Consider the following 57,671-nt stretch of genomic DNA (forward strand, 5'->3'; position numbering starts at 1 on the left):
GTCACTATAAAACATTTTATGGTTAGCATTTACCCACAAACACCTAACCATCAATACGCTATATTTTTTTTTTAAAAACATTTTAAATCTCATAAACTATTAAATCTCCATTAGAGCTTCTTACATACAATTTTTCGTCATTACAAACGATTTGGGCGATCTGACTCCCTGCCATTTCTGGAATTGCCTGCAAAAAATCAACTTTCTTAGTTTCGATATCAAAACAGCCTACATAAACAGGTTTTGGTTCTTCATTTACATAAGAAAAAGGATGCTCCGAGAAATAAAGCTTATTTTTATACAATGCAGATCCCATATGACTTTCTACATTTATAAAATCAAAATTCTTTTGAGGAGTTCCTATTTCTACAGTTTGTTTTTCTATATCTATAATTTGATAATTGTCTTCACTCTCTGGATACCTACTACTATTACCCCATATGCTAACCATTAAACCTCTTGTGTCATCGAAAACAAACGATGAATCCTTAATATCCGTTTTCCAAATCACGCTACCTGTTTTTATATCTCGCTGTTCTAGCTTCAAATCAGAATCTTTAAAATACATAAAAACTAAAGTCTCTTGCCACATGTAAAAATCTGAAACTAGCTCGTATCCTAGCTCGCATTTAAATTCAAAATACGTTTTTGTATCTAGTAAATCCGTTAATCTAAAATATTGAAAATCTTTCCTACCTTTTAACCTATAACTGTAGTGCTTATTTAAAAACTTACCGTAAAAAAAATCTCCTTTCCCTATTAATTCAGCATTAACATATAAATCAAAATATTCATCTTCTTCTTCATTTTCAAACCAAACCGCATAGTTGTCCTTATCAAAAATACTCATACCCACTGCAGCATTTTGATTTATCTGTTTTAATAAATTTAGGTTTTCATCTAGTATAGAGATCTCTTTATCTCTTAACAAGAATAAAAAATTATTACTATAGAAACATCTTTTAATATTGTCATCATACGGTAATACTTTTTTTGTACTAAGATTTACCAGACTTCTATCTTTATTGATTATTACATTTTTACTAATATCCCAGATCTCATTATTTACATTATAAATTTTGTCTACTATTTTCATATTACTTCAATTTAAATATTTCATCGAAATCTTCCTTTAAATACTTTTTTAATTTAGATACCGTTGGATTCTCCACATCTTTTAAGAATTTTTTAGCTATCTCATCTGTTAATGGCAAATTATCAATAGCATTTTTCATGTTTGTTACAAAATCTGGTGGATTTTTAGCTGCATCAAACATCCATTGTAATTGTTTTAGATCTATAATATCAGCATTATTTAAATCATTCAAAAATTGTTTAGCAAAATCAGTAGGAGGCACTTTACTATATGACTTAAACTCGAAGTATTTTTTTCTACTCCTACCTCCAATTGATACAGCATCATCTACGACAGCATCATACCTACGTTTGTTTCCTAAAATATTCTCTACAACTTCAAAATTAGTTTTTTCAGGAACAAAAACTAATTTACCTTCCTTGCGCAATACTGCTATTACCCAATTGGCACCATCTGCTCCTGCTCCGTTAAACCAATTCGCTTTCAAACCTGATATTACTGCATCAAATCCTCCTTGTTTTTTATATAATGCAAAAAAGTCTAAATCATCAAGGAAGCTTACCAAATCGGTAGCTCTTTTTCCTAATCCACTATTAACATTAAGTATTGTTTTTAAATCATCTGCACTAATATGTCCTTTATTTAAAACTGATTTTAATTGTTTCAAAATAGCTCCACTTTGCGCAAACAATTTACTTTTTGGAGAAAAAATACTGTATGACTCTAATACGTCCCATTCTTTCGTAATATCCTCTCCTCTTTTTACAAAATCCTGTAAATCTGTACTCGCTTCTACATCATTTAAAAAAGCTCTTATTTTATATATGTCATCTTTAAATGGAGCTTTCTCTAACATTAGAGCTAATTTCTCTCCATTTTGCACTGTTTTACCTAATACAGTTATAACTTTCTCTAATCTTGAAGGATCAACACCTAAATCAGTAAGACGTTTTAGTAATTGTTCATTAGCAGCTCCAAAAATTTGCGCAGAGTATGCACTAAGATTAGGAGAACCCATTGAACCTGGGCTTACACTAAGTTTTATACGCTGGTTAACACCATTTATTGGATAATCAATTCCATCTGCTCCAGCTAATACTAATCGATTAACATCTTCAAACGACATCTCTAGAGTTGGCAGTTCAGTATTATTAACAATAACTTTTAATCTGAATAATCCATTATCTAATTGGGTTATAACATCGCTAGTAGCATTTTTTATTACAACACCGACTTTTCCTGACACTCCTTTAACAAACCTAAATGACATTCCGATGTATCTAAAAGGATCACTAAGTTTATCACACAGTTGTATTGCCTTAAAGGCTGTTGAAGCAACTTTACTAACAATTCCTGCACCTGCCTCTACATCTCCAATACACATAACAATTATTGGTCCCACAACAGAACCTACAAATTCAGCTCCTATACATGGTTTGTTAGCATCAAATTGACTTGCAATACCATCTTTTAACAAATACCATACTTTACCAAAACTTAATCCTTTACCATAAATAAGAGTTTCTTTTCCACTAGCATCTTTCTCAAACATCTCCATCTCTTCTATCTGAGTCAAAAACTTGCTATTTGCTTCTCTCCCTTTAGATGATAATGGAGAAATAAGCAGTTTTGCTAAATCAGGAACAGATTTTACAACATCAATAAGTCCATTATACATTCCGCAGAACAAAGCAAATTGAATTTGACTAGGAGTTGCTTTTTCAAATACTTTATTAAACTCCGGATAAGCATCAGCCAGATTTTCTGCTACGATATCATAAACTGCACCAGATAAAGATAAATAGCTAAAGACCTTTGCATAAATTTCATTATAGTCTTTATCATTACAATCGTATACTGAAGGTTTAATTTTGACTTTACTTATACCACTGCTCAACATATCAAACATATCGTAATAAGCTGTAAAATAACCATCTACAGACTCATAGCCAATTGCAATTATCTTCTCGAATAAAGTTTTTTGCTTCCAATCTAAACTTGATTCCCATGATTTTAAAGCGACAGAAATATTTTCGTCAAAACTACTTCCTGAAAGGATTTGTTTTACTCTAATTTTTCCTTCGTTGCTATATTCTAACCAAAATACAATTTCATCTGGCTTAATTTCATCCTTAACATTATCTACATAAAAACTATTGTCTTTGAATATTACTCTATCTGTTTTTTCTGCCTCTGATGTTAAAAGTATATGCCCTTTAATTTGATGTGCTTGTCCTGTAATCCAGTTTTTTGATTTACCAGACATTAGGCTTTCTAATTTATCTAGTACCTCTTTTTTAACTTCACCTTTGATTAAGTTTCTAACAAACAATCCTTGACTATTGTTGCCTGATTCACCTTTTGTTTCTGACCAATTACTTTCACTAGCTTGGTTACAAATAATTGTTTTCTTGTTCTTGGAATTTACGTAACCCTCAATAAAATCTTTAAGTGTTTTCTTGCTATTCAAATATTCTGAAATGAGAACAGTAACATATGTTGTTTTACCGCATTCATTGTCTTTATTAAAAAACAGATACAGCCATTTGTTACTGATAGAGCTTAAATTAGTAACCTTTTCTAATGTATAACTACCAGATTCACTCACATACTGGCCATTTTTCCACCAATAAGCATCTCCTTTGAATACAAATCCTGGAATGGTTCCATCATTAGCCCTAACATCGGCAGTGGAGTAAGTATTTCTATCTACTTTTCTTCGTTCTGAACCTACAGTAAATACCTCATAATTAGGACTTACCACATAACCACTTGCAAATTCCCCACTACTTTGACTCTGAAACGCATACAATTTAAATGCAGGATCATTAATCTGTTTCCAATCCATATGGTTTAAAACAGTGCCTGAACTATAATCCATTAAAAAATCAGTACTTCCTTCTGCAGTTTTATATTGCTCAAAAGGATGTTCCAATTTAAAGATTCCGTGTCCTAGCTCATGAGCCGCTGTGTTTGAGTTATCCTGACCATTAGCGTTAGTAAATACATACCCAAATTGCCCATTCAAGCGCATGTAACCTTCTTGCCCTGTACTTGAAGTTTTATTGGTTACGAATAGAACATAATTACCGTCACCACCTTTATAAAGTGCATTTATATCTTGTTGCTGTGTACTATAAGTTGATGTAATGGTATTCTTTTCTGTCTGAATTACACTTACATCTTTTGAAACAACATTATCAAAATCTTTTAATTTTTCCTCTTTCTTAAAATTGATTTTAACTCCAATTTTATTGTAAATCCCCTGCGTTTTGGCAATAATTCCATTAAGTCTACTATCTGAATTATCATATGTAGGAACCAATGCTACATTAACATCTTTTGGCGAAATATGCACTAGCATAAATGCACCAATAACCTGCCATTTCTTGCCCTGTTTTATGGTCGCTAAGATTTGTTCTTCGGCATAACTTAGATTTCCTTTTACAGTAAGAACAAATACTTTATCAGTTCTCTTAAAGTCAACTTTTGCTCCATTCTGGGTTTTAAAAACTACGCTATCTAATTTTATGTTAGAATCAGTCAGGTTTACTGTAGCAACAACTGTATCTGTATCGCCATTCAAAACTGCTTTATAAGGCAATACATTATCTCCTGCTTTGGCATACATTTTTTTCAACGCTGAAGATGCATTCTCAGGCATCACGTCAAAAGCATATTTGCTTCCGTTTCCAGAAAAAACAATCGAAATTCCTTTGGCAGTAAAAGCTGTGGCTTGGCCATTTTTATCTACACCATCGGTATTCTCTGGTGTTGGTTTTCCTCCCGCTGCGGCTATCACAGGCTCATTACTGCCGTTTCCATCTTTATCTACAGTATAGGTGTTTCCTTTGCTATCTATAATTACAGTATCTTTTCCTCCTGGAATTGTGATTTGTTCACCATCTTTACCGTTAACAATAATATCACCATTAGGATTGATTACAATGTCTTTTACTTCAAACGGAACTTTTTCTTCAATTTGTCCGCCTTGACCTTCGCCTGTGAAATCTTCAACATCGGTAACATTTTTCCAATCTGGATTATAGCTTGTTTCTACAATACCACTTATCAATTGATAATCGGTATTCACAACAATATCTTTAAATTCTACCGCTATTTTAGTATCAGCTAAATAAGGTACAATGATGTATCCACGTCCTGAATATGGACTGTTTTCTCCTTGCAGTTCTAAAATAGTTACAGGAAAATCACCAGCTCTAAACGTTTCGCTTTGGATTAAATTGGTAAGTGGTTTTTGATTTTGGATATTGATCTGAGGCACAATACCGCAATTATAAGCAGGAACACCGCTGGTTTCTGTAGGTGTAGTAAAAGTGCTTATATTAGAGTAAGTAAACGACTGCACGCCATCCTCGGCAGGATCACAGCTGGAGCCTACTCTAAACTGATAGGTAACACCTGGCTCTAAATTGGTAATTAAACTTTGTCTGTTTAAACTATTTGTAGAAAACCATTGCGCATTACGAACATCTTGTTTTTTATACTGAACTTGATAGCGTGTATGTTCAGGCACGCCTTCCCACGTAATTTTTACGCTTTTAGAACTTTGGGCTTCGCTTAACAAAAATGTCGGCGCAATGCAAGATGCAGTATATTTAAAGGAATAAATTTCGCTATATCCATCATTTTTAAAAATAGCATTTTCTGAAAGTCCTGTTGTTGAAATCGCTCTAACTCTCCACGCATAACGTAGTCCTGGAGTAAGAATTGGCATGCTCAGGTTATACAATAATGCAGTTCCGAAAAGAGTTTCTTCATATAAAGTTGGCGACATTTGAAAGCCAATCTGAGGATCTAAGGTCGGGTCTAAAAGCTGTTTCAGTTCAAATTTATATGATACATTTGTTGCGTTAATCTGGCGTGGTGTCCAAGTAAAAAGAATGTTAGGAAACTCCGTCGAAGCGATTTGTTCGTTTTTCTGTGGCGTATTTAATATTGGCGGATCATTTAATATAAGATACAAATTAGCACAGCTTTTCTGCGATATTTTCTGATTGGTTACAAAATCGTATAGCTCAAAACAGAAATTGTACATTCCTTCTGGCAAAGGATTCGCATATTGCGCTGGAGAAATTCCTTGCAGGTTTTCTAATCTAAAAAGTGATGCAATATCGACATTGGTTAAAGTCTGAAGTTCTCCTCCATTTATGTATATTGGTCTTTGTTCCTGTGCATAATCAGAGGTTTGGATATTTAATCCGTTACCTTGTATATAAAGTTTTAAGCGTACTCTTCTCTGCGATATCGTGATATCTGTCGGATTAATCAACAATTGCATCTTAGTATCCATGCTTGTAGCATAATCGGATATTTTGACGCTGTACGGACTATTAAAAACTGGTGTTAATTGAACTGGATATAGTTGAGCGTATCCAGCAGCATTAAAAAGCAGAAATAGAACAAAGAAATATATGTTACGGAAAAGGTTCTTCATTTTTTAATTGATGATAATTTTTTTAACCAAGGTTTGCTGTTCTGTCTCTAATACTATAATATACATACCAGACTGTAATGAAGTATTAAAATCTACTTCATACTTTTTCTTTCCTGATTCTTGTTTTTGAATCATGGTGTTTTGTCCAGAAGATGAGAACAATCTTAAATTTATGGCACTATTGTTTTCTAAATTTACAATTGCTTTAAAATTACCATTGCTCGGATTTGGGGTTACAATAAAATCTGTAATAAACTTTGATGCAGTGCCTTCATTTGGCATTGCACTACGCTGTTCGACCGTAATATTTTTGGTGTAAACGGCATAACATTCGCCTTGTGTCTGTTTTAATCCGATAGAATATACTCCCGTTGCATTAAACTTTACTGTGATGTATTTTTCTTTTTGCTCGACCACTTGTACTCCGTTTGGAATAACCCAGTCTGTACTTTCTCCGAAAGGATTGCTTGTATTAACCAAAATTACCTCTTCAGCCAAATAAGCTTGAGAACTCAATAAAAATTCTGCGCTAATAGCCATTTGACTCGTTTTTATTATAATTTCATCTTCACCAATACAACCTAGAGCCGAAGTTACTTTAACGTGATAAGTCCCTGCTTTTGATATATTGATTTTTGCTTCGTTTGAAGTGAATCCGTTAGTAGAAGTCCAACTGTATTTTGCCTGAGGATCCTTAATCGTAGCATCTAAATCTAAACTTTGGTCAAGGCATAATGTTCTATCTGGTCCAATATTTACAATAACTTGTTCTGGATCTTTTAAAACAAATCTTTTCTTATAAACACAGCAATCTGGACAAGTAATCGTAACTTCATAATTGCCAGCGGTAAGATTATTCAAATCTTTGGTAATTGCACCTGTATTCCATGAATATGTATAAGGTAAATTTCCGCCAGTAACATTAAGTTCAATCGACCCGTCATTTCCTTGATAACAAGTTGGATTTTTAACTGTTTCTGTGGTCAATATTCCGTTAGGATCTCCCACAAAAATACTTCCCTGTACTGTGCATCCTTTTGCATCTTTTACTATTACAAAATAATTGTTTGAAGTAATATTTACTATTTTGGGAGTTGTCTCTCCATTTGTCCATTCATAACTATAAGGTGATGTTCCTCCTGTTACATGTGCCTCTGCCCAGCCGTCATCCCCTGTCGTACAACCAACATCAAATTTAATAAAGGTTAATTTCAACTGCTCAGGTTGTGGAATATACTTTTCGGCATCAATTTCTTTAACTAAAATATTATCTACATAAGTTCCTAGTTTTATTCCGTTAGCATCTTCAACGTTCAGAGAGTAGATTCCTTCTGAAAGATATTCAGCCGTATCACCTGTATTGTTCCAAAGTGCCCATGAACCGTCTTTTTGTTTTTTCTTCCAAGTATAAAAATATGGTAATCCATTATTTTTATCTGTTCCAAGCTGGATTCCTCCCTTCACGTGAGCTTTTAAAATACCGTCTTGCGATTCATCTCTTTGATTGTCTAGCGGACTAGTATCGGTCTCATTTCCAAATTCATTGTCAGAATTACAAGAAATAGCACGAATAACTTCAAAAGTCACTTCAAGCGGATCTGGATCTTCTAATTCCTTAACAGAATTAACTACCGTACAACTTGTTTTATTTGTTGCCAAATCATAATTAGCATCATGAACTGTTAAGCTATAAATTTCTTCAGGAAGTCCGTTTAAGTATATTGTATAAATACCATTACTAAAACTTGTTGTAAAACTGGTTTGTACTACTCCTTTACTATTTTTCCATTCAAACCAATAGGTATTATCGGCTGCTATTGTTCCGCCTGTTACTTCAACAACTATTTTTCCGTTTGTCGCTTTATAGAAACTCGGATTTAAAATCTCAGTATATTTAATCGAAAGTGGCGCTTTAGGCTCATCAATAAAAACCTCAGCATAAGCTGTACAGCCTTTTTTATCTGTGGCAATTACCCAATAATTTCCTGTTTTTAAAAAGGTATTTTTATCCGACTTAAATTCATTAGACCATTCGTAAGTATACCCCCCGCTTCCGCCTTCAGCAATTGCAGTTGCCCATCCGTCATTGCCTCCATTACAAAAGACATTTCCTTTTTCAATTTTTACTGACAATACTGGAGGCTGATCCATAAATTGGATAGAATCTTTTGCTATCCAATTTCCAGCTACATAATCACCCAAAATAACCCCATTTCTGTCTTCAACATTAAGGGCATAATTTCCATAAGAGAGGTTTGAGATGATAGAATCTTGTATAGCTAAATCTTTCCAAGTCCCGTCATCTTGTTGTTTTTTCCAACGGAAGTAATAGGGATGTCCATTATTCTTGTTTAATGCAAGAGCAGTTCCTCCAGTTACATGCGCCTTCAAAATTCCATCCTGAGATTCGTCACGCTGCCCGTCATTTGGATTTGTATCTATCTTGTCTCCGTATTCATTTTTGGCATTACACGAAATAGTCTGAACGATCTCAAAAACCACTTTTAAAGGATCAGGTTCTGTCAATTTAATTTCAGATTCTACTACAGAGCAATTAACCGTCTGACCTGTAGCTTCATTGTAATTACTGTCTTTAATTGTTAAAAAATACGAGTCTGCAGGCAGATTATCTAAAGTGATGGTATAAACTCCGTTTACTATTTCTGCAGACGGACTTTGGATGTCTCCCGCAAGATTTTTCCATTCGTAATTATACAATTTGCCATTATTATTTGTTGGGTCAAATGTCGTTCCTCCCGTAATCTGAGCTACGATTTTTCCGTTACTTGCTCCTGAAAAAGTAGGAGTTGAAATTGTTGAATAATTAATTGTTACAGGAAAATCTGGATCTTTTATTTCAAAACTTCCAGTAATAAAACAGCCTTTTCCATCAGTAACTTCAACAGTGTAAGTACCTGCTGTCAAATTTGATATTTCTTTTGTTCCAACTATTTTCTTTCCCTCAAAATACCAAACATACCCATACTCCTTAATCCCATCTTTTTCAATAGGAGTTCCCCCTGTTACATTCGCTGCTAACCATCCATTATTACCTTGATAGCAAGACACATTAACAAAATCAAATGACAGTTCAAGTTTTTCTGGTTCAAAAATTTCTTTTTCTGTTGGAATTTCTTTGATTATATCCGTAGTGCTGTAATCTCCTTGTTTTATCTTGTTAGCATCCTCAACATTTAGTGCATAAGTCCCTTTTGGGAGATTTCTTGCAACTGAATCTTTAACTTCTGTCATTACTTCCCATGAGCCATCTCCTAGTTTCTTTGACCAAGTATATATATACGGTAAACCTCCATTTTTTGTTTTTTCAAATCGAATTCCCCCCGTGACAATTGCTGTTAAAATTCCATCAGAAAACTTAGCTCCGTCTGTTTCTGAATTTTCTGTATTACATGAAATAGACTGTGTTTCTTTTAAGGTTATATTTATCTTTTTGGGTTGCGTCAAACTTTCAGAGGATTTAATAATAGAACAGCCTTCTTTACTGGAAGCGATTTTATAATTTTTATCTGTTACGGTCAGTTTATATTCATCTTCAGGAATATTCTCCAATGTAATAGTATACGTTTTATCTGCAGAATTGAATTCGCCTGTAGCCGGCAACTTATCCCCTTTGCTATTTTCCCATACAAAGTCATAAGAGTTATCATCTTTTATTGTTCCTCCTGACACTGCAGCTGCCAGTATACCATTTTCAGCTCCAAAAAAAGTTGGATTTTTCTTAAAAGTATATTTTAAAGTTAACGGTGATAAAGGCTCTGAGATAGTTTCTGTCAAAACTTTTGCATTAGTACCTTGTTTTGCTTCACAGCCATGCTTGTCTTTAACCATTATACTGTAAGCAATTGAAGGTTTTACTACAGGAAATAAACCTGTTAAAACTTCTTTTGTACTTTGAGGATCTGTAAAAGGAATCCAAGAACTACCACCATCTAATGAATATTGGTATCCTTCTTTGGTCCCGCCAGAGGCATTGATTGTTAGCGTTCCGTCTTTTCCATCAAAACAATTAACATTAGTTGGAGTCAGAGTAAAATCTACAGGTTCAGGTCGGGTAATATCAAAAGTTTTAAGCGCAAATAAATCAGGATCCAAACCAGGAGATACATCTGTATTCAAGCCGTCTTTGAATCCTATCAATTGCAATGTATAAGTACCAGCAGATAAATCCTTAATAGTAAACGTTTTATTTGCATCTATTGCCAAAACACCATTATAACCTGCAGGAGTTTGGGCAACTTCATCAAATAGTGTATAATTTAATTGTTCACCTTTTATCAGATTTCTATCAAAGACAAGTTGTACAGAACCATCATCAGAATCACTACAAGAAGGTTGGATTCGTGTTAGAGAATTAACTTTTGGTGCAGACAATCGTATTGAATATGAAGTAGATGCGCTTAAGCCAGGTGTTGCGCTACATGGTTTAATTCTAAAGTAAATATTTTTTCCAATATTCAACCCCGCATTTTCATTTAGAATATCAACAGCGTCGACGGTAATGCTTGGTGAAGTATTAAATTGAGGTAAATCTGTCCAAATAGTTGAATCACCATTTGGTAATAAGGTATATTGCCATCTATAATAATAAGAATCATAGCCTGGTGTGGCAGTCATTGTTTTTTTGGAATGGGTTGGTAAAATATCGTCTCCTGTTCTAGTAATGTAAAATTTAGGTTCAATTTTATAACTAAATGTTACTGGTGACATTCTAGGAGAGTAACTTCCACTAAAATTGCCACTAGGACAAAATGCGTCAACATCTTTTTTTACTGTGCCATCTGCATCTGTTCCTGTTCTGAAGTTTACAAAAGCGAAACATTCTATAGAAACTGGCTTCGAAACATACTCAATGGCTCCAATATCCAAGTTAACTTCCTTATCTCCATTATTACGAATATCTCTATAATAAAGTTGCCTACTTGCTCCATCTTTAAAACGAACTGTTATTATGATTCTAGAGCTTGTACTGTTTTTAACCCCTGCATTAATTGAATAATTAAGGTTAGAGATTTTTACAACATAATTGGTTTGAGCATACCCTAATCCGCAAACCAATAAAAACATTAATAAGTAAAACTTCCTCATAGGCTTAATAAATAACTGTTAAGGTTTCTGCTTTGGCTGGACTATCGTTTTCTAGATTTGGAACCAGATGATACTCGTATTCTTTATTAATTTTTAAACTTTTATCTTCTAACGTGAAAACATCTCCGTTTAATTCCTTCCATAAAGTTGGCGGAAGACCCTTTTCATTTTTATAAATGCTAAGGCCTAAAACCTTGCCTTTGTTTTTTACATAATTCCAAGAAAGAAGAATTTTTTTATTTTCTCTATCTGCTGTTCCCTGCAAAAATGTAATAACTTTTACAGGAGTAAAATTTAATACGTTAACAGTTACGATTGAATGATCTAGTGATGACCAGAGATTACTTTTATCTTTTGCTAAAATCGCGTATTGATATGTCTTTCTATTTTCTACCCTATCATCTGTAAATTCCTGAATAGTGTCATTGATCTGTTTAATTTCAAGCCATTTTTCCTGACCTTTTTCTCTTCTTCTTAAACTATGAGCAACAACATCTTCACTATAGCTTCGTATCCATTTCAAATGCACTTTGCCATCTTTATTCTCATAATCTTTAAAAATAGGTGCTGCTGGCGGAATTTTATCTGGTTTGTCTAACACTAAAATATCAGAAGGCTCAGAGATATTATAACGCATATCTTCAGCAGCAATTCTGTAATAAACTTTGCTGTTGGTCATTTTTAAACTCACGCTGTCCTTGTATTCTGTCCCGATAAAAGATTGATGGTAAATATCTACAAATTCTTCGCCTTCGGTGTTTGCCTTTAAAATTCTATATCCGCGCAAATCTTTTTCTAGATTTGTTTTCCATTTCAGTCGTACCGTTCCAAGACTATCAATCACTCCTTCTAGACCTATTGGTTTGGCTGGCGGTATAGAATCGACAGGCTGTACGAGCATACTTTGAGAAGTTAATCTCTGATTATTTTTTCCAACAACTGAAATTGTAAAATAGTTAGATGGATAGAGGTTGTCTTTGAAGTTGAGTTTTCTTTCAGATGACGGAATAAGTTTAGATACAACCTTATAAGGTCCTTTATCATTATTAGCTAAATTAATTTCATAACCTTGAATGAAACCTTCAGATTCTTTTGGATAATCCCATTCCAGATTAACTTCATTTGAATTTATAATATTGTAGTCTACAAGCCTTGCAGGAGTTACTATAGCGGCAACGCCAGTTGCTGTAATAGGTTTTGTTAATTCTCCTTTTTCTCCAAATGAAGTTATACCATATAATCTATAATGATACACCTTGTCATTTACACTTAGTGTATCTACAAAATACATGTTTTTAGAAGGATGTTCGTCTTTATCATTTAAATTAACGATAGCTGTATTAGATATTGGTGTATAATTAATTCCGTCAGAAGATTTCTCTACCATAAACGAAGTATAGATTCTTTTGAAGGTTTCATAATCCCAAGAAAGCAATACTTTTTTATCATCGGGAACTGCAATAAAATCAGTTGGAGCCGGCAGAACAGTATAGTCTTTTAAGCCAATCATATAAGATGATTCTTTTACCTGCGGACTTTCAAAAACGCTTATTTGATAAGCATATACTTCATTCGGTTTAACATTAGTATCTATATAACCCCAGCCTGCTTTTACTGCCCCCTCAAAGCTCATATCTGCAGCATACAGTGCAAAAGTATAACGCTGATCCAGTTCATCTGCCATGTTAACAATTCTTGACAAATCACCTTCTTTGGAGTCGGTTACTTCAAAACTTTCACCATAAATAGATTGTGCAATAATAGCTGCGTTATTGTCTTTTTGAACAAAATCAATCCAAGAATCTAATGGTTCTGGAGTTAAAGGTTTTGGAGTTAGACCGACTTTTTCTGGTTTAGATAGAACATTTCCGTCACGTAAAACGGTAGTTCTGGTAATTATAAATCCTTTTTTATTTGCTTTTTGCCATTCTAATGGAGAATTGACGGCCCAGCGAATTAAAATTCTATCTTTTTGTGCTCTGGCATTTACCATAACAGCAGCACGTTTGGTCTGTGAATAGGATAACGATACAAACAATAAAAAGAAAAAAATATACTTATTTGGGGACATAAGATGTAATTATTTCCATGTTAAAAAAAACAAAAGTAGTATTTTTAATTATCATTTAAATACGGTTTCCCGTACTACAATGTAACAACACGTAAATAAAAAAACATAAAACACTGAAAAACAAAAACATACATCAAATATTCGTGCGTTTTTTTTCTTACAAATTAAAATCAAAAAATATCATTTTCAATATTTTTTATCACAATGCTTTTTATTGTATTTTTGATAATACTCTAAACAAGAATACTTTAACCCTTTAAAGTCTTAAAAGTAAAATACGATAATTAAGCCAAAGTATATCAGTGTGGAATTTAAGCTTTTTAATGTCGTTTATTTAAATTTCAAAGGACACATAAAAATCCTTCTCTTTCTACTATTTTGTGGATTAAATATAAACCAACATAGCCAAACAAAGACTATAAATGCCGTTAGCGCGGATTTGCAATCTGTGCCTGCAACAAATAAGACACCAAAACAAATCATTAAGGCAAGGTGATACAAAATAATATGCTTTTTTTTAACAAAAAGAACTAACCAATCTTTGTGGCACGAACTATAAATCCACGCGATCATTGTGTTACTCATTGCGGATATAAATCTGCGTAATCGGTGTCTTTCTATTAACTTGTTTTTCTATAGTTATAAATTGCCAATGCATTCAGTACAATGGCAAAAATAAACAAGTACAAAAGCTCTCTTCCAACTTCTTGCAGACCGCTTCCTTTTAGAACTATAAGCCGAACCACTTTTATAAAATGCGTTACAGGAGTAAATTCTGAAATGGTTCTTGCCCAATTCGGCATGCTGTCGGTACTGGTAAAGAAACCGCTCATCAGCATAAAAATCATCATGAAGAAAAAAGCAATAAACATGGCTTGCAATTGCGTATCGGCAAATGTCGAAATCAAAAGTCCTAACCCTAACAAAGCGGTCAAATAAACTCCCGCAAAAAGATATAACACTAAGAAACTGCCTTGCGGAAATATTCCGTAAATCAGATACATTACAATAAGACCAACTGTAAAAACAGTCATTCCGACAATCCAAAACGGAATAAGTTTGCCTAGAATAAATTGCCATTTTTGAATTGGCGTTACATTAATCTGTTCGATTGTGCCTATTTCTTTTTCTTTTACAATATTCAATGCTGTAATAAATCCTCCAATCAAAGTGAGTAGCAAAACCAAAATACCCGGAACCATATAATATTTGTATTCTGCCCTTGGATTGTACCAATTTGTACTTGTCAAAGTAATTAATGAAGGGGATACTGAAGCCGATTGTGGCGGCAGTTTAAATCGTATATCCAAATCATGGCTAAAATCGGCCAGCACAACATTGAGATAAGCATTTCCAATATTCGATTTGGTTCCGTTTATGGCGTCTGCAGCGATATTTACTTTCTGACTTCCTTCTCTCACTAAGTTTCTTTCAAATCCAGAAGGAATTTCCAGAATCAAGTCAGCATCTGCTCTTTCGATAAATTTCAAGCCTTCTAAATAAGAAGCTGGAGCTCCTACAACATGAAAATATCCCGAAGAGCCAATTTTATTAATTAGTTTTTGAGAATACGAACTGTGATCATGATCTACATAAACCACATTTACACTTTTCACTTCAAAATTAGCCGCCAAAGGCAAAATAATCAGCTGGAAAATTGGAACAAAAAACATCATTGCCAATATCGTTTTGTCTCGAAATATCTGGCGAAATTCTTTCTGCAATATAAAACGCAACACTTTCATGACAATCTGATTTTAAATTTTTTCAAAGAGACTGTAAGCAATAAAACTGTCATTACTATTAATATTAGAGTTTCTTTCCAGATGTATGAAAAACCCAAACCTTTGAGCATAACAGCTTTTACAATGATGTAATAATAATGAGACGGAATTAAATGAGAAATAGCCTGAAATATCCAAGGCATATTCTCCAACGGAAACATAAATCCTGTAAGCAATAAAGTCGGCAGCATCATTCCCATCATGGATATCAACATTGCCGTTTGTTGTGAATCGGTTACATTTGAAATAAGTAGACCAAGAGAAAGACAAGTGATAATAAACAAGATGCTTTCTGCAAAAAGAAGCAGAAAACTTCCTTTAATTGCAACATCAAGCAAATAAACGGAAAGAAATATTATCAGTATAAAATTGATTATAGAAAGCACCAAATACGGAATTGCTTTTGCGATTAAAACCATGATGGGTTTAAAAGGCGATACCAGCAAAATTTCCATAGTTCCCAATTCTTTTTCGCGCACAACAGAAACAGAAGTCAGCGCTGTGCTCACAATCATAAAAATCAAAGCGATCACGCCTGGAATAAAGTTAAGCGAACCGTTCTGTTCTTCGTTATACAACTGTCTTAATTCTGGAATTATTTGATAGTTTAACTTCGCAGTCGGATTCAATTCCTGCTGATAATCTCTAACAATCGCGTTTAAATAATTGGTTACAATCGTCGCTGTATTAGGATCTGATGCGTCTGCAATTACCTGAATTTTTGCGCCTCCGAGACGCTGGACATCAGAACCGAAATTAGTTGGGAAAATGACAGCGCATTTTATACTTCCGTCTTTAAATCTATTCTCAATATCGGTATAATTCAAGATTGGATTTTCGACATGAAAATAAGAACTTGACTGTATTTTTCGAATCATTTTCTCGGTATGAATATCGTGTGAATTATCCTGAATGACAATTCCAATATTTTTGACTTCGCTGCTCAGCGCAAAACCAAACAGAACAATCTGCGCGACAGGAAGCCCAAAGAGAATGAGCAAAGTTCTTCGATCTCTGAAAACATGATAAAATTCTTTTCGAATAAAAGCCAGTAATCTTTTCATATTAATCTGATGTTCTTTGGGCATTTCTTGCCAATTCATAAAAAACCTCATCCATAGAAACCGCATTAAAGCGCTTTTTTAAGGCTGTCGGAGAATCTATTGCAGCTACGCGTCCATCAACCATAATGCTTATTCGGTCGCAATATTCGGCTTCGTCCATATAATGGGTTGTGACAAAAACCGTAATTCCGTCGGCTGCCGCTTGGTAAATCATTTCCCAAAACTGTCGTCTCGTTATCGGATCTACACCGCCTGTAGGTTCGTCTAGAAAAACAATTTTTGGACGATGAAATACGGCAACAGAAAAAGCCAATTTCTGTTTCCACCCCAAAGGCAATCCTCCAACCAATTTTTTGGCTTCTTTTTCTAAACCTAAAGTCAAAATCAGATCTTTGCTTCTTTCTTTAATTTCGGGTCTAGAAACGCCATAAACTCCGGCAAAAAATTCAATATTTTCCAAAATAGTCAGATTATCGTAAAGCGAAAATTTCTGACTCATATACCCTATATTCTTTTTAATTTTTTCCTGCTGTCTGTAAACATCAAATCCAGCTACGCTGGCTTCTCCAGAAGTAGGATACGAAAGTCCGCAGAGAATGCGCATAGCGGTTGTTTTTCCAGCACCATTTGCTCCAAGAAATCCAAAAATTTCGCCTTCGCTCACTTCAAAGCTAATTTTGTCAACCGCTTTGAAATCACCAAATTGTTTGGTTAGGTCTTTACAAACTATAGCTTTATTTTCCATTCAGCATTTCTTTTGGTTCTCTAGAATTGTCTTGTTCCCGCATTAGACGAATAAAACTGTCTTCGATTGTAGGTTCTATTTTTTTTACTTCTAAATCTTCGGAATTGTATTTTTGGGCAATCGCTTTTACTTTCTCTTCATCTGGTTGTTCTGAGACTAATGTCAAATGAAGAAATTCTCCAAAGGCATCACAGTTCTCCACCTCATTTTCGGTTCTAAGGTTTTGTAAAAGCTTATAAATATTCTTTGCTTTTACGGCAAAAAGCATTTTAGGAAAACGGTTTATAATTTCCTGCGGTTCATCGACACTCATTATTTTTCCGTTTTGAATAAGCGCAATTCTATCGCATAATTTTGCTTCATCCATGTACGGAGTCGAAACCACAATTGTGATATTTTGTTTTTTAAGTTTTGCCAGCATTTCCCAAAACTCACTTCGAGAAACCACATCAACGCCAGTTGTGGGTTCATCTAGAAATAAAATCTCAGGTTTATGAATCAGTGCGCAGCATAAAGCCAATTTCTGTTTCATCCCTCCCGAAAGTTTTCCAGCACGTCTGTCGTTAAAAGGTTTTATCTGATCGTAAATATCTTTAATCAGATCATAATTTTCTTCAATTGTAGTTCCGAAAATAGTGGCAAAAAACTCGAGGTTTTCTTTTACTGTCAAGTCCTGATACAAGGAGAATTTCCCAGGCATATAGCCTACTTTATTTCTAATTTCCTGAAATTCTTTTACAACATCATGCCCTTCAACAGAAGCTGTTCCGCCATCGGCAAGAAGCAATGTCGTTAAGATTCTGAAAATGGAAGTTTTTCCAGCGCCATCGGGACCAATTAACCCAAAAAGTTCTCCTTTCTGTACTTCAAAAGACACCTCATCTACAGCGACAAAATCACCATACTTTTTAGTAATATTTTTTAATGTAACTGCAGGCATAGACTATTGTTTTATTTTGACCAAAGTACTTCTCCATACATTCCAATTTTCAAATAACCATCATTTTTAACTTGCACTTTTATGGCATAAACCAAGTTGGCGCGTTCGTCTTTGGTCGGAATTGTTTTTGGCGAAAATTCAGATTTGTTTGAAATCCACGCAATTGTTCCTTGATATTCTTTGTATTTTTTTTCTCCTTGATCAATTCGCACTTTAACTTGCTGTCCAATTTTAATTTGAGGCAATTGAGTTCCCGTAATATATGCTCTCAAGTCGAGTGTTTCCAAATTGGCAATTTTATATAATGGTTTTCCAATTACTGCCATTTCATATTGTTCTGCATATTTTGTCAAGACCGTTCCTTTAATCGGATTAACAATCATACTTTTGCTCAACTGATCTTCAATTCCTTTTAACTGAACTCCAACTGTATTTCCTTGCTGAGTTAAATTTTCAGTTGTGGTTTCCAACGAACTTTTCTGAGCCTTAATCTGAGCTTGCAAAGCAGCAACTTTAGAATTTATATCATCCAATTGTTTTTGAGAAGCTACTCCGCCTTTTACCAATTTTTCAGTTCTATTGCGATCTAAAATGGCGTTGTCAAGCTGTCTTTTTAAACTTTCAGTCTGAATTTCTATTTGTGGTTTTCCGCTTAGAATCGCTTTTTCGTTCTGGCGCAATTGCATTTTATTTATAGCAAGCTGCGTACTGTCTATAAAACCTACTTTTTGCCCTACTTCTAATTGCTGGCCTTCTTCTACATTCAATTTCAAAATCTGACCGTTTGCTTCTGCTGACAGAATGGTTTCAACAGCTTCAAAAGATCCTGAAGCATCAAAATCATTTTCTTTATTATTGCATGAAAACATGAATATTGCTGGAATAAGAAAATATAAAAGCTTTATCTTTTTCATAGTGTATAGTATTAATTTCCTTTGATTGTTTGATACTCGTATTCTGCCATAAGCAATTGAATTTCGTGTAATGCTTTTTCTGCACGTGCATTTCCTTCTTTTTCGGTTGCATTTAGTAAATCGATTAGCGGGCCAGCTCCAGTGTCGTATTTCAGCTGATATCCTTCACGAATAGTCTGACGAAGTTTTACAATTTCATCATCGTCTTTTAAAATGGCTTTCTGTCGTTCAATATCAGCCGTTTTTTGATTCATCTGAAATCTAGTATTAAATAAAAATGTCTCTTCCTGAACTTCTATTTTTTTCAAATTCTGCTGTGTCAGCTGTTTTTCGTTTGAATTTTTATATAATCCCTTTATATCCCATCCAACACTAACTCCGGCAACTCCAACGGTAGAAATTTTATTAGTTCCTAAATTAATTCCCGGTGCCAAAACTACCCCTGCGCCAAGTAATCCAACTTTAGGCATAAGGCTGACTTTCTGCATTTCGGACTGTGCATTTACCAGATTCCGCTGACTAGCAAAAAGCTGTTGTTCGGGACGTTTAATAATGGTGTCGAGAATAGAAGAATTAAAAGGTTTACCAAATTTTTCCTGACTGATGTTTTTACCAATCAAATAAGAAAGCATCGTTTGGTAACCTGCTTTAGTATACTCAAAGTCTTTTTTCTGTCTGCTAAGATTAAGTTGTTCAGCTTTCATTTCATCAACATCCGTTTTGTAGGCTAAACCATTTTCGTGAAGTTTTTTAACCTTATCAATATTATTGGCAATAATGGCATTTTGAATTTGAAGCTGTTTCAATTGTTCGTCAATAAGCAATATGCCAAAATAAAGCTGATTTACCCGAGAACGTAAATCGTAAAGCGAAACTTCTACAGAAGCCTTATCTGTGTTTGAAGATGCCTCAATAATCTTTTTCTGTGTTTTGGTAGCTCCTCCATCCCAAATCGTCTGATTGACTTGTCCGAGACCAATAAATTTAAATTTGCTGTCGCTTCCTGAACTTCCCAAAGTTGGAAAATCTCCAAAAACGTATCCTTCAATTGCGGTTAGACTTATTTGAGGCAGATAAGCCTTATTGGCATTACTCAAAGTATATTCTTTGCTTTTTTCAATGAGTTCATATTGTTTTATTAAAGGATAATTCTCAACAGCCAACTGATAACTTTGATCAATTGTCAAGGTCTGTGCCTGTGCTGTTATAAAGGACAAGATTCCAATATATTGAAAGTATAATTTCCTTCTCATTACAGTATAAATTAACTTCTGGTTAGTATTAGGCTTTAAACATCATATTAATCCAGATCGGGATTTTCTTCTTGCGTTCTTGCATTAATGCATCAAACTGTTCTTTTTCTAGATTTCTGCTTCCCATAATAATGGGTTTTGCGATAAATGGGAAAACAACCAATCCTAACAGATTCATCAAAAAATGAAGCGGATTAGGTTCTGTTATTTCCTTATTTTGAACTGCTTCTTGAAATTGTTTGATAAAAACCGACTCATTTACGATTTCTTTAATCGGAAGCCTTTTTAAAAGTCCTTCTGGATTATTACGGATTTCAGTTAAAATAAAGGTTGGAATTTCTGGCTCAACACTGATAAAATCAATGTATCGCTCGGCAATAATCTGTACTTTTTGTTCTAAAGAAGTTTTTTCATCATTCAAAATGACTTTCATACTGCCAATAAAACCAGCAAAAGTTTCGGACATTATAATTTCAAAAAGTTTAGCCTTGCTTCTAAAATAATAATTAAGCAAAGCAAGATTCAAACCTGCTTCTTCAGCAATATCTCTTGTTCGGGTTGCTGAAAAGCCTTTTTTATAAAAAACAGTTTTAGCTGCTGCTTTTATTTTTTCTTCTGTAGTAGAATCTTTTTTATCAGATGCTGAAGTACTCATATTTAATTATTTACAGGCAAAGTTACGCTTTTTACAAACATCTTAAACAAATTTTTTAATCATTTGATTAAAAAATTTGTTTAAGATGTTAAAGATTCCTTTTCAAAAACACATAATAGACTGATATAAAATAAATTAAAACTTAAATATACGATATAATTTCTCATTAAAAAAGAATATCTTTACTCTTATAATTGTTTCCATAATTGCCTTAGACTGATTCAAAAGAAATTTATTTTTTACTAATTTCTATCGTATTTAATATGAAAAACAATTTTATCAGATTCCTGATGATATTATTCTCTTTAAACACATTAGGTCAAACTCAAAAAAAAGAAATTAACCAGCAGCTTCAAACCTGGGTTTCTATCAATACGGTCACCAAATTTGCAGATCATTGGGGTATGATTGGTGACTTTCATATCAGACGGAATGATTTTGTTTCTGATCCTAGTTTTTATTTTATAAGAGGAGGTATCAGTTATATTCCAAATTCAAATATTTCACTAAATTTAGGATATGCACATATGTGGCTTGCTCCGTCAAATCCTGACTGGAGCACTTTTTCTGATGAAAACAGGATTTATCAGCAGGCTCAGTTAAATACAAAATTTGGAAATGTTAGCGTTTTACAGCGTTTACGAAATGAACAGCGCTGGCAGGAAAAAATTGTTAACGATAAATCCAGCGGCGATTGGCGTTTTACCAATAGAATTCGTTATCTGATGAGTTTTACTTTCCGAATTTCTGATAAAAAATCTTGGCCTCAAATGGTTCTTTCAGATGAAATTCTGCTGCATTTTGGAGAAGAAGTTGTTTATAATACTTTTGATCAAAACCGCTTTTTCATCGGAATCAAAAAAAATATAAACCCAAAATGGAGTTACGATTTTGGGTATATGAATGTCTATCAGCAAAAATATTCCGGATATCAATATGATATGAATCATACGATCCGTTTGTTTTTTTATCTGAGTACCAGCATTAGAAAAAAAGCACCTTCTGAAATTGAGAATTCAGGCGATGAATAAATTTATCCTCTAAAACAAAGTATTGTTTGATCTGAAAGATTCAAAAAACGTAAAAGCTCTTTTCTCAGCATAAGAATATTCAGAATCACGAAGCGGAAAAGCACAATGCCCCCCATATTTAGGCGTTTCCAGATAAACATATGCACTGTCTTTGGCAATCATTCTTGGGTAACATCTTTCTCCCAAAAAAGGATCGTCTAGCGAATTAATAATTAAAACTGGAGTTGTAATATTCTTAAGAGAAAACTCTGGAGAAACGCGTTCGTAATAATCATCACGGCTTGCATAACCATGAAGCGGTGCCGTAAAATATTGATCGACCTCATCAAAAGAAGTGATACCAGCAATTTGATCTCGGTTTATAAAATCAGGAAATTGCGCTGCTTTATATTTCAATTTCTTTTTAATATCGATAGTAAAATTCTTTAGATAAACTCTATTAAAACCTTGCTTAAGCACTTCTGCACTTGTAGCAATATGAGTAGGAACCGAAATTGAAACCGCCGCTTTTATACGCTGATCAATTTTTGTCCAACCCAAATAGTTAAGCAACTGAACGCCTCCCATCGAATATCCTATCAAATAAATATCTTCTATCCCCTTTTTCAATGCAAACCGAACCACTTCATCAAGATCGTCAACTGCACCATGATGATACAATCTCGGAAGACGATTCATTTCTCCACCACATGTGCGATTGTTCCAAGCAAAAACAGAAAAACCTTTCTGTAGAAAATAAGCTGCACAGCTGTTATTATACGTTCTGCGCGAATCGCCTTCTAAGCCATGACATAAAATAACCGCTTTTTTTGAGTCATTTAGAATATAGTCGATGTTGATAAAATCTCCGTCATTCAATTCATGCTTTTCTCTTGTATATTCAGGCACTTCGAACTTTTTTATCAAGGCAGCATAAATGGTAGAAATATGCCTGTTGCGATGAATAATCGAAGGAGAATCATATTCTGAATGTTCAATTAATGGCATAACAAAGAGTTTTGTGGTACTTTTTACAAAGCTAAGAAATCAATCAACATGTAATTTAATTCTTTCTTTTTATTTGCTTCCTTTTTTCAATAATTTAACAGTATGTAAATTTAGAAAAACAGTAAAGATTCTAAATAAAACTAATTGTTAAATATGCAATAACAAGGCTCATGAAGCGCCAACTCTGGTCTGAATGTTTACTTTATTTGTATATTTGTAAAATCGATTTCCAAAAAGCAAAATCCTTTTAATGTTTGAACTTTTACCAGTAGATCCAAAAACCATTTTTCTGCTTTATTTCTGGGGTAATTTTTTTACCTGCCTCCTTATTTTTAGTTTTTCGTTTTCGTATGCCAATAGTGATAACAGAAAAATATTAAAATGGTTTGGATTAGGTAAATTAATACTGACTCTTGCATGGATATTGGCTCTTCTACGAAATATAATCCCTGACTTTGTTTCTATCAATATTGCCAATTCTATGATTTTTGGCGCTTGCTGTTTCGAAACACTTGCAATGCTGTCACTCATTAAAGCTCATGCAAAAAGACAGTTTCAAATTCAGATAGCCATAACATCTGTAGCTATATTGCTTTTTAATATTTCAACACTTTTTTATGCCTCAATGAATACTCGTGTTATCATTGGCGGTATCGGTGTTTTTGCCATCTACTTATTGCCTACAATTATTTATTTTATAGAAAAAGAAAAAAGCTTTTTCAAAACTTTCTATGTTTTGTGCTACACCGGATTCGAAATTCTAATTGTAATACGAATAATCCATAGATACTTATACCCTCAAGATCTTATCATTTCCAATGATACTTTCGATAGTTTTTACAGCATCTGTTTGTTTCTTTTGACTTTAATCGGAATTGTTGGCTTTTTGCTTTTGGTAAAAGAAAGACAGGATCATAAAATCAAAAAGCTTTTGAGTGATAAAAACCAGTTTTTCTCTATTATTTCACATGATTTAAGAGGACCTTTAGGATCATCGGTTTCTCTTTCTGAAATTTTGCTTGAAAATATAGAACAATACAGTCGTGAAGAAATAAAAGAGATATCAGAACTATTGCATGACTCCAACAAAAATATATACAAACTGCTCGAAAATTTATTAGAATGGTCAAGGGTTCAAACCGGAATGATTACTTTTCATCCTAAAAACATATTGCTAAATGCATTAATTGAGGAGAATATTGAACTAAGCAAAAATGTAGCTTTAAATAAAAATATAACCATCTCTTTTGAATCGGCTTTTCTTGTTGAGGCAGAAGTAGATAAAAATATGATTAGTACCATTTTGCGTAATCTTCTGAGCAATGCCATTAAATTTACAGACAAGAATGGAGAAATTAAACTAAAACTGATCAAAACCAATCAGAAAGCGGAAATCTCTATTACAGATAACGGAATTGGAGTGCCAGATTACATCAAAGAAAAGTTATTTAAAATTAACGGAAAAGTATTGCAGAAAGGCACAGAAAACGAACTCGGAAGCGGCCTCGGACTGCTACTCTGTAAAGAATTTGTAAATATTCATAAAGGAGAAATCTCAGTAGAAAGCGAACAAGGAAAAGGAAGCACATTTAGATTTACGCTTCCGCTAAAGATTGTTTAAATTCTAATATTTTGAATTAAATTCCAATCCTAAAATTCCAAATTCCAATACTCGTTATGTCTTCCCGAGCGGAGTCGAAGGACACATACCGAAGAACACACGGTAATTATTTTGCACAAGATCCTTCGTACTCTGCTCAGGAGGACAAGCTGCGTGTAAATTCTTTAGAAAAAATCTAAAATAAAAAAAATCCAAATCCCAACATAGAATTGGAATTTGGATTTTTAAATATTGATATTTTATAAACGTTTAGTCTAGCACAAAACTTACACTAACATTTGCAGTAATTTCGATTTCTCCAATTGCTAACGTTTCGTTTGCAGCTCCTGCAGCCATACTATCCATTGCCATTGCTTTCATATACATTGGCTGTGGACGGTAAATTTGAGAGTTATCAGAGATTGTAAACGCTTTACCTACTTTTTGTCCTAAAACAGAAACGTATTCTTCAGCTTTTGTTTTAGCATCTTTCATCGCTAATTTTCTAGCTTCAGATTCGTATTGAGTTAATTTAGAAGATTCAAAAGAAACTCTGTCGATTCTATTGATTCCTTGCTGAACCAAACCTTCCATTAACTCATCATACTTAGACAAATCTTTCACTACGATTTCTACCGTTTGTGTAGCGTTATAAGAAGTTTTCTTTTTCTCATAATCGTACTGCGGATTAAGAGCTACTTGTTTTGTTTTAAAATCTGCTGTCGGGATATTCATTTTTTTGATGAATTTTAAAACAGCATCCATCTTTTCGTCGTTTTGTTTTTTAACATCTTTAGCATTATTCCCTTTTGTTTCAACCGAAGCTGAAATACAAACCTGATCAGGTGCTACTTTTACTTTTCCTTCTCCATTAACATTAATTAGAGGTATTTGTTTGATTTCTTGGCCGTAAGACATAGTCATAAACATGATTGTTAAAAATAATACTAGTTTTTTCATTTTTGTTAAATTTTAATGTTTGAAAAGAGCATTCCAAAAGTTATGCCAAGCTTACAATTTTCCCAATTTTGCCATTCCAAAAAGTATCAAAATCGGAATTGCAAGCAGAATTACCATCAATGTATGGTCTGCAAATAATGATGGCATTTTTATCAAAGTAATCAAATAGCCACCTATAGCACCTCCAACGTGTGCTGTATGCCCAATATTGTCATTTTTGGCTTTCATTCCGTATATTGAATACAATAAATACAAAATTCCAAAAATATAAGCCGGCATTGGTATGACAAAAAATATTCCGAGCATCATATCGGGTTGCAGCAATATTGCAGAATATAAAACTCCGGTTACTGCTCCAGACGCACCAACTGCTCTATAACTATAATCATTCTTATGAAATAGCATAGTAAGAAGACTTCCGAAAATTAAACTTCCAAAATAAACTAAAATAAAAGAAAAATTACCAAGCCAATTTAAAACTACTGGAGCAAAAAAATACAAAGTCAGCATATTAAAAATCAAATGCATCATGTCTACATGCAAAAAACCCGAAGATAACATTCTGATCTGTTCTCCTGAACGAATGCTTCCTACATGAAATTCGTATTTTCTAAAAAAATAAAGGTCATTAAAACCTTTGTAACTAATAACAACGTTCGCAACGATAATCGCTATTAAAATAATATTCATAAGTAATAATTAATGTGAATTCAGAATTGTAAATATAATCATTCTTAAAGATAAGTTAGCAAAAAGCAAAATAGCAGTCGTTAATCATTTTTAATTTATCTTTGTAAAAAAAATTTAAATGCAGTTTCTTGTTTATATTTTAGCCTATCCTTTACTTTGGCTTATCTCTATATTACCATTTCCTATATTCTACTTGTTCTCAGATTTTGTATATTTTCTGGTTTACAGAGTTATTGGTTATCGTAAAAAAGTAGTTCGTGAAAACTTGACGTTAACTTTGCCACATTTAAGCAATTCTGAAAGAAAAGAGATTGAAAAGAAATTCTACAAGCATATGTGTGATATGTTTTTAGAAATGATTAAAACCATGAGTATGTCTCCTGAAGAAATGGAAAGGAGATTTCAAGTGACCAATATTGATCTTGTTCAGGATTATGCCAAAAAAGACAAAAGTGTTATTCTTGTGGCTTCACATTATGCAAGTTATGAATGGCTTTTAACGACAAATCCTAAACTTGGATTCCAAGGGGTTGCGGTCTACAAAAAACTGGCCAACCCATATTTTGACAAGTTGGTTCGAAAGATCCGTACTAAATACAATACCGAAATGATCGAAACTAGGAAAGCAATTCCAACAATGGCACAGCACCAACGTGATGGAGTTTTAAGTCTTTATGGTTTAGCGAGTGATCAGTCTCCAAAATTGGATCGTATTTTCCACTCAATGAAATTCATGGGAATTGAAGTTCCTGTACATACGGGAGCAGAAATGTTAGCAAAAAAATACAATTTGGCTGTAATTATGGTAAAAGTAAAAAAAATAAAAAGAGGATATTACGAAGCTACATTCCTTTCTCTTGCTGATAATCCAAAAGAATATCCAGATTTTGAAATTACAGAAATGTATCTGAAAGAAGTTGAGAAACAAATCCTTGAAGAACCCGAATTTTATTTGTGGACACACAAAAGATGGAAACATCGTATTGAATAATATTTCAAAAATATTTTACATAAAAGTCCGAGAAACAGTATTTGTTTTTCGGACTTTTCTTTTAAAACTGATCCAAAAACACCAAAGTATGCCCTATACATCAGATTTGATGTGTTTTTGTAATGATTTTTTTGAATGGATAAAAAAAGGAAACAATTTAAATTTGGCTCTTCTCTAATTATCTAAAAAAAACAAAAATCATTAACCATGATCAAAAAACTATTTTTTTCATTTTTATTATCGTTTCTCTTTTTTTCTGTTTTTGCCCAAAGTCCAAAAAGAGGAATTGCTTACGGATACCATTCTAAAGCCGATATGGAGGCCTTAAAACCAGGACTTTCTTGGTGGTATAATTGGTCGCCAGAACCTGATAGTGATTTAAGAGCTAATTATGAATCACTAGGAGTTGAATTTGTACCAATGGCATGGGGAAAAGTCAACGACAATGAAGTTCAAACTTTTATCAATAAAATAAAGCCTGGAGCTAAATATCTTCTAGCATTTAATGAACCCAATTTCACTGACGGAGCTAGATTAACACCGCAAGAAGCAGTTAATGCATGGGTAAATATAGAAAAAATTGCTGCTGCCAAAAATCTAGAAATTATAAGTGCCTCACCTGCTTATAACGGGCCAAATAATTATGGGGGCATTTCTGATCCTGTTGTCTGGCATAATCAGTTTTTTCAATTATGCCCTAACTGCAAAGTAGATTATATTGCTTTTCATACTTATGATTCTAGTGCAGGATCTGTAATTGGAGTTACTGGAAATTTAAAGCGATTCAATCGTCCGCTTTGGATCACTGAGTTTGCAAATAGAGTTATACAGACAGCGGATGAAAAGATAGCTTTTATGAAACAAATTTTAACTAGCTATGAAAATGACCCAGACATTTTCCGTTATTCATGGTTTTCGGGAAGAGTAAATCCAACTTGGACCGATATGCTAGAAGGACAATTATTAAGTTCCACCAGCGGTATTCTAAGACCCATAGGAACCGAATATATCAATGTTCCTTATACAGCAAAAAAAACAAATGTTCCTGGGCGCGTTATTGCCAATAAACATTATAGAAGAAAAGGAACTGGTTTACAGGCTACTTTAGATTCAAACACGGGACAAAATGTATGTTACATCAACGAAGGAGACTGGAACGAATTTATGCTGAATGTTGCCAATGCGGGAACGTACAACTTAACTTTTAGAGTCGCTTCTCCTGTATTGGCAGGAAAATTTGATATTCTAGTAAATGATGTTGTGGTAAAAGCCAATGAAACTTTCCCTCCAACAGGTGACTGGCAGACATACACTAACAAAATTGTCAATGGCGTTGTATTGCCAAAAGGCGAAGTGTATTTAAAAATCAAATTCAAATCAAATGATTTTAATTTTAATTTCATTGATTTTGCTGTTGCCAATCTTGGTGTTAACGACAATGAGCTAGAAAAAGAGAGTTTTACTATTTATCCGAATCCTGTAAAAACACAAGCTACTTTGCATATTAAATCGAATACAACAGAGCCTGTATCTATCCAAATAATTGATATGAAAGGAGCTATTTGTTTTTCTTCTTCCGATTATTTTACAAATGAAGATATTAAAATCGGAGATAAACTTCCAAAAGGCGTTTACCTTGTAAATGCTTCGTATGGAAAAATTAAAAAATCAATTAAAATCATTAAAAACTAAAGATTAACCGAATAGAAAAAGCCTCTTTAGATATATCCAAAGAGGCTTTATTTATTAAGAAACTGAAATTTTAAATTCCAGCAATTACTTTAATTTCATCAATAATTCGAAGCGCTAATTGATCTGCAGCTTCCTGAGAAGGAGCTTCAGTATAAATACGAATAATTGGTTCAGTATTCGATTTTCTTAAATGAACCCATTCTGTAGCAAAATCAATTTTTACACCGTCAATTGTCGAAATATCTTCATTTTTATATTTCTCTGTCATTTGAGTTAAAATCGCATCAACATCAATTTGCGGCGTCAATTCAATTTTGTTTTTGCTCATGTAGTACTCAGGGTAAGAAGCTCTTAAAGCAGAAACTGGCATTTTTTTGTTTGCCAAATGCGTTAAGAATAAGGCAACTCCAACTAAACTGTCTCTTCCGTAGTGCAATTCAGGATAGATAATTCCACCGTTTCCTTCACCACCGATTACAGCATTGTTTTTCTTCATCAATTCTACTACGTTTACTTCGCCTACAGCACTTGCTTCGTAGCTACCGCCGTGTGCTTTAGTAACATCTCTTAAAGCACGAGAAGATGACATATTAGAAACTGTATTTCCTGGAGTTTTGCTCAAAACATAATCTGCACATGCAACCAAAGTATATTCTTCACCAAACATTTCCCCATCTTCGCTAATGAAAGCCAAACGATCTACATCTGGATCTACTACGATACCAAAATCTGCTTTTTCTTTTACAACAAGCTCAGAAATATCAGTTAAATGCTCTTTTAATGGTTCTGGGTTATGAGGGAAATGTCCGTTTGGTTCGCAATATAATTCAACCACTTCAACTCCCATTAATTTTAAAAGTTTCGGAATAATAATTCCTCCAGAAGAGTTTACACCATCAACAACTACTTTAAACTTAGCTTCTTTAACCACCTCAATATCAACCAATGGCAAGTTTAAAACTTCATCAATATGAATATCCATGTAAGCATCGTTTGAAATAACTTCGCCTAAACTGTCTACATCAGAAAAATCGAAAGCTTCTGCTTCGGCAATTTCAAGAATTTTAGCTCCGTCTGCACCGCTTAAAAATTCACCTTTTGCATTTAATAATTTTAAAGCATTCCATTGTTTTGGGTTATGAGATGCTGTTAAAATAATTCCTCCGTCAGCTTTTTCCAAAGGAACAGCCACTTCAACGGTTGGCGTTGTAGAAAGTCCAAGATCAATCACATCGATTCCTAAACCAATAAGTGTATTCACAACTAAATTATGAATCATTGGTCCAGAAATTCTAGCATCACGGCCAATTACAACTGTCAATTTATCTTTAGCAATATTATTTTTTAAGAAAGTTCCGTAAGCCGATGCAAATTTTACTGCATCAACAGGAGTTAAATTGTCTCCTACTTTTCCTCCGATCGTTCCGCGGATTCCAGAAATAGATTTTATTAGAGTCATTTTTGTGAGTTAGGGTTATTTTTTTACAAATATAAAAAAGTTACTGAGTTACTAAGGTGCTAAGTTTCTAAGATTTTAAATTTAACCTATAAGAAACTACTTGCATCTCGTTTTTTTATAACAAAATCATTTAAAAAAGTTTTTATACATTTACTAAATAACTTAGAATCTTTACAGCGTTTAGATTCTTAGAAACTTAAAAAAAATGAATTTCTTAGCGCATATATATCTTTCTGGAGACAATGATTTAATTAAAATCGGGAATTTTATGGCGGATGGAATTCGCGGTAAGCAGTTTGAGTATTTTCCTGATGATGTCCAAAAAGGAATTTTACTGCATCGATTCATAGATACTTATACCGATTCTCACGATATTTTTAGAAAAAGCACCAAACGCCTTCATGATAGGTATCATCATTATGCAGGAGTTATTGTAGACATTGTTTACGATCATTTCTTAGCCAAAAACTGGGCACAGTATTCTGATGAAGAATTAGAGCTTTTTGTTAAACGTTTTTATCATTCTTTACATGACAATTATGATATTTTAACCGAAAAAACACAAGGTTTAATGCCTTATATGATTGAAAGAAACTGGCTTTTAAGCTATCGTACTACTGAAGGAATCCAGAATATATTAACTCAAATGGACAGAAGGTCTAAAAACATTTCTCAAATGCAGTTTGCTGTCGAAGAGCTTGTTGAATTTTATGATGAATTTGAAGAAGAATTTACACTCTTTTTTGAAGAAATGAGATCGCAAGCTAAAGAAAAACTGCTTTCTCTTTAAGCCAATTTAATTTTAGTACACATGAAAAAAATTACGATTTTAATCGCCCTTTTATATATAAGCTACGGCAATGCACAACAGACAGCTCCAAATCCGACTGGATTGGTAGTTACAAAAGCAATGGTAGTTTCAGCTCGCGAAGAAGCTTCAAAAATTGGTTCTGATATTATGAAAAATGGAGGAAACGCTTTTGACGCCATGGTCGGGACAGAGTTAGCCCTTGCCGTTGCTTTTCCGTTTGCGGGAAACATAGGCGGCGGCGGATTTATGGTGTATAGAAAAGCAAATGGCGAAGTTGGTTCTTTAGATTATCGTGAAAAAGCTCCGTTGGCTGCTACAAAAGATATGTTTTTAGACAGTGAAGGAAATGTAATAAAAGGGAAAAGCACTCAGACAGCACTTGCCATTGGCGTTCCTGGAACTATTGCTGGTGTTTTTGCTGTACATAAAAAATATGGTACAATGCCCATTTCCAAAATCCTTGAACCTGTAATTGCCTTAGCAGAAAGAGGTGTTGTGGTGACCAAAAAACAAGAAAAAAGCTTAAAAGATTATCATGAAAGCATTCTAAAAATAAACGGAGAGGATTCTCCAGCATCAAAAGCTTACAAAGAAAGTGATACAATCAAATATCCAGCACTTGCGAAGACTTTAAAAAGAATTCAGAAAAAAGGAAGAAACGAATTTTATAAAGGTGAAACTGCAAAAATATTAGTCAATTATCTTAAAGAAAAAGGCGGTATTATCACGATGCAAGATTTAGCCAAATACGAAGCCAAATGGAGAAAACCTTTACAATTTACTTATAAAAATTTAAAAATCACTTCAATGGCTCCGCCAAGCAGTGGTGGGATCTGTCTCGCTCAAATCTTAAAAATGCTAGAACCTTATGATTTAGCCAAAATGGGTCATAATTCGGCTGATGCCATTCAAGTAATTGTGGAAGCAGAAAGAAGAGCATATGCAGACAGAAGCTACTTTTTAGGTGATCCAGATTTTGTCAAAATTCCACTGAAAGAATTATTGGATGAAAATTACCTTCGTGAAAGAATGGCAAGTTTTAATCCTGAAAAAGCAACTTTGTCTAGTGAAATAAAAGAAGGAAAAGTGAATTATGCCGAAAGTACAGAAACTACTCACTATTCAATTGTAGATCAATTCGGAAATGCTATTGCTGCCACAACAACGCTGAATGACGGTTATGGTTCTAAATATTATTGTGATGAACTTGGTTTCTTTTTAAACAATGAAATGGACGATTTTAGTGCCAAACCTGGTTCCCCAAATATGTTTGGTTTAGTTGGAAATGAAGCCAACAGCATCGTTCCGCAGAAACGAATGCTAAGTTCTATGACGCCAACAATTGTAGAAAAAAACGGGAAATTATTTATGGTTGTTGGAACACCAGGAGGCTCAACTATTATAACTTCGGTTTTACAGACGATTCTAAATGTCTACGAATACAATCTAAGCATGCAAGAAGCGGTTAATGCTCCGCGTTTTCATCATCAATGGTTGCCCGATTTAATCACTTTCGAGCCTAATACTTTTGAAACCAAAACCATTGACAAACTGAAAGCTAAGAGTTATATTATCAACGAAAAACCAACTCCAATTATCGGAAAAGTAGATGCAATTTTGGTTTTGCCAGATAATAAATTAGAAGGAGGAGCTGACTTTAGAGGCGATGATAAAGCCGTTGGTTTTTAACAAGTCGTAAGTTTTTATTTTTTTAATCTAACATTATAACCTAATTTTGTAAGAACGATAATTTTAAAACAGAATGCTTAAAAAATATTTCAGAAGACTCGAAAGCATCATTGCTTTGGCACAATCCTTAATGACTCCAAAGCAGTTTCTTTTTTTGTCAAGCGTTCTTATTGGAATATCTTGTTCCCTTGCAGTTATTGTACTTAAAACTTTCGCGCATAGCGTATTCTCTTTTGCCACCTACATTAACGGAATCCTGAAATTGAGTTTCATTAACAGTATTTTGCCCATAATTGGTATTACATTAACTGTTTTTGTCGTAAATAAAGTTCTTAATGGAAGTATTCAAAAAGGGACTTCGCAAATATTATATGCGGTTGCCAAAAAAGCCAGTATTATTCCGAGAAAGCAGATGTATGCACAGATTGTCACGAGTTCGTTAACGGTTGGTTTAGGAGGTTCTGCTGGTTTAGAGAGTCCAATCGTAATTACTGGAGCTGCATTTGGTTCAAATTATGCCCAGAATTATAAAATGCAGTATAAGGATCGCACTTTGTTAATTGGATGCGGAGTTGCAGCTGGAATCGCAGCAGCATTTAACGCCCCAATTGCTGGTGTTCTTTTTGCTATTGAGGTTTTATTGGTAGATGTAAGTATTTCTGCTTTTACACCTATTATGATTTCTGCGGCAACGGGCGCTTTAGTTTCTGCTATTGTTTTGGACGAAAGCATTCTTTTGAGCTTTAAAAAACAAGAATCTTTTGATTACCACAATATCCCGTTCTATGTAATTTTGGGAGTTTTAACTGGATTGGTTGCCATCTATTACTCAAGAAATTTCCAGAGAGTTGAACATTATTTTGCCAAACAGCAAATCAATCCTTATAAGAAAGCTTTAATCGGTTCATCTTTACTGGCACTGTTAATTTTTATATTTCCAACACTGTTTGGTGAAGGATACGAAAGCATTAAAACCTTATCTGATGCAGATCCTGGACAATTATTAGATAATACACTATTTGCCGATTTCAGAAATAATCAGTGGGTCTTGCTTTTATTTATTGGCGCCACTATGATGGTTAAAGTATTTGCTTCAGGATTAACTCTAGGAAGCGGCGGAAATGGAGGAAACTTCGCTCCTTCTCTATTCTTAGGATCATATTTAGGATATTTCTTTTCTAAGCTAGTTACAATGATAGGTTTATCAAAACTTCCTATCAGTAATTTTACTATGGTCGGAATGGCTGGAATTCTGAGTGGTTTATTTCATGCGCCTTTAACTGCAATCTTCTTAATTGCTGAAATTACAGGAGGTTACGGATTAATGATTCCGCTGATGATTGTTTCTTCCATTAGTTTTGCCATTTCTAAACGTTTTGAAAAATATTCGCTTGACGTAAAAGGATTAGCGAAAAAAGGTCACGCCTTTACAAGCAACAAAGATTCAAACATTTTATCAACTTTAGATATTGATTCAATTATTCAATGTGATTATTTAACAGTTCATCCAGATGAAAATCTAAGCAAATTAGTAGATCTTATTTCGCATTCCAACCAAGTTGTTTTTGCAGTTGTTAACAATGAGAAAGATCTGGTTGGAGTTGTTCATTTTAATGATATTCGAGAAATTATTTTTAATACTTATCGCGTAAAATACACTTTAATAAAAGATGTAATGAAAGCGCCTTCTGCTACAATTTCTACACTAGACAGCATGGAAATTGTAATGAGAAAATTTGAAACTACAAAATCTGCTTTTCTTCCAGTTCTAAGAGACGGAAAATACCACGGATTTATTTCTAAATCAATAGCGCTTGAAGCTTACAGAACAAAACTTCGTTCTATGACAATTGAATAAGCTTAATATCGGATACGTTAAAAATTTTTATTATCCGATATTAAGAAGTTCGCCTGCAAAAAATAAAGCTACAAGAAATCACCTTTATTTTGTTACTAATTGTAACATAAAGTTTTGCTATCGAGCACTAAAAGAACAAATCAAAGTGGTAACTTTGCGTTTTGCTCAAAATTATGTTAGATAAAGACAATACTATTGAAGTTCTTGGTGCAAGAGTTCACAATCTAAAAAATATCGATATATCTATTCCGCGTGAAAAACTGGTTGTAATTACCGGTTTATCAGGTTCGGGAAAATCTTCTTTGGCATTTGATACTATTTATGCTGAAGGCCAGCGTCGTTATGTAGAAACGTTTTCTGCTTATGCCAGACAATTCCTTGGCGGATTAGAACGCCCGGATGTTGATAAAATCGACGGACTTTCTCCTGTAATTGCGATTGAACAAAAAACAACCAGTAAAAGTCCGCGTTCTACAGTTGGAACTATTACCGAAATTTATGATTTCCTAAGGCTTTTATACGCACGTGGCGCAGATGCCTACAGTTATAACACTGGCGAAAAAATGGTTTCGTATTCTGATGAGCAGATTAAAGATCTGATTATTCAGGATTATAACGGAAAACGAATTAATATTCTAGCTCCAGTTATTAAAGCCAGAAAAGGACATTATGCGGAATTATTCCAGCAGATTACCAAACAAGGATTTTTGAAAGTTCGTGTAAACGGCGAAGTTCAAGATTTGGTTGCCGGAATGAAATTAGATCGTTACAAAACGCACGATATCGAGATTGTTGTAGACAGAATGGTTATCGAAGATAATCCTGATACGCAAAAAAGATTATCTGAAAGCATTAATACAGCTATGCATCACGGTGAAGATGTTTTGATGATTTTAGATCAAGATTCTAATGAAGTGCGCTATTTCAGCCGTAACTTAATGTGTCCTTCAACTGGAATATCTTATCAGAATCCAGAACCGAATTTATTTTCGTTTAACTCTCCAAAAGGAGCTTGTCCGCATTGCAACGGATTAGGAACTGTACACGAAATCAATGTTAAAAAGATTATTCCAAATCCGAAATTATCTATAAAAGCTGGTGGTTTTGCTCCGCTTGGCGAATATAAATCTTCATGGATTTTCAAACAATTGGAAACGATTGGAGAAAAATTCGGATTTAAAATAACTGATCCGATTGAGAAAATTCCAGAAGATGCAATGCAAATGATTTTGTATGGCGGAAAAGATAAATTCTCCATCAATTCAAAAGATCTTGGCGTAACAAGAGAATATAAAATTGATTTTGAAGGGATTTCTAATTTCATCAAAAACCAATATGACGAAAGTGCCACAACTAGCATAAAACGCTGGGCAAAAGATTTTATGGACGAAATAAACTGTCCTGTTTGTGACGGTTCGCGTCTTAAAAAAGAAGCTTTATTTTTTAGAGTAAATGAAAAAAATATCACCGAATTGTGTGATATGGATATTTCAGATTTAACAGCTTGGTTTAAAGATTTGAATAGCCATTTAACTGATAAACAGCTTTTAATTGCTTCTGAGGTTGTAAAAGAAATCAAAGACCGTTTGAACTTCTTGATGAATGTTGGTTTGAATTATCTGGCTTTAAGCCGAAGCTCCAAATCACTTTCTGGTGGTGAAGCACAGCGTATTCGTCTGGCAACGCAAATTGGTTCTCAACTGGTTGGAGTTCTATATATTTTGGATGAACCAAGTATTGGTTTGCACCAAAGAGATAATGAGAAATTGATTCAGTCATTAGAACAATTACGCGATATCGGAAACTCAGTTATTGTGGTTGAACATGATAAAGACATGATCGAAACGGCTGATTATGTAATTGATATTGGCCCAAAAGCTGGAAAATACGGAGGAGAAATTATTAGTATAGGAACTCCAAAAGAAACTTTAGCTTCAGACACTATTACCGCTCAATATTTGAATGGCAAAATGAAATTTGATATTCCGAAGAAAAGAAGAAAAGGAAATGGTAAATTCTTAAAACTGACCGGAGCAACAGGAAATAACCTTAAAAACGTTTCGATTGAAATTCCGTTAGGGCAATTAACCTGTGTTACAGGAGTTTCTGGAAGTGGAAAATCTACTTTGATTAATGAGACGCTTTATCCAATTTTAAATGCGTATTATTTTAATGGCGTTAAAAAACCGCAACCTTATAAAAAGATTGAAGGTTTAGAACATATTGACAAAGTAATTGATATTGACCAAAGTCCGATTGGAAGAACGCCACGTTCGAATCCTGCGACGTACACAGAGGTTTTCACTGAAATTAGAAACTTGTTTACTATGACTTCTGAAAGTATGATTCGTGGATACAAAGCGGGTCGTTTCAGCTTTAATGTAAAAGGAGGACGTTGCGAAACCTGCGAAGGTTCTGGTGTAAGAACTATCGAAATGAACTTTTTACCAGACGTTTATGTAGAATGCGAAACTTGCCAAGGAAAACGTTTCAATAGAGAAACTTTAGAAATTAGATACAAAGGAAAATCTATTTCTGATGTTTTGGATATGACGGTTGATGAAGCGGTTCCGTTTTTTGAAAACATTCCGAAGATTTATAGAAAAATCAAAACCATTCAAGATGTTGGTTTAGGTTACATTACCCTTGGTCAGCAAAGCACAACGCTTTCGGGTGGTGAAGCCCAGCGTATAAAACTAGCAGGAGAATTATCTAAAAAAGACACTGGAAATACATTTTACATTCTAGATGAGCCAACAACAGGATTACACTTTGAAGACATTCGCGTTTTGATGGAAGTAATCAATAAATTGGTTGATAAAGGAAATACGATCCTAGTTATTGAACATAATATGGATGTTATCAAACTTGCCGATTATATCATTGATATAGGTCCAGAAGGCGGAAAAGGTGGTGGACAATTGGTTGCCAAAGGAACTCCAGAAGAAGTGGCTCAGAACAAAAAGAGTTATACGGCTAAGTTTTTGAAGAAAGAGTTAGAATAAGAAAACAAATCTTTGTCAAAGTTTAAGACTTTGACAAAGATTTCATTTTAACCACAATAGATTTTTACGAACTATATCTCTGATAATGAATCAAAAACCTTTATTTGATTATTATCTCAACATTACTTTTGGATTATAATTCCTATTTTTTATAACAATTCTAGAAAAAAGCGTTAATTTAGTGTCCGCTTTTTTTGAAAAATTCAAGCTTTTTAATGAAAACATGTTTCTATTAAACTTAATGTTTATTTGAAACCGACTGCCCTAGCCCTGATGGGAGCGGCATCCTTTTGTGGCGGGGTTCGCCACAAAAGATATAGCGGACAGCAGGAATCAGCTCCTTCCTTCGACTACGCTCAGGATGACAAAAAGGGGCAAAAAACATAAATAAAATAATAAATTAAAATACCTAAAATGAGATTAGAAGATTTTGATAATGATGAAGATAAAGTAATTCAGGATCGTTTGAAACAAAGAACGTGGAATGAAATTAAAACCAATGACAGCTGGGCAATTTTTAAAATTATGTCTGAGTTTGTAAATGGTTACGAAGCTATGGGACGTATTGGACCTTGTGTTTCTATTTTTGGATCGGCGAGAACAAAACCAGAGGATAAGTACTATCAATTGGCAGAAAAAATTGCTTATAAAATCAGTAAAGCAGGTTACGGTGTGATTACAGGAGGTGGTCCCGGAATTATGGAAGCTGGAAATAAAGGCGCACATTTGGGCGGAGGAACTTCGGTTGGTTTAAATATCGAGCTTCCGTTTGAGCAGCATTTTAATCCGTATATTGATCATGACAAAAACTTGAATTTCGACTATTTCTTTGTGAGAAAAGTAATGTTCGTAAAGTATTCGCAAGGGTTTGTGGTGATGCCAGGAGGTTTTGGAACTTTAGATGAAATGTTTGAAGCAATCACTTTGATTCAGACTAAGAAAATTGGAAAATTCCCAATTATTTTGGTTGGAGTTGAATTCTGGTCTGGTTTGATTGAATGGGTTAAAACTGTTTTGGTTGAAAAAATGCATACGGTAAGTCCTGAAGATTTGAATTTATTTAAAATCGTAGACACAGAAGACGAAGTTGTTGAGGCATTAGATAAATTCTATAAAAAGTACGATTTAAGTCCGAATTTCTAATTTTCGAGCCATGCAAAGTGCTCTAAGCAAATTTAAACGCAACGGTTCAAAGCGATTCTTTTAAATGAACTTATACCACTTATATGGTTAAAATATACTGCAAATGCACAAAAATTGAAAGCTGTTTTTTTAAACAGCTTTTTTTATACTATTTTTACAAAAATACGTAACTTCAACATGTCCTTAACACAAGTATATCTGATAATTTTTAAGCCACTATTTGAAAGCACTTTATAAAATTATTTGCCTCATTTTAGTTTTATCACTTTCGACAAAACTAACCGCGCAGCATCAATCTAAGATGGAAGTGGCGGTAAATCTTCAGCTTAAAACTCTGAATATAAAACAGGATATTACATACCATAATAACACAAACGACACTTTGGTTTCGATTGTTTTGAATGATTGGAATAATGCTTTTGCAGACAAAAATACGCCTTTGGCAAGGCGCTTTTCTGATGAGTTTTACAGAGGTTTTCATTTGGCCAAAGCCGCAGATAGAGGAAAAACTACTATTATAAATCTGACAGAAACCAATTTTTCGGCTCTGGAATGGGAAAGAAGCGCCAAAGATCCTGATTATATTACCGTTCGATTGAATCGCAAACTTCTTCCAAACGAAAAAATCGATTTACACCTCAATTACATTGTAAAAATCCCGAATGATAAGTTTACCCATTTTGGGTTCGATCAAAATGGAGGCATGGCGTTAAAAAATTGGTTTTTAAGCCCTGCCCGTTATGAAAATGGCTTTTTTGTAAAGTATAACAATTTCAATCTGGATGATATTGCAAATGTAATGAGTGATTATGAAGTTGAAATTAAAGTTCCAAATCAGTATTCTATTACCAGCGATTTAAACCCTGTTTCTAAAGATTCTACCAATCAAAGCTACAGCATTTATTATTTTTCGGGAAGAAACAGAAACGATCTAAGTCTTTACATTGAAAAGAAAAACAGTTTTAGAACCTACGACAATGGTTCTTTGCAGGTTGTTACGAATTTAAAGAACAAAAAAATAGACGAATTTCAAAAGGCCATTATTATTAATCGCGTAGTTTCTTATGCTGAAAAACTTATTGGTAAATATCCGCATGAAAGAATTACCGTTTCTCAAATAGATTATGACAGAAATCCATTTTATGGTTTAAACCAGCTGCCATCGTTTATTAGTCCATTTGAAGACGATTTTATTTTTGAGATTCAATTTTTAAAGACTTTTTTAAATAATTATCTCAAAAACAGTCTACGTTTAGATCCGAGAAAAGACAATTGGGTCTATGATGCAATCCAGATTTACACGATGATGAAATATATGGAAGAACATCATCAGGATGAAAAAATGCTTGGGAGGCTTTCGGATATGAAACTTTTTAAAAGTTACAACATCACCAATTTAACTTTTAATGAGCAATATAGCTATTATTATATGCTGATGGCGCGCAAAAACTTGGATCAACCTCTTGGCGATCCAAAAAATACGTTGATAAAATTTAACGAACAGATTGCAAGTAAATATCGCGCCGGATTAAGTTTAAGCTATTTAGACGATTATCTTAATCATGATATTGTTCCTAAAAGTGTAAAAGAGTTTTACACCCTCAACCAATTTGGGCAATCAAATCGTTATGATTTTGAAAAAATACTAACTCAAAAAAGTCCAAAAAATATCGATTGGTTCTTTGAAACTATAATCGATTCGAGAAATATTATCGATTATAAATTTTCGAATGTTTCGAGAACCGCAGACAGCGTTACATTTTCGGTTAAAAATAAAACTGGAATCTACGCCCCTATTCCGATTTACGGAATTAAAAAGAAAGAAGTCGTATTTAAAGAATGGATTGAGCCTACTAAAAAAGACTCTGTTTATGAGTTCAGTCGAAAAAATGCTGACAAAATCGTCATCAATTATAATAACGAAGTTCCAGAATATAACCAACGAAACAACTGGAGATCTCTAAAACATGTTTCGCTCAACCGTCCTATAAAGTTTAATTTCGCTAAAGATTTAGAAGATCCAGATTACAATCAGATATTATACATTCCAACATTAAATTATAATTACTATGATGGCTTTACACCTGGAGTTCGTTTTCATAATAAAACCATTTTAGATAAGCCTTTTAATTTTGACATTAATCCGGCTTATTCTATAAAAGCAGGTACAATTTCCGGTTCATCAGCTTTTTCATGGAATCAATATTATAGAAACAGCACCTTATATAATGTTCGATATTCTATTAGCCAGAATTATTTTCATTATGCGCCAGATGCTACTTATTTGAGATTAAACCCAATGGTAGTGTTTCGCATTCGCGAAAAAGATTTCAGAGACAATAGAAAGCAAATGTTTATGTTCCGACAGGTTATCGTAAACCGTGAAGCGAGCGATTATATTACAGATAATTCAGAACCCAACTATTCTGTTTTTAATGCCCGCTATTCTAACACCAAAACCGAATTAATTGATCATTTTAGTTTTATGACCGATTTACAGTTTTCTGGAGAATTCGGAAAAGTTTCGGGAGAAGTAGAATACAGAAGATTATTCGAAAACAACAAAAAACTAAATTTAAGATTATACGCAGGAAGTTTCGTGTATAACACAACAAACTCAGATTATTTTAGTTTTGGTTTAGACCGTCCAACAGATTATTTATTTGATTATAATTTATTTGGAAGATCAGAAAGCACAGGATTTTTCAGCCAGCAATACGTCATTGCCGAGGGAGGTTTCAAATCACAATTAGAACCTTCTTATGCCAATCAGTGGATGGCAACTCTAAATGGGAGTTATGCAGTATGGAACTGGGTAGAACTTTATGGTGACATTGGTTTTTTGAAAAACAAACATCAAAGTGAGTTCTTTGCTTACGATTCTGGAGTACGCTTAAACCTTGTTCCTGACTACTTTGAACTCTATTTTCCTGTTTATTCAAATAACGGATGGGAAATATCACAGCCAAAATACAATGAAAAAATACGATTTATAATCACTTTTTCGCCTAAAACGTTAGTCACACTTTTTACTCGAAAATGGTTTTAATCAAACAAAATTTAAACAAAAAGTTGCGAAATTATCAATTAAATTAAATTTAACATAAAAATTACATAAATAAAGTACGTAGTTTCTAGTTTTGAATACAAATAATTAAATTATATTTAGTTCAAAGAATTATGATTATTGATTGTTTTTAAGTAATTTCGCGACATAAACAACATGACCCTGCAAGATTATGATAAAAGAAAAAAGCAATACTACACTGACATTTGAAGATTTCAAAACTGAGGTATTGAATGACTATAGAATTGCGGTAACAAGCCGTGAATGTAGTCTTTTAGGTCGAAAAGAAGTATTAACTGGAAAGGCTAAATTTGGTATTTTCGGAGACGGAAAAGAAGTGCCGCAGCTGGCAATGGCTAAAGCTTTTAAGAATGGAGACTTCCGTTCTGGATACTATCGCGATCAAACTTTTATGATGGCTATTGGCGAATTGGATGCTAAGCAATTTTTCGCTGGTTTATATGGTCATACCGATTTAGCTTTTGATCCAATGTCTGCGGGAAGACAAATGGGCGGACACTTTGTAACGCACAGTTTAAACGAAGACGGTTCTTGGAAAGATTTAACAAAACAAAAAAACTCAAGTTCAGATATATCTCCAACTGCTGGCCAGATGCCAAGATTATTAGGATTAGCACAGGCTTCAAAAATATACAGAAACGTTGACGGAATTACTATCAAAGATAAATTTACGGTTAATGGAAATGAGGTAGCTTGGGGAACTATTGGTAACGCAAGTACTTCTGAAGGTTTATTTTTTGAAACTATAAACGCTGCGGGAGTTCTACAGGTTCCGATGGTAATGAGCGTTTGGGATGATGAATACGGAATTTCGGTTCATGCTAAACATCAGACTACTAAAGAAAATATTTCTGAAATTTTAAAAGGATATCAGCGCGATGAAGATTCTAAAGGTTATGAAATCTTTAGAGTTAAAGGCTGGGATTATGCTGAACTGGTTTCTACTTACGAAAGAGCTGGTGCAATTGCGCGAGAAGAACATATTCCTGTTTTAATTCATGTAAACGAATTAACACAACCGCAAGGTCACTCTACTTCTGGTTCTCACGAACGTTACAAAAGTACAGAAAGATTGGCTTGGGAAAGAGATTTTGACTGTATCCGCCAAATGCGCTTATGGATGATTGCAATTAATATTGCTTCTCCTGAAGAATTGGCAGAACTTGATTTCGAATTAAAGAAAGAAGTTTTAGAAGCTAAAAAAGAAGCGTGGAATAACTTCATTAATCCAATTATTGACGAACAAAAGAATCTTTTAGCTTTATTAGAGCAAATTGCTGAGGCAAGCATTAATCATAAAGAAAGAATCAAAAAATTAATTTCTGAATTAGCTGTAATTAAAGCACCTCTAAAAAAGGAATTATTAGTTTATGCAAGAAAGATTCTTCGTTTTATTGAAGTGCCAAACAGTAAAGTCCTTTTATCTAATTGGATTACAGGATTCTTAGCCGAAACACAGGAAAAATTCAGCAGTAATTTACATTCTGAGTCCCAACAAAATGTATATTCTGTACAAAAAGTTCTTCCTAAATATGCTGAAAATGCAAAACCAGATTTAGATGGAAGAATGATTCTTCGTGATAACTTTGATGCATTATTTGCAAAATATCCTGAAACTTTAATTTTCGGTGAAGATGTTGGAAACATCGGAGACGTTAATCAAGGTTTGGAAGGAATGCAGGAAAAATACGGAGAACTTCGTGTTGCCGATGTCGGAATTCGTGAAGCGACTATTATCGGTCAAGGAATCGGAATGGCATTAAGAGGATTACGTCCAATTGCTGAAATTCAGTATTTAGATTATTTATTGTACGCTATTCAGATCATGAGTGACGACTTAGCTACATTGCAATATAGAACTGTTGGAAAACAGAAAGCTCCATTAATCATTAGAACACGTGGACACCGTTTGGAAGGAATCTGGCATTCTGGTTCTCCAATGGGAATGATTATCAATGCAATTCGCGGAATCCATGTTTTGGTCCCAAGAGATATGACACAAGCGGCTGGTTTTTATAACACTTTGTTAGAATGTGACGAACCTGCTTTGGTTATCGAATGTTTGAATGGATACCGCTTAAAAGAAAAAACTCCTTTGAATTTTGGTGAATTCAAAACACCAATTGGAGTTGTGGAAACTTTAAGAGACGGTTCTGATATTACTTTAGTTTCTTACGGCTCAACTTTAAGATTGGTGATGCAAGCGGCTAATGAATTAGCCGAAAAAGGAATTGATTGCGAAGTGATCGATATTCAATCTTTACTTCCGTTTGATGTTAACAAAGACATTGTAAAAAGTATTGCAAAAACAAACCGTCTTTTAGTAATTGACGAAGACGTTCCTGGAGGAGCTTCAGCATTTATTTTACAGCAGATTTTAGAAGAGCAAGATGCTTACAAACATTTAGACAGTAAACCTCAAACTTTAGCTGCTAAAGCCCACAGACCTGCATACGGAACTGATGGTGATTATTTCTCTAAACCTTCTGCAGAAGATATTTACGAGAAAATCTACGATATGATGCACGAAGTTAACCCTTCAAAATATCCAGCTTTATACCAGTAATTTAGAATATTTTAGATATTAAAAAACGCTCCAAGATTTTGGAGCGTTTTTTGTTTTGTCGTCCTGAGGAACGAAGGATCACAAGTTTGCGAATATAAAAAAATCCGTTAAATCCGCGCTTTCGCGAAAGCGAATCTATTTAATCCGCGTTCAAACTATAAGTAATTAAAGATCTTTCAACATCGCCCTCGCTCTTTCTAAATCTTCAGCCGTATCAATCCCAATTCCAACGTGAGTGGTTTCAACCATTTTAATACGTTTTCCGAATTCTAAATAACGTAACTGCTCTAACTTCTCAGAAGCTTCTAAAGATTTCATTGGAAGGCTGTAAAAGTCTAATAAAGCCTGTTTTCTGAAAGCATAAATTCCGATATGTTGAAAATATCGTACTCCAACATTTTTTTCTCTCGGATATGGAATTACAGAACGTGAAAAATACAATGCAAACTGCGATTGATCTACCACAACTTTCACATTATTTGGATTATTGATTTCGTCTTCATCTGTGATTTCACGCATTAACGAAGCCAAATCAACTTTTCTATCTGGATCGTTTTTAAAAACAGATAAAACTTGCGCCAAAGGCTCTGCTTCTGTAAAAGGTTCATCACCCTGCACATTTACTACAATATCAACATCAAGATCGGCAATAGCTTCAGCAATTCGATCGCTTCCAGATTCATGTTCTTTGATGCTCATAATCGCTTTTCCGCCATTAGACACAATTTCATCAAAAATCAAATCAGAATCAGTCACTACAAAAACATCATCGAATAGTTTTGTAGAAACAGCCGCTTCATAGGTTCTTAAAATTACTGTTTTGCGTCCAAGATCCTGCATTAGTTTTGCTGGAAAACGTGTTGAAGCATATCTGGCCGGAATTACCGCTATTATTTTCATTCTTATATTTTACTGAGTTTAAAAAACTCAAAATTTAGTAATTTAATTTTTACCGATTTTAAGTGTTTGCAAATATGCAAAAATTACTTTTAAATTTTCTATTTTTCTATTTCTGTAAAAGACAAAATCATGTTCAAGTATTTTCCGTCTACTAGCAAACAATACATTGATTATTACCAACAACTTTCTTGTCTTATTTATCACGATAAAAAATTAAACCGAAACTGTAACACGCAGATAAGTTGCAGGAATTAATGTAGAATTTTTATCATTACTTTGGTTTTGGCTATTAACTAATTCTTCAAGTTTAGCATATAAATCCGAAGTTTTCCCATTTTGTTCAGCAGCTTCAAAAGCATTCATAGTTGGACCATAATAAGTTTTTAATCGATTTAGCCACTCCGAAGGTGGGAATGCTGCTTTAAATGTAAAGGTATCTCTCTCAAAGGAAATATTTTCTTTAGGAACACCAGCATTAGTGAATCTGTCGATTACGTTATCTTCAATACCCCAAAGCATTGGACTTACAAAACCCTCAGGAGGAGGAGGTGTAAATTCAGCACTAATTTTCAAGATTTGCGCAATCAACGTTGGATCTCCCGGTATCCAATTACCCATAATAACTTTACCTCCAGATCTTGTGACACGAACCATTTCTTGAGCAACATCAAAAGGTTTTGGAGCAAACATAGCTCCAAAAATGCTCATCGTAACATCGTACGATTGATTTTTCAGTTCATTCAAATCGGTTGCGTCACCTTCTTTAAATACAATATTATCCAATCCTTCTTTTTTTGCCCTAAGATTACCAGCTTCAACTAAATTTCTTGCTATATCAACACCTAAAACATTGGCTCCTAATTTTGCCGAAGGTATTGCGGTTGTACCATCGCCACAACCGAGATCTAAAACGTCACTATTTTCTTTTATTCCAATTTTGGCAACCAATTCCGCACCGCTTTCTCTCATAGATTCTGCAACGCGTGTAAAATCGCCTTTTTCCCATAATGCTTTGTTTGGATTCATCTTAGTTTTATCAGTGATTATAGTGCTGATGCCGCACTTTTACTTAATTTGTAAACATCTTCTATCATTTTTTAAATTATCACCAGTTAATCACAAAAGGCATTTAAAAAACTACTTAAAAAGAAGACAAAAAACAAAATAATCAACTGACAAACAATTACTTACACAAAAATAAACAAAATTATATAAAACATTTTACTGTCTCTTCAAATTTATTTTTTTAACAAATTGTGTAGATAATAAACTTTTAGACCAATATCACATAAATGGAAACAATTGGAAAACTTTAACGAGTTCTTTCACTATTTTCATATAAAAACAAATACACTATTCAAAAAGAACTTTCTGAAAATATTTTTATAACATTTTCACTAAAGCATTGTTATTTAATTTCTTAGAATATTTTTATTTTTATACAAAAAAAACCATGAAAAGAATCGTTACTTCTATCCTGCTCTATTTCTTTTTAATTTTTACTTCCAATGCTTTTTCTCAGAATAAAACCTTCAATGCATTTACAAATCGAATTTTTGACGGAAAAGGTTATCAACCATTGGCTGATTTAAAATGGAAATTTAAAACAGAGGGAAAAATCTTTTCTTCTCCAATTGTACAAAACGGAATCGTATATATTGGAAGTGAAGATGGTTATTTTTATGCTATCGATGAAAAATCTGGAAACTTAAAATGGAAATTTAAAACTAATGGAGCTGTTCACAGTTCTGCGAGTATTTATAATGACATTGTGTATTTCGGAAGTTTTGATGGCCATTATTATGCTGTAAATGCTAAAACCGGAAAAGAGATTTGGCGTTTTAAAACAAAAGGCGAATATTGGTACAGCGAAGTTGGAATGTGGGGCATGAAACCAAGCGATTTATTAATGGCTGACTTATGGGATTTCTATCTCTCAACACCTGTTGTTTATTTAGATCCTAAAACTGCATTAGTAATTTTTGGAAGCAGTGACGGAAATCTGTATGCCGTAGATGCAAAAAAAGGAGCTTTAAAATGGAGTTTTCCTATAAAAGTTGCTATACACAGCACTCCTATTTTAGAAAAAAGCACAGTTTATTTTGGCGGATGGGATGGTAATTTTTATGCTTTGGACTGTAAAACAGGAAAGGAAAAATGGAAGTTTTCTACTGAAATCAAAACAGGATTCACTGGAATTCAAGCTTCTGCAGCTATCTCTGACGGTATTGTCTATTTTGGAGCAAGAGATCCTTACTTGTTTGCACTTGATTCTAAAACGGGAAAAGTAATATGGAAATATAACGCTGAAAACTCTTGGATTTTGAGTACGGCTGTTATTAAAGATAATACCGTTTATGTTGGGACTTCAGATACTTATGCCTTACTGGCATTGGATGCAAAAACTGGAGAAGAAAAATACCGTTTTAAAGGAAATGGATATATTTATTCTTCACCTGCAATTGCAGGAAATACTGCTTATTTTGGAGATTTTTCTGGAAATTTCTTTAGTTTAAATTTACTATCTAAAAAAGAATTTCAGGTTACTCCAACAGAAAATAGAAACAAGTACGCCAAAACAATTCTAAATAATGATCTTTTGGATTTTAGCCACGCAGCTAAAGCAACCGATTTGTCTATTTATGCAGAAAATCAACGAGTGATGAATGAATTTTACAAATTGGGACCTATTCTTTCTTCTCCATTTATAAGCAATAATGTTATTTTTTACGGAAGTGCTGACGGTTATCTATATGCTTATAATTTGAAAAAAGAAAAATAATTCCTTCGTGAATATCTGCGTAACTCCGTGATAGAATTATAAAGCAAGGTTTTTCGCAGAGATTTCCGAAGACTATTACATCAATTTTACTGAAGTCATACTAAGAGAACCTGCCAGTAATTTATCATTAAACAGAGTTAAATCATCAGTTTTATCTTTGAGACCTAAAGTATACAATAACGGAAGGTAATGTTCTGGTGTTGGAACTGCGAGCTGAATGGCTTTGTTTAGTTTTTCAAAATCAATTAGAGGCTGAAAATTTCCATCTAGTAAATAATTATTTACGGTTTCTCGCGCTTCAATTGCCCAATCGTAACCATAATTGTCTTTATCAAAATTTCTAAAATCGACCATTCTAAGATTATGTACAATATTGCCGCTTCCGATAATCAAAACGCCTTTGTAACGAAGCGCTTGCAGTTTTTGAGCCAATTCAAAATGATATTGTCCCGATTTGGTATAATCGATGCTTAACTGAATTACAGGAACATCTGCATTTGGATACAAATGTTTAATGACACTCCAAGCGCCGTGATCCAATCCCCAATGTTCATCTAGTTCAACCATTACAGGATCTAAAATCTTTTGCGTTTCAACCGCCAATTCTGGGCTTCCTTTTGCTGGGTACTGAACATCAAAAAGCGCTTGCGGAAAACCTCCAAAATCGTGAATGGTTCTTGGCATTTCCATTGCCGTTACTTTTGTTCCTTTGGTAAACCAATGCGCCGAAACGCATAAAATAGCATTGGGCTGTGGTAGTGTTTTTGCCAAATTACGAAAACCAGTCACAAACTGATTTTCTTCAATAGCATTCATTGGGCTGCCGTGTCCTAAAAACAGAACCGGCATTTTATCTGTATTCGAAAACGTTGATGAAATCGAATGTAAGTCGTTTAGTGTTGTCATTTTTATTTTTTTTCTGCCACAGATTAAACGGATTTTCACAGATTTTTACTCATTTTAGGTTAAAATGGTGTAATGCTTAATTTTTGTTTCACGCAGATTTTGCAGATTGAGCAGATTATTTGATTGCGTTTTTTAAATTAATAATCCGTTCAATCTGCAAAATCTGCGAGAGAAATTTAAACGCATTCAAAAAAATCTGTAAAAATCCTTTTAATCTGTGGCTAAAATTTACTCTTCAAAGCTTTCGTCCTTAAAGCCTATCAAATATAGCTTATTTTTAGCACGTGTCATAGCGGTGTAAAGCCATCTAATGTAATCAGTATCAATTCCGTTTGGTAGAAATGGCTGTTCTATAAAAACTGTATTCCATTGCCCACCTTGCGATTTATGACAGGTTATAGCGTATGAGAATTTAACTTGAAGTCCGTTGAAATATTCGTTTTCTTTTACTTTCTGGAATCTCTTGTATTTAGTTGGCTCATCTTCATAATCTTTCATCACTTCTTCGTACAGACGATTCGATTCTTCGTAGGTTAAAGATGGCGATTCGCTTTTTAAAGTGTCCAAAATTAAAACCGTTTCAAAAGGTTTCTGCTCTGGATAATCGACCATTCTGATCTTTACTTTAGCAAATGTGAATCCGTATAATTCTCTAATTCCGAAAAGCTCCAAGACTTCTATAATATCTCCGTTGGCAATAAATCCAGCTTCATCAGTTTCTTTCAGCCAGAAATAATTGTTTTTTACGACCATTAAGAAATCACCAACCGAAAGTTCGCTTTCTTTAAATAAAATTCGACTTCTAATCTGCTCATTATATTGATTGGCACGTTTATTAGAACGAACAATAAAAGCTGTATCTTCAATGCTATAATTGCTGTAGGCCATATTTATCGCATCTTGAATATCATAACCATCCGTCAAACGAACAATGTCTTTAAACTTCTTTAAATTAAATCGAAATTCGGTAATAAAACTTTCTTTCAATAATTCACGTAATTCTGTCGCATTGTACAAAATCCCTGAACTCTCTTCCTGACGCATTACTTCATCCAATTCGATATGTTCGATTTCTTTACTATAATGGAAACCCAAAGTATCAATATCTAAAGCAGGACTAACATCCAAATTGACTGGCGGAAGCTGAGCCGTATCACCCAAAAGAATCATTTTACAATTTTGTCCAGAATAGACATAATTAATCAAATCGTCGAGAAGCGAACCGCTATCTAAAGTACTGTCTGAAATCATCGAAGCCTCATCGACGATAAAAATGGTGTTTTTATGTTTGTTGACTTGTTTGGTAAAAGCTACTCCGCCTCCAGAAGATTTCTTTGGAAAATAGATCTTTTTATGAATTGTAAAAGCTGGATTATTAGAATAATTGGCAATTACTTTTGCTGCACGCCCCGTTGGCGCCAATAAAACGTACTTTTTATTAATATCTCCCAAATTATTGACAATGGTAGAAATAACGGTTGTTTTTCCCGTTCCGGCATATCCTTTCAAAACAAAAATGGTGTCGTTTTGAGGTTCAGTTAGGAAAATGGCAATTTTCTGAAAAAAAATATCCTGTTTATAAGTTGGAGGAAAAGGAAATCGCTTTTGTAAAATACCGTAAAACTGTGCAGAAGTCATAAAATAATATTGAAATACAAAGGTCGTCTTTTTAAATTTTAAATTCCAAAAATGAAATTCCAAATTCCAAACTTTAAAATTCTTGAAATAATAGAACACATTCAACGATCAAAAAAGAAAAACACATTAACTAATTAATTTTCAAATAAATATACTTTTTATTAACCTTATTTTAAAGTTTGATTCAAATTGTTTTTTGAAATTGCAATTATAATTGTTCCTTTTTAATTTGTAAGTTTGTGGTCGCTTAAATTCTTTCTTGATTTAAAACAGGTAACGAATTGTAAATCAACTATGTCATTACAAAATATTAACATTACTTCAAAAAATTACAGAAAACTTTCTATTCAGGTTTCCCTGACTGGATTTTCATACTGCTGTTTTGATACTTTAAATAATGTCATTACTTCTTTTAAAGAAATAAAGTTTGACACGACTAACAAAACACCACGAATTGAAGATTTGTTCAGCAATGCTTTCAAGACTAATCCTGAATTAAAAGAAACTTACGACGAAGTAATGGTTATTCACAATAACAATCTTTCGACTTTTGTTCCTACTGCTTTGTTTGATGAAAATTATTTAGGAAGTTATCTGCAATACACTACAAAAGTATTTGAAACAGATCACTTTACTTTTGATCAAATTTCTAATTATCAGATGAATTCAGTTTATATTCCGTATGTGAATATAAACAATTTCTTGATTGATAATGTGGGCTCATTTAATTCTAAACACGCCAATACCATTTTGGTCGAGAAAATTCTGGATAACTCAAGAAACAACGACGACAAGAAAATGATTGTGAATTTTAATCCTGGTAATTTTGAAATTATCGTGGTGCAGAATCAGAAACTTTTATTGTTTAATTCGTTTGAATACAATACTCCAGAAGATTTCATCTATTACATTCTATTTACGGCAGAACAAATGAGCATGAATCCCGAAAGTTTCAAATTAGAATTATTAGGAACGATTTCAGAAAATGATCCTTTTTATGCCATAGCTTACAAATATGTGCGCCATATTTCTTTCATGGATGTCTCAAAACTAAAAGAAAGAAACAGCTTTACAACCGCTCAAAATCAAAAACATTATATCTTATTTCAATCATGAGAATCATTTCAGGAAAATACAAAGGACGCCGAATTTTTCCGCCAAAAAATCTACCTGTAAGACCAACGACTGACATGAGTAAAGAAGCATTGTTTAATGTTTTGAATAATCATTTTAATTTTGACAGTTTAAAGGTTTTAGATTTATTTTCGGGAACGGGAAACATCAGTTATGAGTTTGCTTCACGCGGAAGCGCGCCTATCACCTCTGTTGATGGCGATTTCGGATGCGTAAAATTTATCAAACAAGTTTCATCAGAATACGATTTTGATATTGCTGCGACCAAAAGTGATGTTTTTAAATTTTTAGAAAATTGCAAAACTACTTACGATATCATCTTTGCAGATCCGCCTTACGGATTGGATCAGGCAACTTTTGAGAAAATTGTCTTGACGGTTTTTGAAAGGGATTTATTGGAAGATGACGGAATGATGATTATCGAGCATTCAAAATATACCAAATTGGATCATATGAGTAATTTTTCATTTCAGAAAAGTTATGGAGGTTCGTTTTTTAGTTTCTTCGAACTAAATTCTACCGACGATGACGAAGAATTACCGCACGATGTTTCTAAAAAAGAATCTGAAGAAGATGAAGGGTGAAATTTTAAAATTCCAATTTTTTAAATTCCAAATTCCAACTTTTAAATTAAAAATCTCAACTTTTAAATTAAAAATCTCAAATTCCAAATTCCAATTTTCTCACTGAGGTAGAGATTGGAATTTGGAATTTTATTTTTGGAATTTTTAACTCTTATCTGATTCTATTTTCACTTTCATTGACGCTTTTTTCTTTGAATTCTGAATCTTTTATCTTTCCAAAAGAATAGCGAATTGCAATAGAAATCTCGTTTGCATCAACCCAATATTTAAACTTTGAATTTACATTATTAATACTAAAAGCATCTGTATAACTTGTTGCTTTAAAAACATCATTGTAATTTAAAGTACAACTCCAATTTTTACCAAATGTTTTTGCCAGCGACATATCTACTATAAAATTGGCTTTTCGTTCAAAAATTCCATCGTTTTGTTTCGTCATTCCCCAGAAAGAAAAAACAAAACTGAACTCTTTTGGCAATTTAAATGTGTGGTTTGAATAATAATACAAATAAGGTTTTGACGGATGCAATAATGCCGTATCATCTTCAGTCTTACTTTTTGTAAAAACCAGAGAATTTGTGACTGTCCAGAATTTATAAGTAAAGGGAAGTATCAAATCTATTGTAAAGCCTGTTTCTCTTTTAAAATTAATATCGGTAATCATCAACACATTTGTTTCTTCATTAAATACAAACGTTGGGTTAACGACATTTTTGGTTTGGTAATAGCCAAATTTCAAAGTTTTATCTAGATATTGAAAAGAACTCGAAATTTCGTCTACAAATGCAGGCCCTAAATTGATACTGCTTCCATACAAAAAATACGGATTTATATAAGTCGCAATTTGACTTAAAGAAGAATATTTAGGTCTTACAATACTTTTTGAATAATTTAGATTGATGCTTTTTGTGCTATCAATACTAAATGTCAGATCGGCTTTAGGAAACAGATTGGTGTAGTTTTTATCAATTGAAGGCGAAACTTGCGTTCTAAATTTTGCGTATACATTGGTGTTTTCAGCTCTTAGTCCTAATGAAAAATCTACTTTTTTTAGCTTTCCCGAAAACTGAATATACGCAGCTAGGTTTTCTTCTTTAAAATCATAATCAGATACTTCATTAGTATTTTTCTCGAAGTCAAAAATGTCTGCATTTGTTACTGATTTTGCATTCAAATACAATCCGCCATATTCCAGATTCATTTCATTTTTAAACTTTTTCTCCAAATCGATTCTTCCAGAAAAAACATCAACATCAAATTTCTGATCGCGGTTTTGCGACAATTCAAAATCGGTTTCATTATAATTGTTGACAACTAAACTTTCCAGATGCTGATTAAAATTTGAATACTGAAAACCAGCAAAAAGCTGCGTGTCAATCGATTTTATTTTTTTTGAATAATTTACAAATGCATTTACAAAATTCTTTTTACTCGAATTATCGCTCAACGTAAAAACATTATTGGTCTTATCCTGATTTTGATTGAAAGTAAAAGTGTTGATATCGAAAGTATCGTTCTGAAGCTTTCCATTTACATTAATTGAGAAATAATCCTCCTCTTTTATTTTATAAAACATTCCGCCTCCAAAAACGTATTGATTGCGGTGTGTATTTGCCATAACATCATAATCGGAAATAATTGAGGCTTTTGGAATCTCGTATTCTAAAGTATGTCTTTCCCATGGGTTTAGTTTATTGTAGTTAAAATTGGCTTTCCATTCTAATTTGCCTTTTTTAAAACTGGAATTAAACCCTAAATAATTATTGTAGTTTCTTTTGAAAGATGCTACTTCCGAAATTTCGGTTCTAAAACTGTCTTTTTTACTCAGTTTTCTAGTAATTAAAATCACCGCGCGACCTTCGGCTTCGTATTTTGAAGATGGATTCTTTATAATTTCAATTGTTTTTATATCAGCTACACTTAAAGCATTCAAATCGGTTATTGTTCCTTTTTGACCGTCAATGTAAATGAGCGGATTTCCTTTTCCCACAATTGTAATGCTCTCGCGATCGTGGCCTACTTGAACTGATGGCAATTTTGAAAGCAAATCAACCGGATTTGGAATTGTACTGTAAACCGAATTGGCAACATCGACTTTTATATTTCCGTTTGAATTGGTAAACATCTTCTTTTCCTGACTGATTACAATTTCATCTAATTGATTTGAAATTGAATCTTTTGGTGTTTCGTTTTGGGCATTTGCAATACACGAAAGGCAAAAAAGTAAAAGTGTAATTAGAATTTTTAAGGGCAGGTAAATGTTCATTTTAAAATTGAGATTGATTTATGTTGACACAAAAGTGCTTTTAAAACCTAGTTCTGAAAGTTAATCGTAGGTTAATGCAACGTTAATCTGCCATTTGTTTGGTAAAAGCTGTATTTTTGAAACAGAATTTCAAAGAGATATGAAACAAAGAATCAATTTATTAATCGCATTTTCTGTCGTTGCGCTCATCGTGCTTATGACCGTGCAATGTTATTTGGTAAAAACGGCTTACGAATATAAAGTGGCACAGTTTCATACACAGATAAAAAACGAAATTGCTCAGATTTCGAACAACTATAGCGACATTGATTCAGCTTTTGTTGCTAAAAAAGAAGCGCTTTACAAAAGCCTTTCTGAAAAGTACATAAAAGGAAAAAACACTAAACTGGATATCAAAATTGGTGTTTTAAAAAATGAATATAAGAATGCTGTAACACAAGAAATTCAGCGAAAATTTGAACGAGATTTACCCAATTTTAAAATTGATTTTGCGATTGTACTCAACAAATTTATTTTGTACAAAAACGCGCAAAAAGCAGATACTATTTTCTCAGAAAAACCTTTTATTCAAAATAAACTTTACGGAAATCTAGCTTCTCTTAATCATGCTTTTGTAGTGAGAAATTATGTTGGCACAACCAACGGAACTTTTGAAAACGAAGAATATCAATTGCTGACAGAAGATTCGATGTATGTTTCTGTTATTGATTGGGAATTGATTATTTTGAGACGAATGACTTTTATTCTCATTCTGTCTTTATTATCAATTCTGACTTTAATTACACTTTTTGTCATTGCCTTAAAAGCTTTAATTAAACAGAAAAAAGTAAGTGATGTTAAAACCGATTTTATCAATAATATTACGCACGAACTTAAAACGCCTTTGGCAACTTTAGGAATTTCGACAAAGATTCTAGCGCAGAAAAGCATTCGTGAAAACGACGAAAATTTTAATGCTATTGTAAATACTATTTCACGTCAGAACAACCGTCTTCAGAATTTGATCGATCAGGTTATGGCCAATTCTTTGGCAGAAAATGAAATTGAATTGCAAAAAGAAAAAATAGATGCCGAAGATTTCCTGCTTTCTATTGTAACTGACTTTAAGATTACTTTTCCTAAAATCACTCTTAAAACCGATTTTCAGACCCAAAAAACGATTTTAGTTTTAGACAGATTTCATTTAACAACGGCTTTCTTAAATGTGTTGGAAAATGCAGTTAAATATGGTTCGAATACCATTACAGTCAAAACAAGAATTGTAGAAAATCAGTTTTCTATCAGTTTTGAAGATAACGGAATTGGAATTGCGAAAAACAAACAGGCGCTTCTTTTTGAAAAATTTTATCGTGTAGAGCAAGGAAATCTGCACAATACAAAGGGCTTAGGTTTAGGATTGTATTATGTAGATCAGATTGTAAAAGCGCATCAAGGTTCTGTTAACGTTATCAGCGATTTAGGAAAAGGCGCTCAGTTTACTATTTTATTAAAAGTTTAATTCCCTTATTTTGAAAAGATTACTTTTAGCCGAAGACGATTTTGATTTTGCTGCAATTTTAAAACAGTATTTAGAACTGCATCAGTTTGAAGTAATCTGGGCAGAAAATGGCGAAATCGCTTTGGACTATTTTAAAAACCAGACTTTTGACATCTGTATTTTTGATGTCATGATGCCTCAATTGGACGGATTCTCATTGGCCGAAAAAATCATTGCGATTAATCCTGAAATTCCTTTTATTTTTCTAACCGCAAGAAAGCTCAAAGAAGATAAAATCATCGGTTTAAAACTTGGTGCAGACGACTATATTGCAAAGCCTTTTGAGGTTGACGAATTGGTTCTTCGCTTACAGAATATATTAAAGAGAATTGAGCAAAAAAGAAGCCTCGAAGGAAATAACATAATTGAAATTGGTTCGTATATTTTTGATAACGAACGTTTAACGCTTAACAATAAAAACCACGTTCAGCAACTCACAGAAATGGAAGCATCTCTTATTGAGTATTTGTATCTTAACCATAACCAGTTACTAAAACGAGATCAAATTTTAATGTCGGTTTGGAAAAAAGACGATTATTTCTCTGGACGCAGCATGGATGTTTTTATAAGCAGACTTAGAAAATATTTTAATTCAGATCCTAAAATCAAAATAGAAAGCGTTAGAAACATCGGGTTGGAATTTAAAATAGAAAAATAGTATCCTGTAAATCATATAATTTCTCATAAGCAATTGTATAACAGCAATTAACTTATCGGAATTTAACTTTGTTAGAGAACTTTTAAATCTAACAATCATGAACCTAAAAAGATTTTTCGGCGGATTGCTCACAATCCTCGGAATTATAGGACTTATTTATACTGCCGTTATTTTTGCTGGTACATCTGGAGAAACCAGAGATATAAAATCGCTTATTATTTACGGAATACTAGGAATCGTCTTTTTTACCTCAGGCATTAGCTTGGTGCGAACTACGAAGGACGAATCATAGTGTTTTTTTTGCCACGAAGGCGCTAAGGCACGAAGTATTTTAATCTCGCAAAGTCGCGGAGTCGCAAAGTTTATTTAAAAAATTTAACTTGAATAGCATCCAGCTTTAGCTGGAGTCAACTCAAAAAAAACTTTGCGGCTCCGCGACTTTGCGAGCAATTTTAAACTCAAAGAAAAACAAAAACTTTGTGCCCTAGCGCCTTTGTGGCAAAATCATTCTGATAAAGGATCAAGATTCAACTCTGTAAAATCTCTTTCGGTTTTAGAAATTATGATCGTTGCGACTGTGTTTCCTATTAAATTGGTAATTGCTCTGGCT

At 33.5% G+C, this 57,671-nt stretch carries 38 protein-coding genes (1 of these 38 only partly in view); 17 read left to right on the plus strand and 21 right to left on the minus strand.

Annotated elements, in window-relative coordinates:
- Nucleotides 1-82: 82 nt before the first annotated feature.
- The 11 genes from ABXT06_RS18275 to ABXT06_RS18325 form a co-directional block, all read right to left on the minus strand.
- Nucleotides 83-1,096 carry a hypothetical protein gene (locus ABXT06_RS18275; RefSeq protein ID WP_354592027.1) on the minus strand — a complete coding sequence of 338 codons (1,014 nt, stop codon included), beginning with the start codon at nucleotides 1,094-1,096 and terminating at the stop codon, nucleotides 83-85.
- Between the two features lies 1 nt (nucleotide 1,097).
- A complete protein-coding gene (locus ABXT06_RS18280; RefSeq protein WP_354592028.1) occupies nucleotides 1,098-6,554 on the minus strand; it encodes a fibronectin type III domain-containing protein in 5,457 nt (1,818 codons plus the stop codon).
- A gap of 3 nt (nucleotides 6,555-6,557) precedes the next feature.
- Nucleotides 6,558-11,660, minus strand: a complete 5,103-nt coding sequence (locus ABXT06_RS18285) for a T9SS type A sorting domain-containing protein (RefSeq protein WP_354592029.1) — start codon at nucleotides 11,658-11,660, stop codon at nucleotides 6,558-6,560.
- A 4-nt stretch (nucleotides 11,661-11,664) separates the two neighbouring features.
- Nucleotides 11,665-13,653 carry a fibronectin type III domain-containing protein gene (locus tag ABXT06_RS18290; protein WP_354592030.1) on the minus strand — a complete coding sequence of 663 codons (1,989 nt, stop codon included), beginning with the start codon at nucleotides 13,651-13,653 and terminating at the stop codon, nucleotides 11,665-11,667.
- 698 nt (nucleotides 13,654-14,351) lie between these two features.
- The gene (locus ABXT06_RS18295) at nucleotides 14,352-15,476 is read right to left on the minus strand and encodes an ABC transporter permease (protein ID WP_354592031.1); all 1,125 of its coding nucleotides are present in this window, start codon (nucleotides 15,474-15,476) and stop codon (nucleotides 14,352-14,354) included.
- The gene (locus tag ABXT06_RS18300; RefSeq protein WP_354592032.1) at nucleotides 15,473-16,579 is read right to left on the minus strand and encodes an ABC transporter permease; all 1,107 of its coding nucleotides are present in this window, start codon (nucleotides 16,577-16,579) and stop codon (nucleotides 15,473-15,475) included. Before ABXT06_RS18300 ends, ABXT06_RS18295 begins: the two co-directional genes overlap by 4 nt.
- 1 nt (nucleotide 16,580) lies before the next feature.
- Nucleotides 16,581-17,324, minus strand: coding sequence for an ABC transporter ATP-binding protein (locus tag ABXT06_RS18305; protein WP_354592033.1), 744 nt, complete (start codon nucleotides 17,322-17,324; stop codon nucleotides 16,581-16,583).
- The gene (locus ABXT06_RS18310; protein ID WP_354592034.1) at nucleotides 17,314-18,264 is read right to left on the minus strand and encodes an ABC transporter ATP-binding protein; all 951 of its coding nucleotides are present in this window, start codon (nucleotides 18,262-18,264) and stop codon (nucleotides 17,314-17,316) included. Before ABXT06_RS18310 ends, ABXT06_RS18305 begins: the two co-directional genes overlap by 11 nt.
- Before the next feature lie 11 nt (nucleotides 18,265-18,275).
- A complete protein-coding gene (locus tag ABXT06_RS18315) occupies nucleotides 18,276-19,178 on the minus strand; it encodes an HlyD family secretion protein (RefSeq protein ID WP_354592035.1) in 903 nt (300 codons plus the stop codon).
- 11 nt (nucleotides 19,179-19,189) lie between these two features.
- Nucleotides 19,190-20,431 carry a TolC family protein gene (locus tag ABXT06_RS18320; RefSeq protein ID WP_354592036.1) on the minus strand — a complete coding sequence of 414 codons (1,242 nt, stop codon included), beginning with the start codon at nucleotides 20,429-20,431 and terminating at the stop codon, nucleotides 19,190-19,192.
- Between the two features lie 28 nt (nucleotides 20,432-20,459).
- Complete coding sequence (locus ABXT06_RS18325) at nucleotides 20,460-21,086, minus strand: TetR/AcrR family transcriptional regulator (protein WP_354592037.1); 627 nt, start codon at nucleotides 21,084-21,086, stop codon at nucleotides 20,460-20,462.
- A gap of 263 nt (nucleotides 21,087-21,349) precedes the next feature.
- Here ABXT06_RS18325 and ABXT06_RS18330 point away from each other — a divergent pair, with 263 nt between their 5' ends.
- The gene (locus ABXT06_RS18330; protein WP_354592038.1) at nucleotides 21,350-22,117 is read left to right on the plus strand and encodes a DUF2490 domain-containing protein; all 768 of its coding nucleotides are present in this window, start codon (nucleotides 21,350-21,352) and stop codon (nucleotides 22,115-22,117) included.
- A 9-nt stretch (nucleotides 22,118-22,126) separates the two neighbouring features.
- Here ABXT06_RS18330 and ABXT06_RS18335 read toward each other — a convergent pair whose 3' ends face one another.
- On the minus strand, nucleotides 22,127-23,104 hold the full coding sequence (locus ABXT06_RS18335; protein ID WP_354592039.1) for a YheT family hydrolase: 978 nt from the start codon (nucleotides 23,102-23,104) through the stop codon (nucleotides 22,127-22,129).
- Between the two features lie 250 nt (nucleotides 23,105-23,354).
- On the opposite strand from ABXT06_RS18335, the gene ABXT06_RS18340 reads away from it, so the two are divergent.
- Complete coding sequence (locus ABXT06_RS18340) at nucleotides 23,355-24,725, plus strand: sensor histidine kinase (RefSeq protein WP_354592040.1); 1,371 nt, start codon at nucleotides 23,355-23,357, stop codon at nucleotides 24,723-24,725.
- A 249-nt stretch (nucleotides 24,726-24,974) separates the two neighbouring features.
- Here ABXT06_RS18340 and ABXT06_RS18345 read toward each other — a convergent pair whose 3' ends face one another.
- Both ABXT06_RS18345 and ABXT06_RS18350 read right to left on the minus strand, forming a co-directional pair.
- Nucleotides 24,975-25,664, minus strand: a complete 690-nt coding sequence (locus ABXT06_RS18345; RefSeq protein ID WP_354592041.1) for an SIMPL domain-containing protein — start codon at nucleotides 25,662-25,664, stop codon at nucleotides 24,975-24,977.
- Between the two features lie 51 nt (nucleotides 25,665-25,715).
- Entirely contained in the window at nucleotides 25,716-26,354 is a 639-nt protein-coding gene (locus tag ABXT06_RS18350; RefSeq protein WP_354592042.1) for a rhomboid family intramembrane serine protease, read from the minus strand.
- Nucleotides 26,355-26,472: 118 nt separating this feature from the next.
- On the opposite strand from ABXT06_RS18350, the gene ABXT06_RS18355 reads away from it, so the two are divergent.
- Both ABXT06_RS18355 and ABXT06_RS18360 read left to right on the plus strand, forming a co-directional pair.
- The gene (locus ABXT06_RS18355) at nucleotides 26,473-27,345 is read left to right on the plus strand and encodes a lysophospholipid acyltransferase family protein (protein WP_354592043.1); all 873 of its coding nucleotides are present in this window, start codon (nucleotides 26,473-26,475) and stop codon (nucleotides 27,343-27,345) included.
- 207 nt (nucleotides 27,346-27,552) lie between these two features.
- Nucleotides 27,553-29,037, plus strand: a complete 1,485-nt coding sequence (locus ABXT06_RS18360) for a glycosyl hydrolase (protein ID WP_354592044.1) — start codon at nucleotides 27,553-27,555, stop codon at nucleotides 29,035-29,037.
- 70 nt (nucleotides 29,038-29,107) lie between these two features.
- On the opposite strand, the gene glmM is transcribed toward ABXT06_RS18360, so the two are convergent.
- Entirely contained in the window at nucleotides 29,108-30,496 is a 1,389-nt protein-coding gene (gene glmM, locus ABXT06_RS18365) for a phosphoglucosamine mutase (RefSeq protein WP_354592045.1), read from the minus strand.
- Nucleotides 30,497-30,701: 205 nt separating this feature from the next.
- On the opposite strand from glmM, the gene ABXT06_RS18370 reads away from it, so the two are divergent.
- From ABXT06_RS18370 to ABXT06_RS18400, 7 genes are all read left to right on the plus strand, one after another.
- Nucleotides 30,702-31,286: an acyl carrier protein phosphodiesterase gene (locus ABXT06_RS18370; RefSeq protein ID WP_354592046.1), complete on the plus strand. Its 585-nt coding sequence runs from the start codon at nucleotides 30,702-30,704 to the stop codon at nucleotides 31,284-31,286.
- A gap of 21 nt (nucleotides 31,287-31,307) precedes the next feature.
- The gene (gene ggt, locus ABXT06_RS18375) at nucleotides 31,308-32,996 is read left to right on the plus strand and encodes a gamma-glutamyltransferase (protein WP_354592047.1); all 1,689 of its coding nucleotides are present in this window, start codon (nucleotides 31,308-31,310) and stop codon (nucleotides 32,994-32,996) included.
- A 73-nt stretch (nucleotides 32,997-33,069) separates the two neighbouring features.
- Nucleotides 33,070-34,854: a chloride channel protein gene (locus tag ABXT06_RS18380; RefSeq protein ID WP_354592048.1), complete on the plus strand. Its 1,785-nt coding sequence runs from the start codon at nucleotides 33,070-33,072 to the stop codon at nucleotides 34,852-34,854.
- Between the two features lie 173 nt (nucleotides 34,855-35,027).
- A complete protein-coding gene (gene uvrA / locus ABXT06_RS18385) occupies nucleotides 35,028-37,859 on the plus strand; it encodes an excinuclease ABC subunit UvrA (RefSeq protein ID WP_354592049.1) in 2,832 nt (943 codons plus the stop codon).
- Nucleotides 37,860-38,273: 414 nt separating this feature from the next.
- Nucleotides 38,274-39,002, plus strand: coding sequence for an LOG family protein (locus ABXT06_RS18390; protein WP_111425481.1), 729 nt, complete (start codon nucleotides 38,274-38,276; stop codon nucleotides 39,000-39,002).
- 301 nt (nucleotides 39,003-39,303) lie between these two features.
- Nucleotides 39,304-42,051, plus strand: a complete 2,748-nt coding sequence (locus tag ABXT06_RS18395; RefSeq protein ID WP_354592075.1) for a gluzincin family metallopeptidase — start codon at nucleotides 39,304-39,306, stop codon at nucleotides 42,049-42,051.
- Between the two features lie 190 nt (nucleotides 42,052-42,241).
- Nucleotides 42,242-44,656 carry an alpha-ketoacid dehydrogenase subunit alpha/beta gene (locus tag ABXT06_RS18400; protein ID WP_354592050.1) on the plus strand — a complete coding sequence of 805 codons (2,415 nt, stop codon included), beginning with the start codon at nucleotides 42,242-42,244 and terminating at the stop codon, nucleotides 44,654-44,656.
- Nucleotides 44,657-44,821: 165 nt separating this feature from the next.
- On the opposite strand, the gene kdsB is transcribed toward ABXT06_RS18400, so the two are convergent.
- Nucleotides 44,822-45,556: a 3-deoxy-manno-octulosonate cytidylyltransferase gene (gene kdsB / locus ABXT06_RS18405; RefSeq protein ID WP_354592051.1), complete on the minus strand. Its 735-nt coding sequence runs from the start codon at nucleotides 45,554-45,556 to the stop codon at nucleotides 44,822-44,824.
- A gap of 213 nt (nucleotides 45,557-45,769) precedes the next feature.
- Nucleotides 45,770-46,582, minus strand: coding sequence for a class I SAM-dependent methyltransferase (locus ABXT06_RS18410; RefSeq protein WP_354592052.1), 813 nt, complete (start codon nucleotides 46,580-46,582; stop codon nucleotides 45,770-45,772).
- Nucleotides 46,583-47,009: 427 nt separating this feature from the next.
- On the opposite strand from ABXT06_RS18410, the gene ABXT06_RS18415 reads away from it, so the two are divergent.
- On the plus strand, nucleotides 47,010-48,338 hold the full coding sequence (locus ABXT06_RS18415) for an outer membrane protein assembly factor BamB family protein (RefSeq protein ID WP_354592053.1): 1,329 nt from the start codon (nucleotides 47,010-47,012) through the stop codon (nucleotides 48,336-48,338).
- 75 nt (nucleotides 48,339-48,413) lie between these two features.
- Here ABXT06_RS18415 and ygiD read toward each other — a convergent pair whose 3' ends face one another.
- On the minus strand, nucleotides 48,414-49,244 hold the full coding sequence (gene ygiD / locus ABXT06_RS18420; RefSeq protein WP_354592054.1) for a 4,5-DOPA-extradiol-dioxygenase: 831 nt from the start codon (nucleotides 49,242-49,244) through the stop codon (nucleotides 48,414-48,416).
- Nucleotides 49,245-49,472: 228 nt separating this feature from the next.
- A complete protein-coding gene (locus ABXT06_RS18425) occupies nucleotides 49,473-50,882 on the minus strand; it encodes an ATP-dependent DNA helicase (protein WP_354592055.1) in 1,410 nt (469 codons plus the stop codon).
- Between the two features lie 294 nt (nucleotides 50,883-51,176).
- Between ABXT06_RS18425 and ABXT06_RS18430 the strand changes: the two genes are divergently transcribed.
- Together ABXT06_RS18430 and ABXT06_RS18435 are read left to right on the plus strand one after the other, a co-directional pair.
- Nucleotides 51,177-51,998 (plus strand): DUF3822 family protein, encoded by an 822-nt coding sequence (locus tag ABXT06_RS18430; protein ID WP_354592056.1) that lies wholly within the window; start codon nucleotides 51,177-51,179, stop codon nucleotides 51,996-51,998.
- On the plus strand, nucleotides 51,995-52,600 hold the full coding sequence (locus ABXT06_RS18435) for an RsmD family RNA methyltransferase (protein ID WP_354592057.1): 606 nt from the start codon (nucleotides 51,995-51,997) through the stop codon (nucleotides 52,598-52,600). Before ABXT06_RS18430 ends, ABXT06_RS18435 begins: the two co-directional genes overlap by 4 nt.
- Before the next feature lie 151 nt (nucleotides 52,601-52,751).
- Here ABXT06_RS18435 and ABXT06_RS18440 read toward each other — a convergent pair whose 3' ends face one another.
- Nucleotides 52,752-54,866 (minus strand): TonB-dependent receptor domain-containing protein, encoded by a 2,115-nt coding sequence (locus ABXT06_RS18440; protein ID WP_354592058.1) that lies wholly within the window; start codon nucleotides 54,864-54,866, stop codon nucleotides 52,752-52,754.
- Between the two features lie 139 nt (nucleotides 54,867-55,005).
- Between ABXT06_RS18440 and ABXT06_RS18445 the strand changes: the two genes are divergently transcribed.
- The 3 genes from ABXT06_RS18445 (at nucleotide 55,006) to ABXT06_RS18455 (ending at nucleotide 57,353) form a co-directional block, all read left to right on the plus strand.
- On the plus strand, nucleotides 55,006-56,364 hold the full coding sequence (locus tag ABXT06_RS18445) for a sensor histidine kinase (RefSeq protein WP_354592059.1): 1,359 nt from the start codon (nucleotides 55,006-55,008) through the stop codon (nucleotides 56,362-56,364).
- A 10-nt stretch (nucleotides 56,365-56,374) separates the two neighbouring features.
- Nucleotides 56,375-57,061: a response regulator transcription factor gene (locus ABXT06_RS18450; RefSeq protein ID WP_354592060.1), complete on the plus strand. Its 687-nt coding sequence runs from the start codon at nucleotides 56,375-56,377 to the stop codon at nucleotides 57,059-57,061.
- A gap of 97 nt (nucleotides 57,062-57,158) precedes the next feature.
- Nucleotides 57,159-57,353 carry a hypothetical protein gene (locus tag ABXT06_RS18455; protein WP_111377225.1) on the plus strand — a complete coding sequence of 65 codons (195 nt, stop codon included), beginning with the start codon at nucleotides 57,159-57,161 and terminating at the stop codon, nucleotides 57,351-57,353.
- Nucleotides 57,354-57,565: 212 nt separating this feature from the next.
- Here the strand turns inward: ABXT06_RS18455 and ABXT06_RS18460 are convergent, their stop codons facing one another.
- Nucleotides 57,566-57,671: the 3' end of a cation:dicarboxylate symporter family transporter gene (locus ABXT06_RS18460; RefSeq protein WP_354592061.1), read on the minus strand. Its footprint extends 1,142 nt past the window's final position; 106 of the gene's 1,248 nt are visible here — the last part of the coding sequence; its start codon lies off the right edge, out of view; its stop codon occupies nucleotides 57,566-57,568.

The organism is Flavobacterium sp. UW10123, assembly GCF_040538975.1.
In the GTDB taxonomy this organism is placed as follows: Bacteria; Bacteroidota; Bacteroidia; order Flavobacteriales; family Flavobacteriaceae; genus Flavobacterium.

What these genes read in the sequence shown, in the direction of transcription:
- ABXT06_RS18285 (WP_354592029.1), bottom strand. Translation starts at nt 11,660, where the DNA reads ATGAGGAAGTTTTACTTATTAATGTTTTTATTGGTTTGCGGATTAGGG.
- kdsB (WP_354592051.1), bottom strand. Translation starts at nt 45,556, where the DNA reads ATGAAAATAATAGCGGTAATTCCGGCCAGATATGCTTCAACACGTTTT.
- ABXT06_RS18310 (WP_354592034.1), bottom strand. Translation starts at nt 18,264, where the DNA reads ATGCCTGCAGTTACATTAAAAAATATTACTAAAAAGTATGGTGATTTT.
- ABXT06_RS18295 (WP_354592031.1), bottom strand. Translation starts at nt 15,476, where the DNA reads ATGAAAGTGTTGCGTTTTATATTGCAGAAAGAATTTCGCCAGATATTT.
- ABXT06_RS18325 (WP_354592037.1), bottom strand. Translation starts at nt 21,086, where the DNA reads ATGAGTACTTCAGCATCTGATAAAAAAGATTCTACTACAGAAGAAAAA.
- ABXT06_RS18430 (WP_354592056.1), top strand. Translation starts at nt 51,177, where the DNA reads ATGTCATTACAAAATATTAACATTACTTCAAAAAATTACAGAAAACTT.
- ggt (WP_354592047.1), top strand. Translation starts at nt 31,308, where the DNA reads ATGAAAAAAATTACGATTTTAATCGCCCTTTTATATATAAGCTACGGC.
- ABXT06_RS18425 (WP_354592055.1), bottom strand. Translation starts at nt 50,882, where the DNA reads ATGACTTCTGCACAGTTTTACGGTATTTTACAAAAGCGATTTCCTTTT.
- ABXT06_RS18305 (WP_354592033.1), bottom strand. Translation starts at nt 17,324, where the DNA reads ATGGAAAATAAAGCTATAGTTTGTAAAGACCTAACCAAACAATTTGGT.
- ABXT06_RS18370 (WP_354592046.1), top strand. Translation starts at nt 30,702, where the DNA reads ATGAATTTCTTAGCGCATATATATCTTTCTGGAGACAATGATTTAATT.
- ygiD (WP_354592054.1), bottom strand. Translation starts at nt 49,244, where the DNA reads ATGACAACACTAAACGACTTACATTCGATTTCATCAACGTTTTCGAAT.
- ABXT06_RS18275 (WP_354592027.1), bottom strand. Translation starts at nt 1,096, where the DNA reads ATGAAAATAGTAGACAAAATTTATAATGTAAATAATGAGATCTGGGAT.
- ABXT06_RS18315 (WP_354592035.1), bottom strand. Translation starts at nt 19,178, where the DNA reads ATGAAAAAGATAAAGCTTTTATATTTTCTTATTCCAGCAATATTCATG.
- ABXT06_RS18395 (WP_354592075.1), top strand. Translation starts at nt 39,304, where the DNA reads ATGGAAGTGGCGGTAAATCTTCAGCTTAAAACTCTGAATATAAAACAG.
- ABXT06_RS18390 (WP_111425481.1), top strand. Translation starts at nt 38,274, where the DNA reads ATGAGATTAGAAGATTTTGATAATGATGAAGATAAAGTAATTCAGGAT.
- ABXT06_RS18415 (WP_354592053.1), top strand. Translation starts at nt 47,010, where the DNA reads ATGAAAAGAATCGTTACTTCTATCCTGCTCTATTTCTTTTTAATTTTT.
- glmM (WP_354592045.1), bottom strand. Translation starts at nt 30,496, where the DNA reads ATGACTCTAATAAAATCTATTTCTGGAATCCGCGGAACGATCGGAGGA.
- ABXT06_RS18380 (WP_354592048.1), top strand. Translation starts at nt 33,070, where the DNA reads ATGCTTAAAAAATATTTCAGAAGACTCGAAAGCATCATTGCTTTGGCA.
- ABXT06_RS18280 (WP_354592028.1), bottom strand. Translation starts at nt 6,554, where the DNA reads ATGAAGAACCTTTTCCGTAACATATATTTCTTTGTTCTATTTCTGCTT.
- ABXT06_RS18435 (WP_354592057.1), top strand. Translation starts at nt 51,995, where the DNA reads ATGAGAATCATTTCAGGAAAATACAAAGGACGCCGAATTTTTCCGCCA.
- ABXT06_RS18355 (WP_354592043.1), top strand. Translation starts at nt 26,473, where the DNA reads ATGCAGTTTCTTGTTTATATTTTAGCCTATCCTTTACTTTGGCTTATC.
- ABXT06_RS18445 (WP_354592059.1), top strand. Translation starts at nt 55,006, where the DNA reads ATGAAACAAAGAATCAATTTATTAATCGCATTTTCTGTCGTTGCGCTC.
- ABXT06_RS18400 (WP_354592050.1), top strand. Translation starts at nt 42,242, where the DNA reads ATGATAAAAGAAAAAAGCAATACTACACTGACATTTGAAGATTTCAAA.
- ABXT06_RS18455 (WP_111377225.1), top strand. Translation starts at nt 57,159, where the DNA reads ATGAACCTAAAAAGATTTTTCGGCGGATTGCTCACAATCCTCGGAATT.
- ABXT06_RS18330 (WP_354592038.1), top strand. Translation starts at nt 21,350, where the DNA reads ATGAAAAACAATTTTATCAGATTCCTGATGATATTATTCTCTTTAAAC.
- ABXT06_RS18320 (WP_354592036.1), bottom strand. Translation starts at nt 20,431, where the DNA reads ATGAGAAGGAAATTATACTTTCAATATATTGGAATCTTGTCCTTTATA.
- ABXT06_RS18345 (WP_354592041.1), bottom strand. Translation starts at nt 25,664, where the DNA reads ATGAAAAAACTAGTATTATTTTTAACAATCATGTTTATGACTATGTCT.
- ABXT06_RS18290 (WP_354592030.1), bottom strand. Translation starts at nt 13,653, where the DNA reads ATGGTAAATGCCAGAGCACAAAAAGATAGAATTTTAATTCGCTGGGCC.
- ABXT06_RS18360 (WP_354592044.1), top strand. Translation starts at nt 27,553, where the DNA reads ATGATCAAAAAACTATTTTTTTCATTTTTATTATCGTTTCTCTTTTTT.
- ABXT06_RS18335 (WP_354592039.1), bottom strand. Translation starts at nt 23,104, where the DNA reads ATGCCATTAATTGAACATTCAGAATATGATTCTCCTTCGATTATTCAT.
- uvrA (WP_354592049.1), top strand. Translation starts at nt 35,028, where the DNA reads ATGTTAGATAAAGACAATACTATTGAAGTTCTTGGTGCAAGAGTTCAC.
- ABXT06_RS18340 (WP_354592040.1), top strand. Translation starts at nt 23,355, where the DNA reads ATGTTTGAACTTTTACCAGTAGATCCAAAAACCATTTTTCTGCTTTAT.
- ABXT06_RS18300 (WP_354592032.1), bottom strand. Translation starts at nt 16,579, where the DNA reads ATGAAAAGATTACTGGCTTTTATTCGAAAAGAATTTTATCATGTTTTC.
- ABXT06_RS18350 (WP_354592042.1), bottom strand. Translation starts at nt 26,354, where the DNA reads ATGAATATTATTTTAATAGCGATTATCGTTGCGAACGTTGTTATTAGT.
- ABXT06_RS18410 (WP_354592052.1), bottom strand. Translation starts at nt 46,582, where the DNA reads ATGAATCCAAACAAAGCATTATGGGAAAAAGGCGATTTTACACGCGTT.
- ABXT06_RS18440 (WP_354592058.1), bottom strand. Translation starts at nt 54,866, where the DNA reads ATGAACATTTACCTGCCCTTAAAAATTCTAATTACACTTTTACTTTTT.